Genomic DNA, 57,671 nt, shown 5'->3' with positions numbered 1-57,671 from the left:
CGCCACCGCGGCCGGGTCGCGGTCGTGGAGGGCGACCTCGACGCCGCTGCGGGTCAGGGCGAGTGCCGCGGAGGTGCCGATCAGCCCGCAGCCGATCACCGTCGCGGTGCGCAGGATGGTGGGGGTCATCGTCTGCTCCCGGCGGTCGGCGCCTGTGCCCTGGGGCTATGCCCGGTCGCCGAACTGGCCGGGCCGCCGGCCCTCTCCGGCCGGCCCCCGGTAGGCCTGGGCGATGTCCAGCCAGCGGTCGGCCTCCTCGCCGGTGGCGACGAGGGCGAGGTCGTCGCGGTGGCGGCGGCGGGTGACCAGCAGGCAGAAGTCGTGGGCCGGTCCGGTGACCTTGCCGGCGGCGTCTTCCGGTCCGAAGGCCCACAATGCGCCGGAGGGAGCGGTCAGCTCGAAGCGGAACGGCTCGGCCGGCGGGGTCAGGTCACGTGCCAGGTAGCCGAAGTCGCGGGTCAGCCAGGCGAAGAAGGCCAGGTGGCGCAGCCGGTCGGTGGGCTCGCGGCGTACGCCGAGGGCGTCGGCGATGTCCTGCCCGTGGCCGAAGACCTCCATGATCCCGGCCGAGGCGAGCACGGCCGGCGGCAGCGGGTTGACCAGCCACGGCACGGTCTCCCCCTCGGGGACGGCGGCGAGGGCGTCGACCGACGCCTGGCCCAGGGCGCGGAAGCGGCCGAGGAGCTCGGCCGGCGGGAAGGCGTTGAACTGCCGCAGGGCGGCGTTGACGGAGCCGTCGAAGTCGTGGGCGGCGCCGGCGGCGATCTTCGCGAAGGCGTCCGGGTCGGAGGCGGCGGTGCCGGCCAGGTGGAAGATGAACGTCAGGTGGGCGATCTGGTCGGCGACGGTCCATCCGGGTGCGGGGGTGGGGGTCTGCCAGCCTGCGTCGTCCAGCCCCTCCACGAGGCGGGCGGTCTCCTCGATGTCGGTGGCCAGGTCCTTCAGAACGTCGTTGAGGGTGCTCATCTTCTCGTCTCCTGTCGGTGGAAGGGGGTGGTGTCGCCGGTGCGCGCACCGGGACGGGTACCGTGCGTGCGGTTCCGCGGAGCAGGGAGGCGGAGTCGGGCTCCGATGCCCACGGCGGTGGTCAGAGCCGCCCAGGAGGCGAGCTCGACCAGCCTCCCGTCGCCGGGATGCGCGGCCCGGAAGTCGTCGATGTCCGTGTCGGTGACCTGGTAGGGGGCCCGTGCGACGAGCAGGGCCAGGCGGGCCGCGGGGAGGTCGGCCGTGCCGGTCCCCGCCAGCGCCTCCTCCAGCCAGGCCCGGCTGGGGCCGGGGGCGGCCCGGTGGGTGTGGAGCAGTTCGCGGACCCCGTCGGGGATCCAGTGGCCGGCGCTGTCCACGGCCGCCACGGCCCGGGCGAGGGCGCCGGCCACGGAGGGGCTGCCCTCGGCCCAGTCCAGGGCGGGGGGAAGCGGGGCGGCGGGCAGCAGGTCGAGCGAGTCCCCCGGCCGCGGGGTGGTTCCCACGGCCGGGCGCATGGCTCGGGCCACCGTCCGCAGGACGGTGCCGCGGACGGCTGCGGGGGCCGACGGCGGGACCGGGGACTCGGGCAGGAAGAGCCCGACCATGCGGTTGAGGTAGTGGAAGGTGACGGCGACGCCGAGGATCTCGGCCGCGTCGTCGGAGCCGAAGGGGGGCCGGCTCTCCTCTCCGGCCGGTCCGGCCGTGGTGCGCGCCCAGTCGGCGAGCGGTCCGAGGCCGCCGGCGGCGGGCAGGGTGTCCAGCTTGGCCTGGTGGATCTCGACGCAGTAGGGGCACTGGTTGGCGAGCGACACCGCGGTCGCGACGGTCTCCTTGGCCGCCCGGCCCACCCGGCCCGGGACGAGCAGGGTCTCCCGCAGCAGCGCCCAGGCGGCGGCGAGGGTGGCGGGGGCGGGCGAGTGGAGGGCCAGCGGCGGGGCCACGAGGCCGAAGTCGCGCTCGGCCTGGGCGTACACCCGGGCCACCAGGCCCCGCGCCGCGGCCGGGCGGACGGCCTCCACGTGGCGGATGTCGCGGAGGGAGCCGCCGAGCGCCTTTCTCACGAGCGGTCGCATCACCGTCTCCTGTCATCGTCGGTGGTCGGTCCCGTGAAGCAACCGACGGGTCGGCCGGAGATCCCGCGGGAAGCGGGCGGGCGGCGGCCCGTCACACCCCCGCTGTCCGGGGCAGCAGCGGCAGGACGCCCCTGCGGCCGCTGGTGCCGCCGCCCGGGGCCGGTGCCCCGTAGACGACCTCGACGCCCCTGGAGCGGGCGGCGGCCACGATGTGGGGGATCGCGCGCTCGGCGAGCGCCGCGATCGTCATGGCGGGGTTGACGGTGAGCGCGCCGGGGACGGCGGAGCCGTCGGTGACGAAGATGCCGGGGTGGCCGCGCAGTTCGTTGGTGTCGTCGAGGGCGGAGGTGTGCGGGTCGTCGCCCATGCGGCACGAGGCCAGGGGGTGCACGGTGTAGGCGCCGACCAGGTCGTTGGTCCAGGGCATCACCTTGGCCAGACCGTCCTTCTCCAGGATCTCCTTGACCTCGGCGTCGGACTGGTTCCAGCCGCGCCAGGTGTTCTGCGTCGGCACGTACCTGAGGCTGCCCCGGCCGAGCATCTGCTGGGAGATGCGGTGGGCGTTGCCGGTGGCCGGCGGGGGGCCGAAGACGCCCTCGTTGTCGTCCTCGGTCATGGAGAAGATGGTGAGCCAGGACTTCCAGTTCTTCAGGAGCTCCTTCTTCTCCTTCCCGAACCACGACGGCGCCGCGCCGCCGGGCACCTGGGCGAGGATGGTCCCCAGGCCCGGGGGGAAGTAGAGCTGCTCCAGGCTGTAGCGGGAGTACTCGGGGAGGGAGCCGTCGAGCCGGTCCCAGCTGGCCACGGTCGGGCCCCTGCCGATCTGGTTGGCGGCGTACGCCCGGCCGTCCCCGCGGGACAGGCCCAGCAGCTCGGCCGCCTTCTCCTCGTCGACGACGGCGGTGTTGAGGCGCTCGCCGTTGCCGGAGAAGTAGCGGCCGACCGCGTACGGCATCGCGCCCAGGTGCGCCTCGCTGCGCTGGAGTATGACGGGGGTGGCGGCGGCGCCGGCCGCCATCACGACGATCCTGGCCTCGATCACGCCGGAGCCGTTCTGGAGCCGGTAGTCACGGTCGTGCACGATGTTGTAGTGGACCCGGTAGGCGCCCTCGGGGGTCCGCGTCAGGTACTGCACCTCGTGCAGCGGGCGGATCTGCGCACCGTGCGCGACGGCGGCCGGCAGGTAGTTGACCGTGAGGGACTGCTTGGCCTCGAAGCGGCAGCCGGCCATCATCCAGTTGCAGTTGGTGCACCGCGAGCCGTCGATGGCGACGGCGAGCGGGTTGGCGGTGCGCCCGGCGCGGTGGCACGCGGCCGCCCACAGGCCGCCCGCGTAGCTGACGTCCTCCCACTGCTGCCTGCGGACCGAGAGGGACTCCTCGATCCGGTCGTACCACGGGTCGAGGGTGTCGCGACTGACGGACTTGGGCCACATGCGGCGGCCGATGCTGCCGTGCCGGTCGAAGACGAAGCGGGGGGCGCGCGGCATGGCCGCGAAGTAGACGACACTGCCGCCGCCGACGCAGTTGCCGCCCAGCACGCTCATCCCGTCGCCGACCACGAAGTCGAAGATCCGCGTGTAGGAGGAGCCGAGTTTGTAGTCGTGGTCGAACTCGTTGCTCTCCAGCCAGGGGCCGCGCTCCAGCACGGTGACCTTCGCGCCGCCGGCGGCGAGGTGGTAGGCGGTGATGGCGCCGCCGAAGCCGCTTCCGATCACCAGGACGTCGGTCCTCTCGATCGTTTCGCTCATGCCGGGCTCCCGGAGGGTGTGGTGTCGGGGTGGAGTCGGGCGAGGGCGCGGCCGTACCCGAAGTCCCGGAAACGCCACAGTCCGTCGGCGTCGGGACTGGTGATCCCCATGGCCAGCAGGCCGGGGTGGCCGCCGTCGATCGCCTCCGCGGTGTGCAGGTGCGCGGCCGAGTCGAAGGCCATGTTGCAGAAGAGGGCGAGGAGGACCCAGAACTCCCTCTCCGGGTGACCGGGGGCGGTCAGGTTCCGGATCAGCGCCACGCGGTCCTCGTAGCCGAGGGCCACGAACGGCGGGACCGTCGTGTCCAGGGAGAGGTCCGCCCGGGCGGCGTGGGCGCGGGCGTGGTCGTTGACCAGCTTCGCCAGGTCCTCCAGGCCGTCGTGGACGCCCGTGGCGTCCCAGCGCAGGAGTTCCAGAGCCCCGGCGGCGACGGCGCCGCCCCCCTCGGCGGCCCCGGCGACGGCCCTGTCCCCCGGCCAGCGCTTCTCGCCCGGGACGATCGTGTCCGCGTACGCCTCCAGTGTGAGGGTCGCTTCCTCCGTGATCTCGACCCGGCGCTCCACGTCTTCTTCCTGTGTCCGCAACTGAGTCTCCGTTCCGGTGGTATCGGCGTTGTCCCGGTGGGGTGAGAAGAAAGCTAGGCCGGGTGAGTCTTTTCAAACAACCGACCGGCTGTGCGTTCGGGCGAACGCGGGTTTCTTCATGCAATCAACCGGAGTCGGCACGTCGCCACCGCAGCTCTCGCGGCGAAAACCGGGGCCGGGTAACGTCCTCGAAGACGTGTTCCCCTATAGCCGCGCCACCCCAGCCGGGGGAGGAGAGCGGCGTACAGCAGCACATCCTGAAAACACGGGGGAGGGTAAGTTGGAAAGCACCGACAGAGCCCTTGAGCTGCCGGCGGACTTCACGGACTGGGTGCGGATCGAGGCGTTGCTGCCGGCGGACTCTCCGCGCCTGGGTGGTCTCGACGAAAACCACGTGAGGCGACTTGCCGAGATCTACCCGACGTTGCCTCCGATCCTCGTGCACCGCGCGACGATGCGTGTGGTCGACGGAATGCACCGGCTGGCAGCGGCGAAGCTCAGGGGCCTGACCACCGTGCGGGCCCAGTACTTCGACGGCACCGAGGAGGACTCGTTCGTCCGCTCGGTCTCGGCCAACGTCACTCACGGGCTCCCGCTCTCGATCGACGACCGCAAGGCGGCGGCCCGGCGCATCCTCGCGTCCCACCCGGACCTCTCCGACCGGGCCGTCGCATCCTGCGCGGGACTCGACCCCAAGACGGTCGCCGCCCTGCGGCCGCGTTCAGCCAGGGATTCTCCGCGGTCGAACGTACGAGTGGGCAGCAACGGCAGGGCCCATCCCCTCGACCGCACCGCCGAGCGCCTGCACGCGGCGGAGCTGATGACCGCCCACCCCGACCTGCCCCTCCGGGCCATCGTCAGGGAGACAGGGCTCTCCCTGGGCACCGCCCACGACGTCCGGCAGCGCCTGCTGCGCGGGGAGGCGCCGGTCCCCGACAACCGCAGGCAGCCGGGCCGGATCCCGTCCCCGCGCACCGCGGCCCCGCCGGCGGACGATGCCGGCGGGGCCGCGGCCGGGCCCGCCGCTCCCGGGGGGCCCCGGCTGGCGCCCACCGCCGCCGGAAGGTCGAGGACCTCCCTGGAGATCCTGCGCAGACTGGCTGCGGACCCGTCCCTGCGGCATTCGGAATCAGGCCGCCATTTCCTGCGCTGGCTCCATGCCCATTTCGTCGTGGACGACGCCTGGCGCCAGCGGGTGAATGCTGTTCCGCCTCATTGCACGGCCACCGTGGCAGAACTCGCTCTGCAGTGTTCGAACACCTGGAGAAGGTTCGCCGAGGACCTCACCAGCCGTCGGCTGTCGGATACCGCCTACACGCCGGATGTGCGAGCTGCTTCGAAAACCCGACGCTGACGGTACATCTCCGCATCGGTACGGTTCACGACGTCAAGGGAGACACGGTGACATCCACCGCCATTGAGCATGCTGTCCACAGGGTCATCGACGACATGCGCACCAATCTCGGTCAGGATCTGACCATCGACGACATGGCCCGCACCGCCATGTTCAGCAAGTTCCACTTCACCCGGGTATTCAAGGATGTCACCGGAACCTCTCCCGGGCGTTTCCTGTCGGCCCTTCGGCTCCAGGAGGCGAAACGCCTCCTGATCGACACCGAGTTCAGCGTCGCCGACATCAGCAGCATGGTCGGCTACAGCAGCGTCGGCACCTTCAGCTCCCGGTTCAAGGCCTGTGTGGGCGTCTCCCCGAGCGTCTACCGCGAGCTGGGGGGCTTCGCCGACAGCATCGGTCCCGAGTCCCCGGCCGGCTCCGGCGCCTCCTCGGCCCGTACCACGCTGCGCGGCCAGGTCCACCTTCCCGAGGACCGCTCCGAGGGCCACTGCTACGTCGGCCTCTTCCCCACTCCGGTCCCCCAGGGCCGGCCGACACGGTGCAGGGTACTGAACGCTCCGGGGCCCTTCGAGCTGAACGACGTCCCGGACGGCACCTGGTACCTCCTGGTGCACTCGGTCCCGTACGGCCAGGAGCACCTCACCTCCGGTTCCTGTGACAGGGACAGCGTCTCCGTGGGGCGGTACGGGCCGGTCACGGTGGGGGCCGACACCCTGCCCCTGCCGGTCGACATCACGCTGCGTCCGCTGGACGTCTTCGACCCGCCGGTGCTGCTGGCCCTGCTGGACCTGCGCTCCGCCGCTCTGGAGGTCGCCGCCGGCTGACCCCGGAACCGGACCGGCTCCGGGGCGCTGGGACACGGCCGCACCCGTCCCCGGCCGTGTCCCACGCCCCGCTCACCGTGCGCGACGGACCGTCATGGGGAGTCCGCCGCGCATCCGCAGGGACATCATCGGCTCCGCGACCCCTTCGTGGCCGGGCACGACGTCCATGTCCAGGTCCCGGGTCAGCAGGGCCGTCACGAAGACCGCCTCCATCATCCCCAGTCCGCTGCCGACGCAGAACCGCGGCCCGGCGCCGAAGGGGATGTAGGCGTAGCGGGGGCGATCGGCGGCCCGCGCCGGATCGAACCGCCCGGGGTCGAAGCGCTCGGGCTCCTCCCACAGGCCGGGGTGGCGGTGCAGGGTGTACGGGCAGACCAGGACGTCGGCCCCGGCCGACACCGCGTACCCGCCGACCTCGTCGGCGCGGCGGGCGACCCGCGGCAGGATCCACACCGGCGGGTACAGGCGCATGGCCTCCTGGACGACCTGCGTGGTGTACGTCAGCTTGTGCAGGTCCTCCGCCTCCGGCGGCCGGCCGCCCGCCAGCACGCCGCGGGCCTCCTCGCGCACCAGGTCCCGGACACGCGGATGGCGGGCGAGCAGCAGCAGGGTCCACCCCAGCGTGCTGGCCGTGGTCTCGTGCCCGGCGAGCAGCAGGGTGACGAGCTCGTCCCGGAGCCGCCCGCGTCCCGCGGCCGGGTCGCTCTGCGCACGGGCCGCCAGGATCATGCGGGAGAACGCGTCGTCGGCGCTCTCCCCCTCGGCCATGCGCGCGCCGCGGTCGGCGACCAGTTCGTCGACGATCCGGGTCAGTTCCCGACGTGCCCTGCGGAACCGCCGCTGGGTCCGCAGCGGCACCCAGACCGGCACCAGACCCTGGGTGACCATGTCGAACATCGCCTGGTCCTGGACCGCCTCGAAGGCGTGCGCGATGCCCCCGTACCCCCCGAGGTCCGTGTCGAGCACGGTCCGGCCCAGCACTCCGAGGGTGAAGCCGGTGACCTCGTGGAGCACGTCGACGGGCCCCTGCCCCCCGCGCCGGACCAGCAGGTCCAGCAGCCTCACGGCCTCCTCCGCCACAGCACCGGCCTGCGCGGCGATCCGCCCCGGTCTGAACGCCGGCTGCACGGTGCGCCGCTGGGCGCGCCACAGCTCGCCCTCGCTGGTCAGCAGCCCGTCGCCGAGCATCCTGCGGGACTCCACCAGCCCGATGCCCTTGCGGTAGTTGGCGGCGTTGTCGGCCAGCACGTGCTTGGCGTAGTCGGGGCGGTTGAAGACGTACATCCTCTTCGGCCCCACGGAGACGCGGACGGCGTCGGCGAGGGCCGCCGCGTCGCGCATCATCCCGAGCCGGTCCACGGCCAGCTTGCGCAGCAGGCCGGGCAGCGCCCTGAGGGGCGGCCCCGGCGGGCGGGCGCTCACACCGCACCGCCCTGCCGGCCGACCGCGGGCGGCCGGAAGCGCCCGCGGTGGAACACCAGCGGCTCGCCCGGCGGCGCCTCGTCCAGGGCGAGCACCTCGCCCACGCAGATGGTGTGGTCGCCGCCGTCGTAGACACGCCACTTCGCGCACTCGAAGTGCGCGGCGGCGCCCGCGATCAGCGGGGCGTCGGCCGCCCGGCCGGGCAGCCAGTCGACGGCGTCGAACTGCACGGCGCCCATGGGCCGGGAGCGGCTGGCGAAGTACCGGGCCACGTCCTCCTGGCCGGCGGCCAGCACCGACACCGAGAAGGTGTCGGTGCCGGCGAGGACGCCGTGCATGACCGTGTCCCTGCCGACGCACACCAGGACCAGCGCCGGATCGAGGGAGACCGAGGTGAACGAGTTGGCGGTCATGCCGTGGGGCGAGGCACCGCCGACCGTCACCACGGTCACCCCTGTGGCGAACGCCCCGAGGGCCCGGCGCAGCCGGGCGGTGCCGACCGGCTGCGCGTCCAGCGGCGGTGCGGCGGTCGGCGCGTTCATGCCGTCCGCCCCAGCAGCGTCCGGCTCCGGGCCGAGTACGGCTCCAGCGCGCGGGCGAGCGCCTCGGGGATCAGCGCGGGCACCGTGTTGGTGTTCGGGCCGCGCATGCACGCGATCCGCTGTCTGCCGCGGGCGACCAGCGTCTCGGCGCCGTCCTCGGTCACCTTGACGTAGTCGAAGGTGAACTCCAGCTGCGTCTGGCCGAGCTCCGACAGTCGCATCCGGACGGACAACTCGTCGAAGGCGGTGATCTCGGCGAAGAACTCGCACTCCACCTTCAGCGTGAACAGCTTCAGGTCGCCCTGGACGTCGGCGAGGACCTCGGGGGCCTTCTGCTTGAGGAACAGCTCGCGGCAGCGCCCCTGCCACCGCAGGTAGTTCACGTAGTAGACGTTGCCGACGAGGTTGGTCTCCTCGAAACCGACCGTGTGCCGGTACTCGAAGTAGTCGTCCGACATGGCCTATGACCGCCCTTCCGTGAGTTCCGGTTCGTGCGTGAGGAATGCGAAGACGGCGGGTTCCAGGGCGTCGCGGAGGGCGGTGACGAAGGTCGCGATCCGCAGTCCGCCGGCGGCGAAGAGCACCCAGGCGTTCCTGCTCCGGGGCAGGACCGTCAGCGGCGCGCCCGCCATGACCCCGGCCTTCTTCAGGCACTCGACGGCGCTCCACACCCGGGTGGCGGCGGTGTCGGGTGCCTCCCCCGTCTCCCTGGCGACCAGCTCCGCCACGGCGGTGTGCTCTCCGAGCAGGTCCTCCCACTCGGCCGCCGGGCGCATGCAGACGGCCTCGATGTCGCAGGCCACCTCCGCGTCCGACACGGCGCTGAGGGTGATGCCCAGGCCGTGCGCGGCCGACACGTGCCGGTCCCCGTCGAGTTCGGGGCGCCCGTCGGGCCGGTGGCGCACGGCCACCGGGGCCCCCAGGGTCCGGGCCGCCGCGGTCGCGGTGAACCGGCGGCGCTCGGCCACGGACTCGGCCGGTGTGTCGCCGTGCGGCTCGACCGCGACCGCGATGCGGGCGCCGAGCACGTCCTCGAGCGTCCGCTCCAGGTAGGGGCCGAGCAGCGGGGCGACCCACGGCCCGGACCCGTCCGTCTTGCGCACCGCGTGCAGGGTCAGGCCCTCCCAGCGCTCGACGACGGTGCCGTCGGCGTCACGGACCGCGATGTCGTAGACGTAGGTGTCGCCGTCGCGGCTCCGCTCGACCGCGCAGTAGCGCAGTTCGTCCGGGACGTGCGGGCCGGCGCCGAGCGGGTGGATGCGCTCGACCCCCGAGGGCAGCAGGGTGGCGTCGGGGACGCACACCTGGTTGCCGTGCATCAGCGCGTCGCGCATGCCGGGGTCGGCCAGCAGCAGTTCGCCCGGGAGGAAGCCCGCGAACCAGCCGTCCTGCCGCCCGCGCACCTCGACGTCGGCGTCGACGTGGCGCGCCGCGGCCCGGTGGAAGCGGCGCAGCCGCTGGAAGCGCGCCCCCTGGAACAGGATGGTGCCGTACAGGTCGTCCGCCGGGTCCAGCGGGACCTGCGGTGTCTCGGCCGCGGTCTGCAGCGGCGGCCCGTCCGGGACGGCGGCGCCGGAGTAGACCAGCCGGGCGCGGAAGTGCTCCGCGGCGAAGCCGGTGTCCTCGGCGTGGACGGCGACGTCGACCGTGTCGGCGCCGGTGACGGTCGCGGCGACGCGGATCCGGGTGCTGCCGTTCGGCGGCACCACGATGGGCCGCAGGAAGCGCGCCCCCTCGATCACCGGCGTCCCGGTCCACCCGGTGGCCGCGGCGGCGACCTGGGCCATGGCCTCCATGCCCATGACAGCAGGCATCAGGAGGTTGCCGTCCAGCAGGTGGTCGGCGAGGTAGGGGTCGGTCCCGGCGTTCAGCTCGGTCTCGGTGACCAGCTCGACGCCGTGGTAGCGCACCAGCGGGTTGCCGGTGAACCGCAGCAGGGGCAGGGCCGGCAGATCGCGCCGGACCGTCTCGATGCCCTCCGTCCGGCCGCTGACGACCGTCACCACGGGCGCGTCCGGGTCGGATATCAGCCGCAGCAGGATCTCCACGCCCTGGTCCGGGGAGACCGGGGTGATGCCCTCGCGGGCCAGCGACTCGACGACCGAGAGCTTCTCGCCCATGCCGACCCCGGACCACACCGACCACTCCAGGCACCGGGCGCGGACCTGCGGGTGGGCGCGGGCGACCTCCTCGGTGAGGTCGGCCAGCCACTCGTTGGCGGTGGCGTAGTGGGCCTCGCCCCGCAGACCCGCCCGGCCGATGATGCTGCCGAAGGAGACCAGCAGCTTCAGGTTGCCGGGCCCGACCGCGTCGAGCACGGTCCGCAGGCCGTCGACCTTGGGCGCGAAGGTGCGGCGGAAGTCCTCCGGCTGCAGCCCGTGGAGCGGTCCGGGCTCGTTGCGTCCCGCGCCGTGCAGGAGACCGGTGACCGGCCCCAGCTCCTCCTGCAGCTCGGCGACGGCCCCGCGGACCTGCTCCGGGACGGTGACGTCGGCGCGCGCGTAGCGCACGGTGACGCCGCTGTCCGCCATCCGCCGCAGGTTGCCCGCCAGTTCCGGGTCCTGGGCGGGGTCGGAGCGGCCGAGCACGGCGAGCCGCGCCCCGCTGTCCCGGGCCACGGCGAGGGCGCACTCGGCGGAGATGCCCTTGCCGCCGCCGGTCACCAGCAGGACGTCGGAGGAGCCGAGCGGGGGATCGGCGCGCTCCGCGCGGACGGGCAGGGCCCGCAGCGTCGGCACGCGGCGTACGCCGTCGGCGCCGTAGTGGGCCTCGGAGAAGTCGGCGGTCGCGGCCACCTCGGCCACCACCCGCTCGGCCAGGCCGTCCGTCACCGGGGCATTGACGACGGTGATGCGCAGGTGGGGGGCTTCCTGGTGGAGCGTCTTGGCCAGTCCGGCCGCGCCCCGGCCCTCCTGCACCAGGACGAAGCGCCGGCCGCTCTCCCCCGCCAGGACGTCCTTCGCGCCGGCGAGCGCCTGGTCGATCTGCTCGGGGGAGCAGCCCGCAGGCAGGCACACCAGCACGCCGGAACCGACCCCGGCGTCCTGGAGCGCTTCGCGCAGTTCCCCGGCCACCGGGTGGCCGCCGGGGGCGAACAGCTTCCAGGTGCCGCCGGACTCGCGCGCGGCGGCCCGGGGCAGGGGCACCTCGTCCAGGTCCACGGCGAAGGCGCGGACCCAGGGGGCGGCGCCCGCGACCACCGCGGCGGCGGTGCCTCCCTCGCCCCGGCCGCCGGTGTCCACCAGCGTGTCCAGCGCCTCGGCCAGTTCGGCCAGGGTCGCAGTGGCGAAGTTGGTCGGCACCCGGGCCGCCTCGATGCCGAGGCGGGACGCGGCCTGGTTGACGATCTGGCCGACCGTGATGGAGCTCATGTGGAGGTCGTCCAGGAGCCTGCTGCCCGCGTCCACGAGGTCGGTGGGAAGCTCGGCGCGCTCGGCGACCAGGGCGCGCAGTACCTCCAGCGACGAGGGCCCGTCCCCGCCTCCGTCGGCTCCGGCCGCGGTGGCGGTGGCGGTGACAGCCGGTGCGCTCCCGCCCTCGGGAGCGTCCGCCGCGCCGGGGGCCGCGGTCGCGGCACGGTCCCGCTCCACCGCGGCGGGCAGGGAGATCTGCGGCGCCCGCTCGCAGGGGCTGGCCAGGAAGTCGAACTCCTGGCCGATCTCCAGCGGCCGGATCAGCCGGTCCTGGAAGAGCCGCTCGGGGGCGACGGACGCGCCGATGACGTAGGCGGCGCCGACCACCCGCAGCAGCCCCCGCAGCGACTCGTCGTCGGTGTCCAGCGCGACGGACGGAACGCCGGTCGTCTCCGTGGCGAGCGTGCTCAGCACCTTCCCCGGACCGACCTCGACGAACAGGTCGACGTCCCGGGCGGCGGCCGTGACCGCCTGGGTGAACAGCACGGGGCCGGTGATCTGCCGCCGCAGCAGCTCCGCCAGGTCGGTGTCCGGGGCCAGTTCGGCACCGGTGACGGTGGAGACGACCCGGGCGGCGACCGTCCCGAAGCGGGCGCCGTCGAGCCAGTCACCGAAGGCGGCGGCGGCCGGCGCCACCAGCGGGGAGTGGAAGGCGTGCGACACCGCGAGCCCGGTGCAGCCGACCCCCGCTCCGGCGGCACGGTCGCGGACCTCGTCGATCGCGTCGACCGGTCCGGCCACGACGGTCTGCCCGGGACCGTTGTACCCGGCGACGACCACGGGCAGACCCTCGATGAGGCTCGCGGTCTCCTCCGGCCCGGTGCCGAGCGAGGCCATGGTGCCCGAGGCGCTGTGCTCGGCCATGGCACGGCCCCGGACCCGGGCCGCCTGGAGGAGGGCCTGCTCGTCGAGGGCGCCGGCCCAGTGCAGGGCGGACAGTTCGCCGAGGCTGTGTCCGAGGGCGAGGACCGCTTCCACCCGCAGGGCGTCCAGCGCGCGCAGCCCGGCCGCGGAGCCGGTCACGATGCGCGGCTGGGCCACGTCGGTGGCCACCATGTCGCCGGCGGTGGGCAGGTCGGCGGCCTCGTAGACCTCCGCCACCTCGGGGAAGCGGCGGCGCAGGGCACCGCCGCCGGTGCCCCTGCCGGACCCTTGTCCGGGGAAGAGGAAGCCGACCCGCCCGCGTCCGCCCGCGTGGCCGAGGAAGCTGCGGCCGTCGGCGGCGAAGTGCGAGGTCTCCCCCGCGCCCAGGATGTCGGCCAGGCGCCGCAGCCGGCGTTCGGCGTCCTCGGGGGAGGTGGCGACGACGGCCGCGCGGTGGGGCAGGCCCCGCAGCTCGCGCTGGAGCGTGGCGGCGAGGTCGCCGACCTGGGCGTAGGAGACCTGCGTGACGAAGTCGGCGACCTCGGTGAGCCGGGCGCGCAGGGCCTCGGGCGAGTCGCCCTCGAACAACAGCAGTTCGCAGTCCTGCACGGAGTCGGCCAGTGCGACCGAGCGGCGGCTGGGCACCGTGCGGCGGCGGGTGGCGGGCTCGTCCAGGACGACGTGGGTGTTGATGCCGCCGAAGCCCATGGCGGTGATGCCGGCGCGGCGCGGCGCGCCCTGCGGCCAGACCTCGGCCTTGCGCAGGGCCCGCAGGTTGGCCCGCTCGCCGGTGAGCAGCTCGTGCGGCTCGACGCAGCCGATGGCCGGGGGCAGGACCTGGTTGTCGATGGCCATCGCCGCCTTGATCAGCCCCGCGACGCCGGCCGCGGCCTTGGTGTGGCCGATCATGGCCTTGATGGAGGTGATGGCGGCGGCCGGGGCGTCCGGATTCGCCGCCGCCCTGGCTCCCGTCAGGGCGGCCAGTTCGGTGGCGTCCCCCACGGCGGTGCCGGTGCCGTGGCCCTCGAAGAGGGGCACCGTGTCGATGCCGAAGCCGGCGCGTTCGTACGCGCGGCGCAGCGCCAGCCGGTAGCCACCGGCCTCGGGGCGGGTGATGCCGCCCTGGCCGTCGGAGGAGACGCCCCAGCCCGCGATCGTCGCGTAGATGCGGTGGTTGCCCGCGAGGGCGTCCTCCTCGCGCATCAGGACGACCATGCCGCAGCCCTCACCGGGCCAGAAGCCGTTGGAGTTGCGGTCGTACAGGCGCATCTCGCCCTTGGCCAGGGCCCCGGTCTTGGCGAACCCGATGATCTCGAACGGGTCGATCGACAGGTCGACGCCTCCCGCCACGGCGACGTCGATGTCGCCGTTGGCCAGGGAGGTACCGGCCGTGGTGACCGACAGCAGCGAGGAGGAGCAGGCGCCGTCGACGGTGTACCCGCCGCCGTTGAGGTCGAAGTGGTTGCAGATCCGCCCGGCGATGGTGTTGGCCAGACCCCCGGCCAGGGTGTCCTCGTCGACGGCCGGGAACGGCTCCTTGTACGCGGTCTCGACGTCGGCGAGGAAGTCGGCGATCCGCCCGTCGTCCCACTGGCGGCCCCTGAGGGCCTCGGCGACGACGCGGCGCACGTACGGCCAGCGCAGCCGCATCACGTTGGCGCGGGTGAACTCGCCGGTGAGGGTGTTGCCCACCACGACGCCGGTGCGTTCGCGGGGGAGCCCTTCGCCGCCTGCGAACCCGGCGTCGGCCAGGGCCCGTCCGGCCGTCTCCAGGGCCAGCCAGTGGGTGAGGTCGGTCGAGCGGTAGGTGCTGCCCGCGATCTTGTGGGCGACCCGGTCGAACTCGTATCCCTCCAGCACCGCGGCGTTGCGCGCGTAGAAGCGGTCGGGGGCGGCGGGGTCCGCGTCCCAGTAGTCGTCCAGGCGCATGCGGACGTCGGGCAGCCGGCGGAAGGCGCGGCGTCCGGCGACGGCGTTGTCCCACAGGTCCTTGGGACCGGCGGCGTCGGGGTAGCGGCACGCCATGCCGACGATGGCTATCCTGCTCATGCCGCCACCGCCACCTTCTGGCGCTCGCTCTCCTCACCGGGCACGGCGGGCTGGGGCGGGCAGGCGCACTCGCCGGTGCAGCCGCCGGGGCACTGCCCGGCGGTGAGCAGGTCGGCGGCGAGCCGCTCGCGCTCCTGGGTGCGCTTGCGGTCGAGGATGTCGACCGTCCACAGGTGGGCGCCGCGGATCAGGCAGACCAGGGCGGTGGCGAAGAAGAGGCCGTAGGCGATGCCGAGGGCGGTCAGCACTCCGTACATGGCCGCCACGCCGCCGCCGAAGGCGATCTGCCCGATGCGGGAGGACGGTGTGGTCCCGGGGTCGGTGATCATGTAGTTCGTGAAGAGCACGAACGCCACGCCGGTCATCATCGCCAGGGCCGCGGGGATGGAGGTGCCGAACAGCAGCCCGCGGACGACGGCCTGCAGCGCGAAGCCGCCCACCCAGGCGAGGATCAGCCACATGCGCTCGGTCAGCTTGGCGTTGAGCATGGTGCCCAGGGAGATGATGATCGCCGGGACCAGCCAGTCGAAGCCGCCGTCGAGGTACTCGGTGAACTGGTACGGCGGGGCGATGCTGGCCCAGGGGAACAGCAGCAGGATGACCGCGATGCCGAAGTTGGACGGGTTCATGTAGTGGCGCATGCGGCCGCGCACCGGTGCGCGCAGCACCCACTTGGTGCCGACGGCGACGATGACGCCGAACACCATGACCCACACCATGTCGTTGACGTAGGACAGCATGTTCACGGCGAGGCCGGTGATGTGCGCCGGGTAGAGGAACTCCATCAGGCCGCGGAAGCCGTTGCCGCGGAACCGGGGCGCCCGGCCCTCGACGCGGGCACCGATCACCTCCAGGACGATCTCCACCGTGTAGGCGGTGGCGAGGGCGATGAAGGGCCAGGTCCACGGCTGCTCGAAGCCGAGCACCGTGTAGCCGAACACGTTGAGCACGGAGATCGAGATCGCGAACCGGCGCAGGGCGGTGACGACCTTCACGCTGTGCCGCTGGGGGGCGGCGGGTGTCTTCTGCTGGACGGACATGGTCACTTCTCCTTGGCCTGGTTGCCGAGCCGGAGGCTGTGCCAGCCGGGGGCCAGCTCCAGCTGCTGCTCGTGTACGTCGCCGTCGCGGTCCCGCCAGCTCAGGTGGACCTCCACCGGGCCACGGACCTCTCGACCGAGACCGATGTGCACGTCGGTGCTGCGCTTGCCGGAGTGGCCGCCGCCGCCGTCGAGCCGGCTGACGCGCTGGGTGCCGTCGGGCAGCGTGACGCGCACCTCCGCGCCGATCGCGGGCGAACCGGACTCGTCGACGAGCTTCAGGCCGAGGTGGGAGCCCGGGTCCGGGCTGACGTTGCGGTGGAAGGCGGGCTCGCCCCACTGCCGGGCGACCGCCAGGTCGAGGCGCCCGTCACCGTCGGCGTCGCCGGTGGCGATGCCGCGGGTGGGGACGGGGACGGCCAGACCGAGCGCCTCGGACAGGTTCAGGTAGGTTCCGTCGTCCTTCTTGGCGAAGAACCGCATGGTCTGACTGCCGGCGAGGTCGTCGCCGCGTTCGACGTTGGGCCACCACCGGGGGTTGGGGACCAGCGCGTCGTTGGTGGTGGCCAGCTCCTGGAGCTGCGGCCAGCGGTTTTCCTTGCCCTTGACGAAGCCGAGGGCCTGGGTGATCTCCAGGTTGCCGTCGTTGTCGAAGTCGCCCGTCTTCACGTCCCAGCCCCAGCCGGACCAGGCGACGCCGAGGTCGGTGCTCCTGTCCTCGAAGGGGGCTTCGCCGTCCTCGAGGCGGGCCCGCACCTCGGCCCTGCTGCCGGCGGTGCCGATGAAGGCGAAGTTGGACTCCTGGATGCCGAACGACGTGGTGATGTTGCTGACGAACATGTCGTACAGGCCGTCGTTGTCCAGGTCGCCGAAGTCGATGCCCATGCCCTTGAAGGAGCTGCGCCCGATCTCCTTGGACTTGGGCACGGTGCCCGAGTGGACGGACTTGACCTGGGCGAACTCGATCTTGCCCGGGCGGGACGTGTTGTGCAGCAGCGCGGAGGTCCCGAAGTCGTGGGCGAGGAACAGCTCCGGCAGGTGGTCGCCGTCGAGGTCGGCGGCGGACGCGCCGAGCGTCCAGCCGTGGTTCAGGCCCTGCGGCAGGGAACCGTCGGTCTTCTCGTAGCCGTGCTCGGTCCACCGGAAGAAGTGGCCGCCGCCGCCGTTCTGGGCGTGGGAGAGCGAGTCGTTCATCACGACGTCGCCGTCCTTGGACGGGTCCAGGACGGGGCTCTCGGGGAAGTAGTTGCCGATGAAGATGTCGTCGTGGCCGTCGCCGTCGAAGTCGGCGACGGCGGCGGCGTTGGAGTTCCAGAGCGGCCCGGTGTACCGGGGGCCGGGCTTCCCCGGCAGGAGTTCGGTGGCCTCGAAGGAGTCGGCCGTCAGGGCGCCGCCCCTCCGCCCGTCCTGTGCGCCCCCGGCGGTGTCCTTGGCGGTGAACACGATGGGGGTGCGGCCCCAGTAGTAGACGAGGAGGTCGATGGCGCCGTCCTCGTTGAAGTCGCCGGGCACGCAGCCCATCGGCGCCATCGTGTCGCTGACCGGCAGCGGGTCCGCGTCGAGTGCGAACGGCTGGTACGCCTCCTCGCGGTCCGGCGTGGGCGTGACGACGACCTGGTCGATGCGCGGATCGGTGATGCACAGGTCGTTGGCCAGCCCGTCGCCGTCCACGTCGTTCATGGCGATGCCCGCGCCGACCGAGGAGATCCAGGCATCGATGTGCTTGTAGGCCTTGTTGACCTTCCGGATGTCCTGCTCCTTGAAACCGGCCGGCATGGCCACGGACATCGTCTCGAAGGCGAAGTCACCGGCCGCTTCCCGAATTTCGGCCGCGGACGGTTCCGGAAGTCGCACCGCATAGAAAGTTCCCACCATGAGGGTGAGCGCGATGACCCCCGGCGCATTCTTGTACAACCAGCTGCTTACCTTTGTCACAGGTCGGCGCCTTTCTGGGAGGACGAGAGGGAGAAGATTTCAGAGGCGATTTCGCGCCGCCAGATCTCGTAGGCCGGGACGCCGTCCCGGCCGCCCGCGGCGGGCATGCGGTCGATGCACACCTGCGCGGCGCGCTCCGGTGTCGTGCCGCACAGGACCTTGGTGGCGAGGTGTGTGTGCGCGATCGTGGTGCCCGCCTTCCTGCGGGCCTCCGCGGCGAAGGCGGATCCCTGGGCCAGTGGGAGGCGGTGCTCGCCGGCCCGCTCGGCGAACCGCCGCAGTTCCTCCTCGTCCGCGGCCCCGGCGTACGTGGCGGCCAGGCCCGCGCCCGCGTACAGGTCGCCGCGGCGGTGCGCGGGGTAGGCGGCGATCAGGTCGGCGACCACGTCGGCGTCGGTGCCGCCGACGAACCACAGGGCCCGGCCGATTCCCTGGTCGATCACCCTGGCCGAGTACTCGTCGGGCCCTCCGGCCCAGCTGAAGGGGGGCCTCACGTGCGGGGTGCGGACGTACCGGTCGGTGTGGAAGTAGGCCTGGTGGAAGCCGTAGCCGTCCAGGATCAGCCACCTCAGCAGCGGATCGGTCCTCCGTACGTCGGGCCACAGGACCTTCGGCAGGCGGGCCATCGCCCAGCCGATGCCGACGTACACCATGTAGACGTGGTGGCGCCCCCGTCCCGCGAGCAGGCCCTCCAGCCGCCCGCGGTGGCCGGGGAGCGCGTCGTGCACGACGGCTCCCATGCCGGCGCCCTCGTAGGCGAACCCGCGGTAGGCGCGGGGGACGGTCTCCAGCATCTCCTCGGCCTCCGCCGCCGACCCGGCCTCGACCGCGTAGCCGTATCCCTCGAGGAAGGTCCGGCCGATCCTCTCCAGTTGCTCCTGGGCCTCCGGGCTCTTCCTGTGGAAGCCCCGCTTTTCCAGTTTCGTTTCCGATTCTGAAGGCGTGAGGACCCGGCGCCGAAGCGCTCCGAATATCGATGACAACGAAGTTAACCGCCCCTCTTGGAATCGCCGTTAATTACCGGACGATTTCGAATCTAGCCAGGGGTGTCGGCGGTCCGTCTACTTCGGATGTGCTCAAACCGCGGCGTGGACGAGCCTTTCGCGCACCCGGCGGCGCCACAGCTCGTAGGCTGGGAGGTCGCCCGCCCCGGCCCCGGTCACGGCGCAGTCGTCGGCCAGTTCCGCGGCGGCTCCGACGTCGATGCCGGCGAGCAGCCGGGTGGCCGCGCGGGTGTACTCGGGTACGTGGCCCGAGTGGTGGCGGGCCTTGGCGGCGAACACCGATCCCTGTGCCACGTGGCCGCGGTGCTCCCCGGCGTCCTCGCGCAGCGCGGCCAGCGCGGCCGGGGCGCTGCCGCCGGCGAAGGTGGCGGCCAGGCCGACGCCGCTCCACAGGTCGGCCCGGCGGTGGGAGGCGAACCGCTCCACGGCGGCGGCCACTCGCCCGGCGTGTCCGCCGTGGATGAACCACAGCGCCCGGCCGATGCCCTGGTCCACGGCGCGCAGGAAGTAGGCGGGGTTCCCCTCCCAGGCGTATGCCGGGGGCACCCGCTGCTCGCCGACCCAGCGGTCGGTGTCGAAGTAGGCCCGGTCGAACCCGTAGCCGTCCACGGCGAGCCAGCTCATCGCCGGGTAGTACGCGGCATCGGACAGCCCCGGCATCACCTTCCCCCACAGCGGCCGGGGCAGGCGGGCCATGGCGAAGCCGATGCCGATGTAGTTGAGGAAGATGTGCGGCCTGCCGCCGCCCTGCAGCAGGTCCCGGGTGCGGTGGCCGCGCGGGACCATCACGTCGCGGATGACGCAGGCCATCGTGGCGCCCTCGTAGGCGAAGCCCCTGACCTCGGCGTCGACCATGGACAGGCGCAGCTCGGTCTCGGCCGGTCGGCGGTCCTCGATGCCCCACTCGAAGCCGCAGACGACCGCCTGCGGAACGGCCTCCAGCCGCCTGGTGCTCTCGCTCGGCTCCACGGGGAAGCCGCGTCCGGCGAAGCTCACCTCGCCCGGCGACGGGGCCATGACCAACCTGCGCAACGCTCCCAGTGCGGATGCCACGATCGCCCTCCTCGTGCGGACTGCCCTGTCGGCGGCACGGGGCTCATCGTGTTGCGGCGCGGATGCGGCGGGCATCTTCGGTCGTGCGCAGCCGGGCGGGCGCGGCCCGGGTGTTCAAGTGCGCGCGGGCGGCGTGTTCAACGGACGCGCCGGACGTCCACCTCCTCGTCGCACACCTCGCGGCCGCAGTCGGAGCACCTCAGCTCGACGTGGACGGTGCCGTCGCAGCCGATGTGGTCGGCCCTGCGCGGGGGACCGAGTTCCTGGGACAGGTTCCGGTCGCCCCACTGCATCAGCGCGATGACCGCCCGGGTCAGGTCGCGTCCCGTGGGGGTGAGCCGGTACTCGTACCTGAGGGGCCTGTCCTGGTAGGGGACCCGCTCCATGACCCCGTGCTCGACGAGCCGGGTGAGGCGCTTGGTCAGGACGTTCCGGGCGATCGCGAGACCCTCCAGGAACTCGTCGAAGCGCTTGGTCCCGAGCAGTGCCGAGCGGATGATCAGGAGGGTCCAGCGCTCCCCGACGACCTCCAGTGCCCGGGCCAGGTTGCAGTCCTGGTCCTCGTAGGTGGACCTCAGCATTCGCTCCCCCCAGTGTTCGGTCGGTCTCTCGGAAGGCCGGCCCGGTTCCGCGGGGCCGGACCGGTTCAGACGGCGGCGAGCGCGGACTCCGCCGGTGCGCCGAGCCGGCGGTAGGCGTAGGCCGCCGACACCAAGGTCATGTGGTGGTGCCAGCCGGGGTAGGAGCGCCCCTCGAAGTCGAGCAGGCCGAAGTCCTCCTCCATCCGGCGCACCGACTCCGCCGTACGGGACAGCAGCCGGGTCAGCGCGACCTTCTCCTCCGCCCTGGCGCGCGTCAGGTTGGTGAGCCACAGCCGCGAGGGGCGGCGGTCCCCCTTGGACCGGACCGTGAACATCTGGTACGTGTGCACCGGCTGCGCGCCGGCGGGGGCCGCCCACGGCAGGTGCACGAAACCGGCCCTGACGATCGTGTGGTGGCCTCGTCCGGCGCCGACGGCCGTCTGCTCGACCCGCACCAGCCCGCCCGCCTCATGCCGCAGGAGGTGGTGGGCGTCGACCTCCACGCCCGGCTCGCCCGTCCCGTGCCGGCGCTGGACCTTGAGGTGGCGACCGGTCACGACCCGGAAGTTGTCCGGCACGGCGACCACGAAGTCGTGGTTGCGCAGGGCGAGTCCGCGTACCAGGTCACCCGCGCCCGGGGAGGTGCCCAGATCGGCCACGACCGGCACGGGGGCCGTCCGGCTGGCTCCGGCGAGGGTGTCGACCAGGTCGAGGGCGTGGTGCTCGATCGACCGGGAGACGACGCCGTCCGGTATGCGGGTGCGTCTGCGGCGCTCCGGGTCGCGGGACCAGGAGCCGGGCAGCAGCAGGCGCCAGTCCACCGGGACGGCCGCGTCGTGCGCGGCGAGGAAGACGCCGATGCCCACCTGGCAGGTGACGGAGCGTCCGGTGGACGGGACGAAGCGCCGATGCACACCGCAGGAGTGCTCCCCCCGCTTGCGGAGCACGGACAGGTCGATCACCCACGCCCGCGGGCGCATCCGCTGCTCGGCCCAGCAGGCCAGCTCCTCGCGGACGGGCATCCAGTCCCAGGGGCTGGCGTTGACGAACTGGTGCAGCGACTGGAACGCCGTGGGCGAGTCCGAGACCGCGGCGGCGAGGCGGCGCACCGACTTCTTGCCCGGGGTGACCAGCAAGCCCTGCAGGTAGACCCGCGCCCAGCGACGCTGGTCGGTTCGCGGCAGGTGACCGAAGACCCTGTCGGCGAACGCGGGCACCGGAACCCGTGCACTCGTCAGGGCGTGCATGACCATGGCGCATTCCCTCCTTGTGACGGCACAGTCGGCACACGGCAAAAGAATAGCGAACACCCTCTTTTTTTTGCGACCTCGCGTGGTCCCTCCGCGACTTCGCCATGTCCCTCCGGGACACTCCCCGCACCGCCGGGGCGCCGCGGATCCTGCGGCGAGGTAGCGCGGCGTGACGGGGAGGGGCGCGCGAAACCGGCTCTGCGCGCCGGCGTGTGAGGGCACACGGGATGGTTCCGCACGTCCCTGCCTCCTCCGCCTATGGCATATTCAGATGCCACAACGCAGGTCACTGGCGAAATTTGGACGCGCTGACCAGATTCCGTTCATGAGCCGTTGCATCTTGGGCAACTCTTGGTTGCCCCTCCACTCCACAAAGGCTCAGGGTGTCACCTAACGTGAAGACTGGGCCGGTACGGAAGAACAATGCGCCGACAGCTGAGAGCCGCATCCCCCGTGCACCCATCGGCGAGTGTCCCTTCGGAGTCAGCATGGTGAAACAGGAGAGAGCTGTTCGGACGCGCGCCAACGTCCTGCGTGCCGCAGCCGCCGAGTTCGACCGCAGCGGCTATGACGGCACGTCCCTGTCCAAGGTCAGCAAGGCGGCGGGGCTGTCGGTGGGAGCCCTGACCTTCCACTTCTCCACCAAGGCCGAGCTGGCCGACGCGGTGCTGGAGGAGGGCTGGTCGGTGACGCGGGCCGCCCTGGAGCGCGTCACCAAGGAGTCCGCGCCTCCGCTGCGCACCATCATCGACCTCACGCTCGAACTCGCGCGCCTGATGGAGGAGGAGGTCTCGGTGCGTTCCGCCGTCCGCCTGGCGCGGGAGCTCCCGGCCGTCCCTCCCTGGTCGGACGGCTGGCTCCCGACCGTCAGGGAACTGCTGGACGAGGCGCACCGAACCGGCCAATTGCGCGAGGACGCGCTGCCGACGGACGTCACGACGCTGGTGGACCACCTGACCAGCGGGGCCGAGGCGTACCTGCGCAGCCGGCTCGCCTCGAAGTCCGAGTACGAGAGCGCCGTGGCCCGGCTGGAGCGCGTCTGGCGCCTGGTCCTGGCGGGAGTGTCGAAGGAAGGCGTTCCGGAGCCGCCGGACCGCAGCCCCGCACGGGGCTGAGGGGACAGCCCCGCACGGGGCTGAGGGAACGGACTTCCCGCAGGGGCCCAGGGACCGGGCTCACGCCTCCGCGGGAGCGGCCGGCACCGCGCGGGCGTCCGCCGGCGCGGCCGTGAACGAGCGGTACCAGGCCGCGTCCCCCTCCAGCCGCGCCAGGGGCCCCGGGCCCGGGTCGCACCCCGCAGCGCGCCAGACGGCGGCGCTGTCGTACCAGTGGTCGAGCGCGACCAGCGACAACTGACGCCGGCTCACCGCGCTGCCGGACTCCTTGAGCGCCTCCACGCACTCGGCCCAGGCCAGCTCCCCCGTGACCGGAGGCAACACGCCGTGCCGGGCCAGGCCCGTCAGGAGGTCCGCGCAGCGCACGGGCTCGGGGTGGGCGGCGTGGTACACCGCTGCGGCAGCCGGCCGCGCGTCCAGGCCGAGACGGACGATCAGACGGGCGAGGTCTTCCACGTGGACCAGGGAGAGCAGCGCCCGGCCCCCGTCCCACAGCGCGGGGACCGCCTCCAGGAGTCGGGCCAGGGTGGGCACCACCCACCGGTCCCCGGGCCCCACCACCAGCCCCGGGCGCAGCACGATCGCCCCGGCCGCGAGAGCGTACCGCTCCCCGGCGAGCCGGGACCGGCTGACGGCGGACACCGGTCGCGGCTCCACCCCGTCCACCGCGATGCCGCGGTGGGGGCCGGGGCCGTAGACCGCCGCGGTGGACAGGTGCACGATCCGGCCGACCCCGGCGCGCTTCGCCTCCTCCGCCAGGGCCGCGGTCCCCCGGACGTTGACCGCCTCGCACTGCGCCTCGTCGGGGCCGAGCGAGACGGCGAGGTGCAGCAGGACGTCCACCCCGTCGCACGCCCCCCTCAGGGTGCCGGGATCGGCCAGGTCGGCGGGGACCCACTCCTCGACCGGGGTGTCCGCGCCGCCGGGGGGACGGCGGCCGACCGCACGAACGACCGGGCGGACCCCGCCGCCGTCCTCCCCGCGGCGCGCGAGTTCGCGCAGCACCGCCGAGCCGATGAATCCCGTGCCGCCCGTGACGGCGATCCGCGGGGGCTTCATGCGGCGACCCCGCTCCTCCGGTGGCCGGTCCGCAGCTTGGCCCTGACGTGCGGAGGCGTGATCCCCGGCAGGAGGTAGTGCCACAGGGAGGCGACCCGCTCGGGCAGGTCCGCCCGGCCGGTGGAGACCTGCGAGTACAGCTGGGTTCCGCTGTAAGCGCCCACGAGCACGTTGGCGAACTCCCTCTCGTCGACTTCGGGCAGGAGCTCGCCCCGTTCGCGCGCCGCGCGCAGGTACGTGTAGAGCCGGTCCGCCCACTCCCGGTAGACGGTGTCGTCCTGCATCCCGAACTCCCCCTGTTCGACGGCGAGCCGTATGCTCGCGCGGACCAGGACGTTCTCCTGGAGTTCGCGGGCCAGGTGGAAGGTCAGGTCGATCACCCGCTGCAGGCCGGCCTCGCCCATGGGGAAGTTCACGAAGTCCTGCTGGCTCGCCATGACCGCCTGCGCGAGCGACCTCTTCGATTTGAAGTGGAAGTACATGCCGCCCTGGGTCACGCCGGCCCGATTCATGATCTTGCTGACGCTGGCGCCGCTGTACCCGTACTCGTCGAAGATCTCGGCAGCCGCGTAGAGGATCGCCTCCCTGGTCTTCACTGCCCGTTCCTGCTTCGGCTCGGCCATCCAGTGTCCCGCTCTTCTCTCGACAAAAAAAACGAACGACCTTATTTTACAAGTCGGCTCCTACGGCGCGCGGCGCCGGGGGGCTTTCCGTGCGCACGCCCCAGGGAGAAGAGGCATGCTTGCAACCAAGAACCGTCCCGTTGTCTCCAGACCGGCGCTGACCACGACCGTGGCCAGGGAGTACGTACACCGAGCAGCCCTGTCGGAGGTCTTCCTGACAGGATGGAGCAAAGCCGGGCAGGACGCCTTCACCGTCACCGCTCAGTGGCCGCGGAGCCACAGCTTCTACAGTTCCGAGCACGGAGTGTACGACCCCCTGCTGCTGTGCGAGACCCTCCGGCAGAGCGGGCTGCTGCTCACGCACGCCGCGTACGGCACGCCCTTCGGCCACCAGCTCAGCTGGTCGCGCCTGCGGTACGCCGCGAACCCGCAGACGCTGCGCATCAAGAGCACTCCGGCCGAACTCGAAATGCACGTGCTGTGCAGCGACATCCGCTACCGCCAGTCCCTGCCCGTCCAGATGTCCATGCACATCGAGGTCGTGCGGGACGGATCGCGCCTCGCGCTGGGCGACATCAGCTTCGGCCAGCACTCCCCCCGCGTGTACGAGCGGATCCGGGCCGGCCGGGGGGACGTCACCCGCATGTTCGCCAACGCCCCGGCCCCCACGCCCCCGATCCCCCGCAGCGTGGCGGGACGCAACCGCGACCACGACGTGGTCCTCTCCCCCGCCCGGGAGGCCCCCTCCCTGGTCCCCGCCCAGGGGGCCGGTGCCCCGGGGCACCGCCGCTGGCGACTGCGCGTCGACACGGCGCACCCCGTCCTCTTCGACCACCCCCTCGACCACGTGCCGGGCATGCTCCTCCTGGAGTCCGTGCGCCAGGCCGGCCACGCGCTGGCCCCCTCGAACGGCGCGGTGATGCCGACGTCGATGGACGTGTCGTTCAGCCGCTACGTCGAGTTCGACGATCCGTGCTGGATCGAGGCCGAGGCGGAGCCGCGGGCGACGCCCGACGGCCGCAGGTCCGTACGCGTCAGCGCGATCCAGGGCGACAACCGCGCGTTCGCCGCGACCGCCGAGCTGACCGACATGACCGCACTCTGACCGACCTTCCTCCGAACCGGAGCGACACCCCGGACGCACTCGTTCCCGGCACCCGCCGAAGACCTTCCATCCGTGCCACCGGCACGCCGGCGGACGGGAGTCGGCGCGGACGCCAGCCACGACGTCCGACTCACGGTGCCGGGAGCGGTGTGCCCTCCGGCCGGGCCCGGTGCGCCGCCACCGGGCTCGCGGTCGTGTGCGCCTCTGTCCGCCGGTCGCCGGAACGACCGGCGGGCCGGGAGCCGTTCCGGACACCGCTCCGGGCCGCACGCCACGGCTCCGCCCGAACCCCGAAGCCGGGGAACGACCTCGTCATGCTCTTCCGCAGGGAGACACCCCCATCATGGAGCAAAGGCCTCCGCTTTTCCAGCCCCTGTCGTTCGCCGGCGGGGGCTGGACCGGGGACGGGCGCAGCCGTCCGGCGCCGACCGGCCTGTGCCGACACTGCCGGACGGCGCTCCCGTCCCCGGTCCCCTCGCCGACGGCGTCCACCGGAACGCGCGGACCGGGCGACGGCCCCCCGCGCACCGCGGGGGCGGACCGTGCCGGGCCGCCCGCGGCGCCGGCCGGGGGCGGCTACTCGGTCCGTCCGGTCAGCACGGGCTCGCGCCCGGGCTCCCCTTCTTCGGCCGCCACGGGCCCGGACCGCCGGACGGGACATGCTCCGGGAGCCGGAGCTCCGGGAGCCGAAGGCGGCCCGTCCGTGTCCTCAGGCAGGTAGTCGCTCCTGACCGCCTGCCTCTCCCGCCACAGGTGGTAGAGGGAGAGCACGAGGATGGCCGTGCCGACCAGGTTGGCGACGAAGTGCCACCAGACCCGGTAGGTCGTCAGCGCCGGGCCGGCCTCGATCGTGCCGAACCAGGTGGAGAGGCCGACGGCGCGAGTGGCCCCCAGGGCGACGGAGAGCGTCAGCACGGCGTGCTCGACGCCGTGGACGCCCTGCATCCACACGCCCATCCTGGCCCACTTGCGCGACGCCAGCTGCCGGGTGGTCCGCCGGGTGATCTGCACGATCCCGACCAGTCCGGCGAGGAAGATGAAGTTTCCGAGGAGGTGCAGGATCTCCATGCCGAGCGACGGCTTGGCCGTGTCCACCTGCCCCAGTCCCCGGGCCAGACTGTCCCCCAGGGGCGTCATCCAGGCCGGTGCCGTGGGATGGGCCACCCAGTAGCCGGCCTGCGCCACGTGCTCCTGGAAGTGGCCGAGCTGACCTATCGCCCCCACCCCGATCAGGCCGACGGCCGTCCGGTAGAGCCAGGGGCGCACCGGCCCCCGGTTGGCGACGGCCAGCACGGCGACGGCCAGCCACATCGCGGCGGCCCACAGGACGAGGAGCACAGCTCCCAGCGTGTCCACGGTGGACACGGACGTCATCGCACCCCCCATGTCCGGCATGTCTGTCATTCCTGGTGAATGATCCATCGGGGCTCCTTCTTGTGGGTGACCGGTGGAGCAGCCGTCCGTCCCGGGATGGCGCTCGGCTCACCGGGGCATGCCTCAACGGCTGCCACGCTAGGAACGCGGCCGCGGCGCGAACCACTCTCCCCGTGCGCTCTTCCCACCTCGAACAGCCGCCGCGGCCCGCCCCGGCCGCGGCGGCAGCGGTCGCCGTGCTAAGCGGCGATCTCGACCCGCGCGTGGTCGCCGACCACCAGCCGGTGGCGGGCTCCGTCCCGGCCACCCGGGGCCACGCAGGCTCCCCGGCCGATCAGCGAACCGTGCAATCCGGCCACGGCCCGGATCGAGGCCGCGGCGAACACGACGGAGTCGGAGACCTCGGAAGCCCGCAGGGTGCAGTTCTCGCCGATCGAGGTGTACGGTCCGACGCGGCTGTCCGCGACCACCGTGCCCGCGCCGATCACCGCGGGCCCCTCCACCCGGGAGCGCACCACCCGCGCCCCTCGCTCGACGACCACGGGGCCCACCAGTTCGCTGTCCGGGTCGACCTCCCCGGCGATCCGCGTGCGCACGCCGTGCAGCAGGCGCCTGTTGCACTCCAGGACGTCCTCGGCCCGCCCGGTGTCCTTCCAGTAACCGCCGAACTCGCAGACGCCCACCGGGAGACCGCGGTCGACGAGCCACTGGACGGCGTCGGTGACCTCCAGCTCCCCCCGCGCACCGGGGCCGATGGCGGCGACCGCCTCGTGCACGGCCGGGGTGAAGAAGTACACCCCGGTGGCGACCATGTCGCTCCTCGGCTCCTCGGGCTTCTCCACCATCCTGCGCACCGCGCCGTCCGCGTCCGTCTCCACGACGCCGAACGAGCGCGGGTCGGCCGCCCGGGCCACGACGAGCTGGGCCGCGGGACGCCGCCGCAGGAAGTCGTCGGCCAGCGGCCGGACGTCCCCGTGGAGCATGACGTCGCCCAGATACAGCACGAAGTCGTCGTCGCCCAGGAAGGACCTGGCCAGGCGAATGCAGTGGGCCAGCCCCAGCGGCCGCTCCTGGCGGATGTAGCGGGTCCGCAGCCCGAAGCGCGAGCCGTCGCCCACCACCGCGGCGATCTCCCGGGCCCAGTCGCCCACGATGATCCCGACGTCGGTCGCCCCGAGCTCGCGGACGTTCTCCAGCGCGTACTCCAGGACGGGCCTGTTGGCGACGGGTACGAGCTGCTTCGGCATGGTGTAGCTGATGGGCCGCAGGCGGGTCCCCGACCCGCCCGCCAGCACGAGTGCCTTCATGGGGTTCCGCTCCTCGGGGCAGTGCGCGGATTCTCGGCGAGGCGGTCCCTCGCTCACGCCCTTGCTGACGTGCACCCTAGAGGTTCGCCGGCCGACGGCGGTTATCCCAGGTTGCCCCGTTGGCCGGCGGTCCGGGAAGCCGCTGCGGGGCCCGCGCAATCCAGGAGATGCGCGGGCCCCGCGGGACCGACCACGATGCAGGGACGGCAAGGGCCGCATCGTCGTCGGCCCCGGCTACGGAGGAGATTCGGGTGAATGCGCAACGGCGGTTCGACGTCATAGTGGTAGGGGGCGGCCCGGCCGGCTCGACCGTCTCCACGCTCGTGGCCAAACGCGGCCACCGCGTCCTCCAGCTGGAGAAGGAGACGTTCCCCCGGTACCAGATCGGCGAGTCCCTGCTCCCGGCCACCGTGCACGGCATCGGGCACCTGCTGGGCGTCACCGACGCCCTCCGGAGGGCCTCGTTCACGATCAAGCACGGCGGTACCTTCAGGTGGGGCAGCAACCCCGAGCCGTGGACCTTCGACTTCGCGGTCTCGCGCCGGATGGCCGGTCCGACGGCGCACGCCTACCAGGTCGAGCGGATGAAGTTCGACCAGATCCTGCTCGACAACGCCCGCGACAACGGCGTCGAGGTCCGGGAGAACAGCCACGTCGTCGACGTGCTGCGCGAGGACGGCCGGATCAGCGGGGTCCGCTACCGCGACGGCGAGGGCGGCGAGCACCGGGTGGAGGCGCGCTACGTCGTCGACGCCTCCGGCAACACCAGCCGGCTCTACACCCACACGGGTGCCCGGCGGGAGTACTCGCAGTTCTTCCGCAACCTGGCGCTCTTCGGCTACTACGAAGGCGGCAGACGGCTTCCCAAACCCAACGAGGGCAACATCTTCACCGTCGCCTTCGACCACGGCTGGTTCTGGTACATCCCCCTCAGCCCGACCCTCACCAGCGTCGGGGCGGTCGTCCAGCGGGACGCGGCGTCGCTGGTGCAGGGCGATCCCGAGGAGGCGATGCGGCGCTTCATCGACGCCTGCCCGCGGATCCGCGAGATGCTGGCGAACGCCACCCGCGTCACCGAAGGGCCGTACGGGCGGCTCCGGGTGCGCAAGGACTGGTCGTACTGCAACACCGCGTTCTGGAGCCCGGGCATGGTGCTCGTCGGCGACGCCGCCTGCTTCGTCGACCCGGTCTTCTCCTCGGGTGTCCACCTGGCCACCTACAGCGGCCTGCTCGCCGCGCGCTCCCTGAACGCGGTGCTGGAGGGCGCGGTCGACGAGGACAGCGCCTTCCGCGAGTTCGAGAAGCGCTACCGCAGCGAGTACGGCAGGTTCTACGAGTTCCTCGTCGGGTTCTACGACATGAACCACTCCGAGGACTCCTACTTCTGGCAGGCCCGCAAGGTCTCCAACACCGCCGAGACCGACATCCAGTCCTTCGTCGAGCTCGTCGGCGGAGTGGCGTCCGACGAGTTCGCCGGCGCCGCCCTGGCCCGGGAGCGCTTCGCCGCCGCCTCCGCGGAAATGGCGCAGGCCGTCTCCGCCACGGGCCCCGGTGGGCGCGGGCACTTCGGCGCCGCGCGCAGCGGGGCCGTCGTGGGCCGGCTGATGGAGCAGAGCGCCGCCCTCCAGGCCCGGGCCCTGCTCGGCCCGGAAGCGGGCGAGGGGAAGCCGCTGGAACCCGGTGGGCTGGCCGCGTCCGCCGACGGCCTCAGCTGGGTGAGGTATGACCACTCCTGACGTTCCGGCGGTGCTCGCCGCAGGGGCCCTGTCGCCCCTGGGGGGCACGGATCTGGTGGTCCTCCTCCTCCAGGTGGGCGTCCTGCTCACGGCCGCCCACGGGCTGGGGCGGCTGGCGCTGCGCGTCGGGCTGCCCGCGCTGGTGGGCGAGCTGTCCGCCGGCGTGCTCCTGGGGCCGACGGTCCTCGGCCACGCCGCACCCGCGGTGACCGGATGGCTCTTCCCCTCCGACCCCGGCCAGACCCGGCTGCTCGACGCCGTCACGCAGATCGGCCTGCTGCTGCTGGTGGGCGTCACGGGCGCCCAGTTCGACGCGGGCTTCCTGCGCCGCCGCGGCGCGACGGCGACGCGCGTCAGCCTGGCCGGGCTGCTCGTCCCGCTGGGATTCGGCATGGCGGCCGGCTACCTGGTCCCGGGGGAACTGCTGGCCGAACCGGGCCGGCGGCACCTGTTCGCCTTCTTCCTGGGCGTCGCCCTGTGCGTCACGGCCCTTCCCGTCATCGCCAAGACCCTGGCCGAACTCGACCTGCTGCACCGCGACGTCGGCCAGCTCGTCATCACCGCGGCCTTCTTCGACGACGCCGTCGGCTGGCTCCTGCTGGCGGTCGTCTCCGCCGTCGCGGTCGGCGGGGCGGGCGGTCAGGTGGCGGCCACCGCGCTGTACGCGGCCCTGTTCCTCGCCACGGCCCTGCTGCTGCGCCGGCCGCTGGCGCGGTACGCGACCAGGACGCGGTCGGGGGAGCGCGCGGCCGGCTCCACGCTCACCATCGCCGTCGCCCTCGTCCTGCTCTACGCGGCCGGAAGCGCGGCGATCGGGATGGAGGCGCTGTTCGGCGCCTTCGTGGCCGGAGCCACCGTCCTCAGCCGCGTCGCCCCCTCCCGGCTCGCCCCGCTGCGTACCGTGGTGATGTCCTTCTTCGCGCCGCTGTTCCTCGCCGGCATCGGCCTGCACATGGACCTGACCCTGCTCGCCGACCCCACCGTCGCCGCCACGGCGGCCGGCGTGCTGGCCGTGGCCGTCCTGGGCAAGTTCGCCGGCGCCTACCTCGGGGCCCGCGCCAGCCGGCTGGGCCACTGGGAGGGCGTGGCCCTGGGCGCGGGGATGAACGCGCGCGGCATGATCGAGGTCGTCATCGCCCTGGCCGGGCTCCGGCTCGGCGTGCTGACCACCGCCGCCTTCACCTGCATCGTCCTCGTCGCGGTCGTCACCTCGGTGATCGCTCCGCCGCTGCTTCGCCGGTCCGCCCGCCGGATCGGCGTCGGGGACGAGGAACGGGAGCGGGAGCGGCGTTTCACCGGCTGGGCCCACCCCGCCGACGGGGAACCGCCCCCGGCCCCCGCGGAATCCCGGCGGATCGCCGCCGGCAGCTACTGACCCCCACCCGAAGGAGAGACACGTGCCCGGCGCAGACGTGCGGCGCACGACGCCCGGTGCGCACGACGAGCAGGGCGCCCGCCTGTGGCGCATGGCGCACCTGGGCACCCCGATGGCCGTGCGGGTGGCCGCCACCCTGCGCGTCGCCGACCACCTCGCCCGGCAGCCGCTCACCGCCGCGGACCTCGCCGGAGCGGTGGGCGCCGACGCCGGGGCGCTGGAGCGCCTGCTGGACCACCTGGTCACCAAGGGGGTCCTCAGCCGCGACGAGGACGGGCGGTACGCCCTGACCTCGCTCGGGGAACCACTGCGGGACGGCCATCCCTCCGGCATCCGCGACGCCCTCGACATCGAGGGGGCCGTCGGGCGGGCCGAACTCGCCTTCGTCCAGCTGCTCCACAGCGTCCGCACGGGCCGGGCCGGCTTCCCCGAGCAGTTCGGCACCTCCTTCTGGGAGGACCTGGAAGCCGACCCGGAGCGGGCCGCGTCCTTCGCCGCCCGCATGGGCGCGGACCTGCGGATCAGGGCGGAGGGCATCGTCGGCGGCTTCGACTGGGGCTCCCTCGGCCACGTGGTCGATGTCGGCGGTGGAGACGGCTCCCTGCTGATCGCCCTGCTGGCGGAGCATCCACGGCTGCGGGGCACGGTCGTCGACCTGCCGGACACGGCGGCCATCGCGCGCCGGTCGCTGGAGGCCGCCGGGTTGGCCGACCGCACGGACGTGGTGCCGGGGAGCTTCTTCGACCCGCTGCCCGCGGGGGCCGGCGGCTACCTGCTCTCCTCGGTGCTGCACGACTGGGACGACGCGTCGGCGAAGGCCATCCTGGCCCGGTGCGCCGAAGCAGCGGGCCGGGGAGGGTCGGTCTTCGTCGTCGAGCGGATCGGACGGGACGGCAGGCCCCTGCACACCGCCATGGACCTGCGGATGCTCGTCTACTACGGGGGCAAGGAGCGCGGCGTCGGGGAGATCGGCACCCTGGCGGCCGACTGCGGTCTGGCCGTCAGGGCGGTGCACCCCGCAGGTGCGCTCTCGATCGTCGAACTGACCGCTCGGTGAGGGCGGACACCAACAGGAAGTGGAGAACGTGAAGAACGCGGAGAACACCTCGGCCACGGTCGACGGCGCCGACTGCATCCGGATCACCGGTGCCAGGGTGCACAACCTCAAGGACGTGTCCCTGACCATCCCCAAGAACAAGATCACGGTCTTCACGGGCGTGTCGGGTTCCGGCAAGTCGTCGGTCGTCTTCGACACGGTGGCCGTGGAGGCCCAGCGGCAGCTGAACGGCACCTTCGGCTGGTTCATCCGCAACCAGCTGCCGAAGTACGAGCGCCCGCAGGCCGACGTCATCGAGAACCTGACCACTCCCGTCATCGTCGACCAGAAGCCGGTCGGCGGCAACGCCCGTTCCACCGTGGGCACGATGACCGACATCCAGCCCATGATCCGGGCCCTGTTCGCCCGCTACGGGACGCCCTCCGAGGGGCGGGTGTCGCTCTTCTCCTTCAACGACCCCCAGGGGATGTGCCCCGGCTGCGAGGGACTCGGCCAGAGCGTCCAGGTCGACCTCGACCGGATGCTGGACCGCTCCAAGTCCCTGAACGAGGGCGCGGTCCTCTTCCCCGAGTACAAGGTGGGCAGCCCCGACTGGCAGATCTGGGCGGCCTCCGGGCGGTTCGACCCCGACAAGCCGCTGAAGGACTACACCGACGACGAGCTGCACGAACTGCTGCACGGCACGGGCGGCAAGGTCAAGGTGTCCACGAAGAACACCTCGTTCCAGACCAATTACGAGGGACTGGTCGACCGGTTCTCCCGGCTCAACCTCAAGCGGGACCTGAGCACCCTGAGCGAGCGCAAGCGCGAGGTCGTCGAGCGGTTCGTCACCAACGGCGTCTGCCAGACCTGCGAGGGGGCGAGGCTCAGCCCGCAGGCCCTGGCCGTGCGCATCGACGGCCGCAACATCGCCGACTGGTCCCGCATGGAGATCGCCGATCTGGTCGAGCTGCTCGCCGCCATCGAGGACCCCCAGGTCAAGCAGCTCGCCGACGCCGCCCGCACGGCGCTGGAGCGGGTGGTCTCGATCGGCCTGGGCTACCTCACCCTCGACCGGCCCGCCCTGAGCCTGTCCGGCGGCGAGGGCCAGCGGCTCAAACTGATCCGGCACCTCGGCAACACCCTGACCGGGCTGACGTACGTCTTCGACGAGCCGAGCACCGGTCTGCACCCGCGTGACGTCGGACGCCTCAACGAGCTGCTGCGCGCCCTGCGCGACAAGGGCAACACGGTCCTGGTCGTCGAGCACGACCCCGACGTCATCGCGATCGCCGACCACGTCGTCGACATGGGCCCGGGCGCCGGCGTCCACGGCGGCGAGGTGGTCTTCGAGGGCACCGTCGACCGGCTGCGGTCGGCCGACACCCCCACCGGGCGCGGTCTGCGCAGCGTCACCCCGCTGAAGGACACCGCCAGGAAGCCGCAGGGAGCGCTGCGCATCGAGGGGGCGACCCTGCACAACCTCAAGAACGTCTCGGTCGACATCCCGACCGGGGTGCTGACCGTGGTCACCGGTGTCGCCGGATCGGGCAAGAGCTCCCTGATCGCCGAGGTCTTCCCGAAGGCGCACCCGGAGACCGTCTACGTCGACCAGTCCGCGATCCCCGCGTCCTCGCGCTCCACCCCGGTGACCTACCTGGGGCTGATGGACCCGATCCGCAAGCTGTTCGCCAAGGCGAGCGGCTCCCCCGCCGGGCTCTTCAGCTTCAACTCCGCGGGTGCCTGCGAGGAGTGCCAGGGCCGCGGCGTCATCATCACCGAGCTGGCCTTCATGGACCCCGTCACCACGCACTGCGAGTCCTGCGGCGGGCGCCGCTTCCGGGAGGAGGTGCTCCAGCACCGGCTGCGCGACAAGTCCATCGCGGACGTGCTGGAGATGCCGGCCGAGGAGGCCGTGGAGTTCTTCCACGAGAAGGCCCTGAACGCCAAGCTGCGCGCGCTCGTGGACGTCGGCCTGGGCTACCTGAGCCTCGGCCAGCCGCTGAGCAGCCTGTCCGGCGGTGAGCTCCAGCGGATCAAGCTGGCCGACCAGCTGCACCGCACCGGCAGCGTCTACGTCCTGGACGAACCCACCACCGGCCTGCACATGTCGGACGTGGACACCCTGGTGGCCCTGCTGGACGACTTGGTCGACCGGGGCAACACCGTGGTCGTCATCGAGCACAACCTCGACGTCGTCCAGCGCGCCGACTGGGTCATCGACCTCGGTCCGGAGGGCGGCAAGGACGGCGGCGAGATCGTGTTCACAGGCACCCCCCGGGATCTGATCGCCCACGCCTCGTCCCTCACCGGCGAGCACCTGCGGCGTTACCGGGAAGCGGCCGCCGCAGAGGGCTGACCGATGACGACTGCCGCAGTCACGGACCCGGGGGAGCAGCTCACCGCCCTGCTGGCCCCCGGGGGCCGGCTGGACCCCTACCCCCACTACGAGGCGCTGCGGGCGCACGGCGACCTCGTGACCGTCAGGCCCGGGCTGATGGTCGCCCTCGGCTACGAGGAGTGCGACCGGGCGCTGCGGGAGCCCGCCCTGCGGGTGCAGGACGCCGAGAGCTTCGACCTGCTGCATCCGGGCTGGCGGGCGCGGTCGTCGCTGCGCGGCTGGACCGAGTCCATGCTGTACCGCAATCCGCCCGACCACACCCGCCTGCGGCGGCTGGTGAGCGGGGCCTTCACCCCCCGCCGCGTGGCCTCGCTCGCCCCGGCGGTCGAGCGCATGGCGGACCGGCTGCTCGACCGCATGGCGGAACTGGGCGCCGGCGGCGCTCCCGTGGACTTCATGACGGAGTTCGCCTACCGGCTGCCGGTAGGCGTCATCGGCGAGCTCCTCGGCGTGCCCGAAGACGACCACGGCTGGTTCCGCGCCGCCGCGGCCGACGTCACGGTCGCCCTGGAGGGCATCACCAAGCCCTCCGAGCTGGAGCGCGCCGACTCGGCGATGGACCGGCTGTCGGCCTACTTCGCGCACCTGTGCGACCTGCGCCGGGGGGATCCGCAGGACGACCTGATCAGCGCGCTGGTCCGGGCCCACGGCGAAGGGGGCGACCGGCTGGGCGGGAACGAGCTGGTGGCCAATCTGGTCCTGCTGCTGTCGGCGGGCTTCGACACCACGACCCACCTGCTCGGCCACTCGGTCCACCTGGCCTTCGAGCACCCCGGGCACGCCCGGCGACTGCGCGAGGACCCGGCCTTCGCCGACGCCTACGTGGAGGAGGCCCTGCGGTACGAGGCCCCGGTCCAGGCCACCAGCCGCTGGGCCGCCGAGGATGTCCGACTGCCCGGTGCCACGGTGCCGGCGGGCACCAAGCTGGTGGTGGTCCTCGGCGCCGCGAACCGCGACCCCCGGCGCTTCCCCCACCCGGAGCGGTTCGACCCCGACCGCGGCACCATCCAGCCGCTGAGCTTCGCCGCCGGGGCGCACTTCTGCCTGGGTGCGGGGCTCGCCCGGCTGGAGGCGCGGCTGGCCCTGCCCCGGGTGCTGCGCCGCTTCCCCCGTCTCGCCCCGGCGGGGCCGGGCAGGTACCGCGACCGGTGGCTGGTGCGCGGTCACGAGCGGCTCCCGGTCGTGACCGGCTGAGCGTCCCCGCGCCCGGCACGCGTGGCGGGGGCGGCCCGGAGGTCCCGGGCCGCCCCCGCCGCGCCCTGCGGCAGCGCGGTGCTTCGCGGAGAACACGCTCAGGCCGGTGCGGCCGCCGGCTCCCCGTGCATCCGCAGCCAGTCGTCCAGCACCTCCTGCGCCCGCGCCGACGCCCGGGCGAAACGCTCCACGGGATCGGCGCCGCGCAGCAGCACATCGTCCATCGCCCCCGTCATGACCTCGCCGATGCCCGCCAGGTCACCGACCAGCGGTCCCAGCGCCGCCACCGACCCGTCCGAGGCGCGGAGCTGTTCGGTGGCCACCCGCTGGTGCGGCCTCCCGGCGAACCACCCTTCCTCCTCCAGCAGGGCGAACGCCGGTTCGGTGACCGGTACGAACCCGTGGGCCCGGTGCCACTCGGCGGCGTTGCGCGGGTTGATCAGGAACTGTGTGAAGGCCAGCGCACCGTCCTCCGTGGCCCGGTCCAGGCCGGCGGCCAGCCAGAGCGAGTCCCCGGAGACCGGGTTGCCCGCCCGGGGGGACCGGTCGGCGGCCGGCATCGGGCACACCGCGACGTCGAATCCCGCCTGGTTGCCGCACCGGACCAGGTCCTCGGCGGCCTTGGAGGAGTCCAGGGCGAAGGCGACCCGCTGCTGTGCGAAGGCGCCGAACGCGCCGCCCCAGTCCGACGGGGAGCCGGTGTACAGGTAGTGGCCGTCGGCGTGCAGGTCCGCCCACCAGCGCACCCAGTCCAGCAGGTGCGGCGAGGACAGGTCGACGGACGTGGCACGGCCGGTCCGCCCGTTGCCCGGCGTGGCCAGCAGACCGCCCTGCAGGGCGACCGCCTGCTGGAACACCCAGCCGTCGTTCGCCCAGGTGATGCCGTGGGGCGCCCCTCCGGGGCCCCGGACGACCGCCGCGCACGCCTTCCGCAGCTCCTCCCACGTCGTGGGAAGCGCGCTGATCCCGGCGGCCTCCAGGAGCGTGGTGTTGGCGTAGAGCAGCAGCGTGGTCGCCGTCACCGGCACGGAGCACAGCTCGCCGCCGTAGGTGTAGAAGTCCCGCACCGCGGGGACGAGGTCGCGGACGGCGACCGGTTCCCCGAGGATCTCGGTGCGGTCGCCGATGGCCTTTCCGACCGGAGTGAACAGCGGTGCGCCGTCGGCGGCCCGCGCGTCGCGCGCCGCCTGGGTGTCGCCGGCGTAGTAGGCGGCGAGGACCGGTGTGCCGCCCGACTCCACCGCCGCGGCGACCTTCTGGGGCATCGTCCAGAAGTCGTGCCCCGTGATGTCGACGCGGTACTCCGGGTGCGCCTTTTCGAACTGCGCGGCGAACTGCCGCATCGGGGCCAGGAAGTCCCGTCCGTCGTAGGTGCGGAACGGGTAGTTCGCCAGCCAGACATCGAGGACGATCCTGCCGTCCGGGGAGCGTACCGGCTCCAAGACTTCCTCCTCGGCGAGAGTGGGCGGTGCCTGAGCCCACACATGCTCGCCCACCGGCCGCGGGTGGGCATCTTCGGGCGTGCTCACCCGTCCTCCCGCCGCGGCCGGGCGGTCCGCGCGGACGCTGAGCAAGGGAGAAGATGCCGCGCGGCCGCGCCCCGCGTGACGATGCAACGGCCCCTGTCGGAGGGCTGACACAACGGAGTCGGAGGCGGACAGCAGATGAGCGCATACGCCAGAGACCGCGCGGTCGTCCTCGGCGCAGGGATGGCGGGGCTGCTCGCTGCCCGCGTCCTGGCCGAGACCTACGCGCACGTACTGGTGGTGGACCGCGACCAGCTCACCGGGGTGACCGGCCCCAGGCGCGGGGTGCCGCACGCACGGCACGCCCACGCACTGCTGGCCCGCGGGCAGCAGATCCTCAACGAGCTGTTCCCCGGGCTGGACGACGAGCTGACGGCCGCGGGGATCCCCGCGGGGGACATCTCCGGCAACCTGCGCTGGTACTTCAACGGCCGCCGGCTGAGCCCGGTCCACACCGGGCTGGTCAGCGTGTCGGCCACCCGCCCCGTGCTGGAGGCCCACGTCCGCGGCAGGGTGGCGGCCCTGTCCCGGGTCGAGTTCAGGGAGCGGTGCGTCATCCGGGGACTGGCCGCCTCGTCCGACCGCACCCGGGTCACGGGCGTGCTCCTGCAGGACGAGGACGGCAGCGGCTCCGAGGAGGTCGTGGAGGCCGACCTGGTCGTCGACGCCACCGGCCGCGGCTCGCGCACCCCCGCCTGGCTGGAGGAGCTCGGATACGCCAGGCCCCGGGAGGACCGGGTGAAGATCGACCTGGCCTACACGACCAGGCACTTCCGCCTCAAGGAGGACCCCTACGGCACCGATCTGTCGATCAACCCGGTGGCGTCTCCGGCGAACCCCCGGGGCGCGTTCTTCCCCAAACTGGCCGACGGCAGCTCCCAGCTCTCCCTGACGGGCATCCTCGGCGACCACCCCCCGACCGACGACGAGGGGTTCCTGGCCTTCGCCAAGACCCTGGCGGCTCCGGAGATCTACCGGGCGATCCGCGACGCCGAGCCCCTGGACGAGCCGGTGACCTTCCGGTTCCCGGCCAGCGTGCGCCGCCGCTACGAGGACCTGCGCCGCTTCCCCGACGGCCTGCTGGTCATCGGCGACGGCGTCTGCTCCTTCAACCCCGTCTACGGGCAGGGCATGACCGTCGCCGCGATGGAGGCGATGGAGCTCCGCGACCACCTGCACGGCTCCGCCCGGCCCGGTGGCCTGGCCTTCTTCCGGGGCATCTCGTCCATCCTGGACGTGCCATGGGACCTCGCGGCCACCGCCGACCTGAACTTTCCCGGCGTCCAGGGACCACGCACGCTGAAGGTGCGCATGGGCAACGCCTACATGGCCCGGCTGCAGAGCGCCGCCGCACACGACGGAGAGCTGACCGGGGCGTTCTTCAGGGTGGCCGGTCTGGTGGACTCCCCGCAGAGCCTCATGCGGCCCAGTGTCGCGCTGCGCGTGCTGCGCGGCGGTTCCCAGCACGGCGTCGCGGGCCGGGCCGCGGCCTGACCGGGCCGGTCCACGGCAGTCCCCACGCGCGGTTCAGGAGATTCCATGCGCATCATGTTCGCGGTGTTCCCCGCCAAAGCCCACTTCCTGCCCCTCGTGCCCTACGCCTGGGCCCTGCAGAGCGCGGGACACGACGTGTGCTTCGCCGCTCCGCCCGGATACCCGACCGGGGTGGCCGACCCCGAGTTCCACGAGGCGGTCTCGAAGACCGGGCTGAAGTCGGTCGTCTGCGGCGAGCCGGCGCCGCTGGCGGTGCACGACCGGGCGGACCCCGGCTACGCCGCCCTCCTGCCCACGCCGGAGGAGTGCGAGCGCTACGTGGCGGACCTGGGGATCGGCCCGGACGAACGCGAGCCATGGGACGTCTTCTACCATTTCTCCATGCTGGCGATCCGGGACTACCACACCGCGGCTCCGCGCCAGGACGTCGACGAGGTCGTCTCGTTCGCCCGGAGCTGGAAGCCGGACCTGGTGCTGTGGGACCTCTGGTTCCCCTGCGGCGCGATCGCGGCACGGGCCAGCGGGGCGGCGCACGCGCGCGTGCTGGTGTCGCCGGACTACACCGGCTGGGCCACCCGGAGGTTCGCCCGGCGAAGCCGCTCCGGCCCGGGCGCCCCGGAGAACCCCCTGGAGCGGACGCTGCGCCCGCTGGCCCGGCGGCACGGCGTCGAGGTCGACGAGGAGCTCCTGCTGGGGCAGTGGACGGTCAACCCCTTCCCCGCCGACATGAGCCTCCCCACCGACGCGGTGGACGTCCCCGTCCGGTACGTGCCCTACACCGGCGCGAGCGTCATGCCCCGGTGGCTGCACGAGAAGCCCGGCAGGCCGCGTGTGGGCCTGTCCCTCGGGGTCTCGGCCCGGGCCTTCATGAAGGGGGACTGGGGGCGCACCGCCAAACTGCTGGAAGCGGTCGCCGACCTCGACATCGAGGTGATCGCCACCCTGAACGAGAACCAGCTGGAGGGGGCCGGTCCCGTGCCCCCCAACGTGCACACCATCGACTACGTCCCGCTCGACCAGCTGCTGCCGACCTGCTCGGCCCTGATCCACCACGGCTCCACCGGAACGTTCGCCGCCGCGTCCGCCGCCGGGGTCCCGCAACTGGTCTGCGACACCGACGAACCCTGCCGCCTGTTCGCCCAGGACACCCCGGACGGCATCGTCTGGGACTTCCCCTGCCAGAAGCAGCTGACGGCCACCGGCACCGCGCGGTTCGTGACCGAGCGCGGCGGGGGCGTCCGCCTCGACCACCAGAAGCAGTCGGTGGAGGAGATCCGCGACCGGATCGTGAAGGTCCTGGAGGACCCGTCGTTCCGGGAGGGCGCGGAACGCATCCGGGAGGAGTGGCTCGCCACCCCGAGCCCGGTCGACATCGTCCCGGTCATCGAGGAACTGACCCGGCGGCACCGCGGCGCGGGGCGCGCCGGGGCCGGCACGGGGTCCGACACGAAGGAGACTGGCGCGTGAGAATCCTGGTCACCGGCGGCGCCGGCTTCATCGGGTCCGAGTTCGTCCGGTCGGCGCTCCGCGGGGAGCTCCCGGGCTCCGAGGGGGCCCACGTCACCGTCCTGGACAAACTGACGTACTCCGGCAACCTGGAGAACCTCGCTCCGGTCGCCGCCCATCCCCGCTTCCGGTTCGTCACCGGGGACACCTGCGACGCGCGGCTGGTGGACGACGTGGTGGCGGGCCACGACGTCATCGTCCACTTCGCGGCCGAGTCGCACGTGGACCGCTCCATCGACACCGCGACGCAGTTCGTCCTGAGCAACGTGCTCGGCACCCAGGTCATGCTCGAGGCCGCCCTGCGGCACCGTGTGGCGCGCTTCGTGCACGTCTCGACCGACGAGGTCTACGGGTCCATCGACAGCGGCTCGTGGACCGAGGACGCCCCGCTGGCGCCCAACGTGCCGTACGCGGCCGCCAAGGCCGGCTCCGACCTGCTCGCCCTGGCGTGGCACCGCACCAGGGGCCTGGACGTCGTCGTCACCCGGTGCACCAACAACTACGGCCACTACCAGTTCCCCGAGAAGGTCATCCCCCTGTTCGTCACCAACCTCCTGGACGGGCTGCGCGTGCCCCTCTACGGCGACGGCGGCAACCGGCGGGACTGGCTGCACGTGTCGGACCACTGCCGTGCCATCCAGATGGTGCTGAACGGGGGGCGGCCCGGCGAGGTCTACCACATCGGCGGGGGCACCGAGCTGAGCAATCGCCAGCTCACCGAGCGGCTGCTCGCCGCCTGCGGCGCCGACTGGGACGTGGTGGACCACGTGCCCGACCGGCAGGGCCACGACCGCCGCTACTCCCTGGACATCACCAAGATCAGGGAGGAGCTCGGCTACGAGCCCCGCGTCCGGTTCGAGGACGGGCTGGCGGCCACGGTGGAGTGGTACCGCCGCAACCGCTCGTGGTGGGAACCGCTCAAGCCCGCGTCCGCCCTGTCCGGGCCGGCGGTGCCCGCCGGGACCTGACGCGCCCCCGCACTCCCCTCTCCCCGACCGGGTGCCGGCGCCGGTGTCCCCCGCCCGGCCCGGCACCCCCCACTTCCCGGTGAAAGAGCGACACGATGACGTATCTGCTTCCGCCGCCCGACCGCTTCCCGACGTCCGCCGGACGTGTCCGCCGCCCGCAGGGCGCGCCCGGACCGGTCCCGGCCGGAGCGGCTCGATGAGCGCGGCGGCCCAGGCGGCGCCGCCGCGCGCCGGACGGCGGGAATGGACGGCGCTCGCCGTGCTGTGCCTGCCCACCATGCTGCTGATGCTGGACATGAACGTCCTGGTGCTGGCCCTGCCGCACCTCAGCGCCGACCTGGAGGCGAGCGCGGTCCAGCAGCTGTGGATCACGGACGTCTACGGGTTCCTCATCGCGGGCTTCCTGGTCACCATGGGCACCCTCGGCGACCGGGCGGGGCGCCGCCGGGTCCTCCTGGGCGGTGCGGCGGCCTTCGCCGCGGCCTCGGCGCTGGCCGCCTTCTCCACCAGCGCGGAGATGCTGATCCTCGCACGCGCCGTGCTCGGCCTGGCCGGAGCGACGGTGATGCCCTCGACGCTGGCCCTGATCAGCGACATGTTCAAGGACTCCCGGCAGCGGGCGGCCGCCGTCTCGGCGTGGGCCACCTCCCTGATGGTCGGTGTCGCGCTGGGACCCGCGGTCGGCGGCGTCCTGCTGGGAGCGTTCTGGTGGGGTTCGGTGTTCCTGCTGGCGGTGCCGGTGATGCTGCTGGTCCTGCTGACCGGGCCGAAGCTGCTGCCCGAGTCCCGCGACCCCGCTGCCGGCCGGCTGGACGCGGTCAGCGTCACGCTCTCCCTGGCCACGGTGCTGCCGCTGGTCTACGGCCTCAAGGAGCTGGCCAGGGACGGCTGGCAGCCGCTGCCCCTGGCCGCGCTGGCGGCGGGCGCGGCCGTCGGGACGGCCTTCGTGCTGCGCCAGCGGAAGCTGGCCGACCCCATGCTCGACCTCCGGTTGTTCGGCGACCCGACCCTGCGGGCCGGGCTGCTGGTCGGCCTGCTCAACGCCACCATCATGGGGGCGACGGGCCTCATGGTCGCGCTCTACCTCCAGACGGTCGCCGGGCTCTCGCCGCTGGAGGCCGGGCTGTGGCTGCTGATCCCCGCCACCACCATGGTCATCGGCGTCAATCTGACCACGGTCCTCACCCGGCGCCTCCGCCCGGCCCACGTCCTGGCGGCGGGGCTGGCGCTCGCGGCGGTCGGCCAGTTCCTGCTGACCGGCACCAGCGGAGCCGGTGGCATCGCCCTGCTGCTGACCGCGACCTGCCTCATCTACTTCGGCACCAGTCCCGTCGGGCCGCTGACCACCAACGTGGTCCTGGAGGCCGCACCGCCGGAGAAGGCCGGCGCCGCGTCGGCGCTGTCGTCGACCGGCGGGGAGTTCGGCGTCGCGTTGGGCATCGCCGGTCTGGGCAGCCTGGGCGCCTCGGTCTACACCGCGCGCGTGACCGTCCCCGACGGCGTCGATGCGGCGTCGGCCGAGGCCGCCCGCGAGAGCATCGCCGGGGCGGTGTCCGCGGCCTCGGCCGGGTTACCCCCCGGGACGGCCGACGAGCTGCTGGAGTCGGCACGCGCCGCCTTCGCCTCGGGTCTCCACTCGGTCGCCGCGGTCAGTGCCGCGCTCTCCCTGGGTCTCGCCGTGCTGATCGTGCTCAGGCTCCGGAGCGTCCGGCCGTCCGGCGAGGGCCACGGACACGAGCCGGCCGCCGGCGGGGACGCCCCGCAGACGGGCACCCCGCGGGCGGACACCGCGCACGCGGGGTGACCCCGCCGGCGTACAGCACGAGAGGAGATGCACCGCCGCCCTCCGAACGTGATGCTCGTTCGGAGAACGGCGTCGGCCTGCAACGGTTCACGGAGGGGCAGTGCAGTACTGGAACAGCAAGGCGGAGACGATGCCGCGCCACGAGCTGGACGCCTGGAAGTGGCGGAAGCTGCGGCGCGCTCTGGACCGTGCCCGGGCCTCGTCGCCCTTCTGGAGGGAACGGCTGCCCGGGGACATCACGTCGATGGACGACTACACCGCACGGGTGCCGCTGCTGTACAAGGCGGACCTGCTCGCGTCCCAGCAGGAGGTTCCTCCCTACGGGACGATCCCCTCGCTCGACCCCTCCGTGGGCGTGCGGCACCACCAGACCAGCGGCACCAGCGGCAACCCGCCGGTGCGCACCTTCGACACGGTGCGCGACTGGACGTGGTCGGTCGACACGTTCTGCACGGCCCTGCACGCCATGGGGGTGCGGCCCCACCACAAGGGCATGGTGGCCTTCGGCTACGGCCTCTTCATGGGCTTCTGGGGGATGCACTACGCCCTGGAGCGGATGGGCTGCACCGTCTTCCCCTCCGGCGGCCTCGACTCGCGGGCCCGGGTGCGGCTGCTCGTCGACTACCGGATCGAGGTGCTCGGCCTGACTCCGAGCTACGCGATGCGGCTGATGGAGACGGCGCGCGAGATGGGCGTCGACCTGGCGAAGGACGCCAACGTCCGGATCATCCTGGCGGGAGCCGAGCCGCGCTCGGACTTCACGACGCGCACCATCGAGAACGCCTTCGGGGCGCGGGTCTTCAACGCCGCCGGCACCACCGAGTTCGGCGGGGTCTTCATGTTCGAGTGCCCCGCCAAGCGCAACGCCTGCCACATCAACGAGCCCGCCGCCTTCGAGGAGGTCCTGCACCCCGAGACCAAGCAGCCGGTGGGCTACGGCGAGGAGGGCGTCCGCGTCACCACCGGGCTGGGCCGGGAGGGCATTCAGCTGTTCCGGCACTGGACCGAGGACATCGTCGTGAGGCGGCCGTGGCACGAGTGCGGGTGCGGCCGCACCTGGGACTGGTACGACGGCGGGATCCTGCGCCGCGTCGACGACATGCGCAAGGTCCGGGGCGTGTCCGTCACGCCCGTGATGATCGAGGACGTGGTCCGCGGTTTCGACGAGGTCAGCGAGTTCCAGTCGTCCATCAGGACCGTCCGCGGGCTCGACACGATCGTGGTCCGGATCGAGCCGAAGAACGTCCCGGGCGGTGACGTGTCCACCCTGTGCGAGCGCGTCACCACCGAGTTCAAGCGCGAGATCGGCATACGTCCCCTGGTTGAGCTCGCCGAACCCGGCAGCCTGCCCCGATTCGACACCTGGAAGGCGGCACGACTCCATGACGAACGACACCTCACGGCTCACGGCTGACCAGGAGCGCCGGCTCCTGGAGTGTTACACCGCCCTGCGGCAGCTGTCGGAGGGCTGCGCGGTGCCGGCCGTGACGGCGGCCCTGAACACGGCTCTCGCCGAGCTGCGCATCGCCCTCGACGGCCAGGCCGTCGAATTCGACTACTACCGGGAGTACCCCGCCCTCCGGCCGGCCGCCTGAGCCGCCGGGCCCTGCCCGCCGGGACGCCGGTGACCGGGACGCGCCCGGTCACCGGCGTTCGCGTTCGGACCCGTCCGGGCGCCGACCGCACCGAGAACCCAGACGAGGGGAGTCGTCGTGTCCCACCGCCCGGAGCCGAGCACACCGCACGGACGGACCCGGCCGACCCGGCCGCTGACCGGTGACGAGTACGTGGAGAGCCTGCGGGACGGCCGCGAGGTCTACCTCCACGGGGAGCGGGTCAAGGACGTCACCGCGCACCCGGCCTTCCACAACCCCGCCCGGATGACCGCACGGCTGTACGACAGCCTGCACGACCCGGAGCAGCGCGACGTGCTCACCGCTCCCACCGACTCGGGCGGCGGCCTCACCCACCGCTTCTTCACCGCGCCCCGCAGCGTGGACGACCTCGTGGCCGACCAGCAGGCCATCGCGGCCTGGGCGCGGGCGACCTACGGTTGGATGGGACGCAGCCCCGACTACAAGGCGTCCTTCCTCGGCACCCTGGGCGTGAACGCCGACTTCTTCGAGCCCTTCGCCGACAACGCGCGGCGCTGGTACCGGGAAGCGCAGGAGAAGGTGCTGTACTGGAACCACGCCTTCCTGCACCCGCCCGTCGACCGGAAACTGCCCGCGGACCAGGTGGCGGACGTGTTCGTCCACGTGGAGAAGGAGACGGACGCGGGGCTGGTCGTCAGCGGTGCCAAGGTGGTCGCCACCGGGTCCGCCCTGACCCACTACTCCTTCATCGCGCACTCCGGGCTGCCGGTCAGGGACCGCCGGTTCGCCCTGGTGGCGACGGTCCCGATGGACGCGCCGGGCCTGAAGGTCATCTGCAGGCCGTCCTACTCGGCCGCGGCCGCGGCCACCGGGAGCCCCTTCGACCACCCGCTGTCCTCGCGGCTGGACGAGAACGACTCCATCCTCGTGATGGACGAGGTGCTCGTCCCCTGGGAGAACGTCTTCGTCTACGGGAACCTGGGCAAGGTCCAGACGCTGTCCGCCCGTTCCGGGATGATCGAGCGGGCCACCTTCCACGGCTGCACCCGTCTCGCCGTCAAGCTGGACTTCATCGCCGGACTGCTCGCCAAGGCGCTGGACATCACGGGGGCGAGCGGCTTCCGGGGGGTCCAGACCCGCCTCGGCGAGGTCCTGGCCTGGCGCAACCTGTTCTGGTCGCTGTCGGACGCGGCGGCCCGCAACCCGGTGCCCTGGAAGGACGGCGCTCTGCTGCCCAACCCCCAGGCCGGCATGGCCTACCGGTGGTTCATGCAGCTCGGCTACCCGCGCGTGCTGGAGATCGTCCAGCAGGACGTCGCGAGCGGGCTGATGTACGTGAACTCCGGCACCGAGGACTTCAGGAACCCGGAGACCGGCCCGTACCTGGAGAAGTACCTCCGCGGCAGCGACGGCACCTCGGCCGCCGAGCGGGTCAAGGTCATGAAACTGCTGTGGGACGCGGTCGGCACCGAATTCGGCGGCCGCCACGAGCTGTACGAGCGCAACTACTCCGGCAACCACGAGAACACCAGGCTGGAGCTGCTGCTCTCGCAGACGGCCGACGGCCGACTGGACTCCTTCAAGAGGTTCGCCGAGAAGTGCTTGGCCGAGTACGACCTGGACGGCTGGACGGTGCCGGACCTCGCCTCCTTCGAGGAGCTGCGCGGCGCCCACCGGAGCCTGCCGGACGGCTGACCGCCGCGACGCCGCGGCCCCCGGCCCTCCGTGGGGAGAGCCGGGGGCCGGGCCGGGAAGGTGCGGGTCAGCCGAGGGCCTTGGAGGCGATCTCGCCGATCCGCTCGACGACCGAGTAGTCGCCGGGGGTGAAGCGGTTCTTGGTCACGGCGACGACGATGCCGGTGGCCCTGTCCGCGTACGCGGCGCTGCCCTCGCTGCCGGCGGTGCCGAAGACCGTCGGCGCCTGCGGGGCGTTCGGGGAGGGCAGGCCGACGTCGTAGCCCAGGGCGCGGGAGATCGGGCAGCCGAGGATCTCGTCCGTGCCGCTGACGGCCTCGGAGCACGCCTCCTTCAGCCGGTCCTCGGAGATCAGCCGGACACCGTCCACCTCTCCGATCAGCGCGGCGTACATGCGGGCGACGGCACGCGCCGTGAGGGTGGCGCCGGCCGGGATGTCGGAGGTGAGCACGTCGGTGCGGTTGCCGAACTGAGCGTCCGGGAGCGCGGCCATCGGGGCGGCGGTGTAGCCGTTGACGACCTTGAAGAACGGGATCTCGGCGAACATCTCCGGGGTCATCTCCGGAGCCCCCTCGCCCTCCTCGGCGCCCTCCGGGGCGGGGGCGTCCTCCACGCGGGCCACACGGCCCAGCTCGGCCTCCGGCACGCCGAAGAACAGCTCGTCGGCGACGCCCAGCGGCTCGCCGACGACCTCGCGCAGGACCTCGGAGATCGGCTTGCCGGTCGCCCGGCGCACGACCTCGCCGACGATGTAGCCGAAGGACTGCGCGTGGTAGCCGAACTTGGTGCCCGGCTCCCACCACGGCTCGGCCGCGGCGATCGCGTCGACCGACTTCTTCCAGTCCGCCAGGTCCTCGGGCGTGGTGTCGGCGGGCATCCCGGGGACGCCGGCGGCGTGCGTGAGGACGTGGCGCAGGGTCACGGACTCCTTGCCGTGGGCGCCGAACTCCGGCCACAGGTCGGCGATCGGGGCGTCGTAGTCGAGGACGCCCCGCTCCGCGAGGACGTGCACGACGGTGGACGTGACGCCCTTGCCGGTCGAGGTGCTGTAGAAGGGGGTGTCCGAGGTGACCGCACGGCCCGACTCGGGGTCAGCGGCACCGGCCACGGCGTCGACGACGAGCCTGCCGTTGTGGTAGATGGCGACCTGGAGGCCCCGCTCCGCTCCGGAAGCGACGAGCTCGTCGATCGCATCCTGGACTTGCTGCTGAATGTCTGCCATACCTGCTTCTCTCTCGGGTCCCGTAGACGGACGGGGTGCTGACGGCCTGTCGCCGTGCTGTGCGTCCATGCCGGATCGGCAACCGTGTGCGGCGACCCTCCCATGATGTTGTTCGCGATTCCGGTTCGCATCTCCTGGATTGCGCAGTACACCCGTGCGAATCGGGGCCGCCGGGCCGGGCCGGCCGGAGCACGTACCGGCCGCGGCAGAGGCCGCGGCCGGTACGTGTCGTGCTGGGAAGCCGGGTCGGCGGGACCGGTTCAGCGGGGGCTGTTCTGGTACGCGGCGAGCAGCCACTCGCCGTTCCGCTTGACCGCCAGCCAGGAGGCGCGGACCGCGCGCTCCGAGCTCACCTCGGTCTCGCCCGGGGCGAGCACGCCGCCCTCGGTGATCATGATCGCGGTCTCGTCGCCGAGCAGCCGGACGTCGACCGGTCGGCCGGTGACCCGGGTGCCCTTGTAGGGGCCCGCGAAAGCGGTCGCCATGAAGGCGGTGATGGCGTCCCTGCCCTTCTGGTGGACACCGGGCAGGATCATGGTCCCGTCCTCGGTGAAGGCGGCCCCGAACGCCTCGGCGTCGTGGGCGGCCCAGGCCGCGATGATCCGCTGGGGGAGGTCGGCCACCTCGGCCGGCGCGGTGGCGGTGGCGGTGTTCGTGGTCATGTGGCCTCTTCCCGTGTGGTCGGCGTCGGATTTGCGGTGGTCAGATGTAGAGGGTGTTGGGCTCGAGTCCGCACAGCACACGGCCGTACAGCTCGTTGTTGGTGTCCGGGTGCATCAGGGCGTGCAGGTTGACGGCCTGGACGTCGCGGGCGATGCGCTGGATGGCCACGTTGTTGTAGATGGAGGAGCCGCCGCTGGCGTCGGCGAGGATGTCCACGGCCTCCTTGGCCAGCCGGCACACCGCCCCCATGTCCGCGCGGGCCCGGACGCGCTCCTCCAGCGTCCAGGGGGAGTTCTCGGCGCCCTTGGTGTCGACCTGGTCGGCCAGCCGGTGGGCGTGGAAACCGGCCTGGTCGATCTTGAGGCTCGCCTCGGCCACCTGGTGGTGGGTGAGCGGCGCCTCCGCCTGGTGCTCGTAGGCGGTGTAGGTGATCTTGCGACCAGGCAGGCGCTCGAGGAACTCCTCCTTCGCCGCCCTGGCCAGTCCGAGCGCCGTTCCCACGGACGAGGCCGACGCCACGGGCAGCAGCGGCGCCCGGTAGACGGGCGAGTCGGCGTTGGCGGGCGAGGCGTGCTGCCCCTGGAGCACCGCTCCGAGGGGAAGGACGCGCTCCGCCGGCACGAAGACGTCCTGCGCGACGGTGCTGATGCTGCCGGTGCCCCTCAGCCCCGACGTGTGCCAGTCGTCGATGGTCTGGAGGTCGGACATCGGTACCAGCGCCATGACCGGCGCGGGCTGTCCGTCCGGGCCGATCTGCACGGCCACGACGACCTGCCAGTGGCTGTGCAGGGCGCCGCTGATGAAGCCCCACTTGCCGCTCACCGTGATGCCGCCGTCCACCGGCGTGGCGCGGGCGGTGGGGCTCAGGGTGCCGCAGATGCGGACGTTCTCCGTAGAGAAGACCTCCTCTTGGACCCCCTCGGGGAAGAGGCACGCCATCCAGGTCGGAATCCAGTAGACCGACGCGGTCCAGGCGGCGGCGCCGTCGGCCCGGGCCAGCGCTGCGGACACGTCGACCAGGGTGCGCGTGTCCGCCTCGAACCCGCCGAAGCGCCGGGGGGCGCGGAGCCTGAAGATCCCGGCGTCGGCCAGCGCCTCGATCACGTCGTCGTGGAGCCTGCGGTTCTCCTCGGACCAGGCGGCCTTGGACGAAAGGAGCGGTACGAGGTCCGTCGCACGACGGACGAGTTCCTCCCGCGCCGGCACTTCGGTGGTGAGCACCCTTTTCCTCCTGAGCGTAGGATCGGCCGGGGCTAACGGCCGGAATGACTTCGGGGTTTCTTTCCGCTCCGGTCGCCGCCGGGCAGACCCGACCGTCGCAGCGGCCGTCCGGATCGCGCATCTTCCGGATTGCTCTCCGCCCCGCGGGGAACCGCCCCCGAGGCCGCGGGCGCCTTGGCGGGGGAACAGCGCACACTGGAAGAAGCACCGTCCGTGCGCCGGGTGCCACGATGCAGGAGCCCAGACAGGCCCTTCATCCGGAGTTCCCCTTGCCAGCCGCCGTCCGCGACGCCGTACCCCTGCGAGCGCACCGCCGTGCCGTGACCGTCACCGTGGTGGGCAATTTCGTCGAGTATTTCGACTGGCTCGCCTACGGGCTCTTCGCGCAGCTTTTCGCCGCGCAGTTCTTTCCGTCGTCGAACCCGGTCACCTCCCTGCTCGGGGCGTTCGCGGTGTTCGGCACCGGCATGCTGTGCAGGCCCCTGGGCGGTGTCCTGTTCGGCAGGCTCGCCGACCGCCGCGGCCGCAAGCCGGCGCTGATGTGGTCGATCGCCCTGATGGCGACCGGCTCGGCGCTCATCGGAATCGCCCCCACCTACGAGCAGATCGGGCTGGCCGCGCCCCTGATCCTGCTGCTGGCCCGGCTCGCCCAGGGGTTGTCCTCCGGTGGCGAGTGGCCCGCCGCCGCCACCTACCTCATGGAGCTGGCACCGGAGCACCGCAAGGGCCTGTACGGCAGTCTCTTCTCGCTGACGGCCGCCGCCGGTGCGTTCGCGGCCTCGCTGCTGGGCGGCGGGCTGAACGCCTGGCTCGGACCGGAGGCGATGACGGCGTGGGGCTGGCGGATACCGTTCCTCGTCGGCGCCGCCCTCGGCGTCTTCCTGCTGGTCGCCCGGCACCGGATGACCGAGACGGAGGTCTTCGAGCGCGAGGTGCGCACCCGGGCCGCCCGCGGTTCGCTGCGCCGGGTGCTGGGAGTCCACCGCTCCCGGGTGGCGGTAACGGTGCTGCTGGTCGCCGGGATGACCACCGTCAGCGGCACCTGGTCGACCGTGGTGCCCTCCATGGGGCACCGCCTCGCCGAGCCCGGAGTGATGTTCTGGGTCGTGGTCTGCGCCACCGGCACGGTGATCGCCCTCCAGGTGCCCCTCGGGCTGCTCGCCGACCGCGTCGGGGCCATGAGGTTCCTCGTCGTCTCCAGCATCGGTTTCGCCGCGGTCGGCTCGTACGCCTACCTCGGCGTGACCGGCGAGTTCGCCAGCCTGTACCTCACCTACGGGTGCGGCGTGCTGTACCTGGGCTGCACCACCACCGTCATGCCCAAGGTGCTCGCCTCGGTCTTCCCGCCGCAGGTGCGGGCCCTCGGCATCGGGCTGCCGCACTCCACTGCCACCGCCGTCCTCGGCGGTGTCGCGCCGTGGCTGGCGACCTATCTGGGGGCCAGGGGGGCGTCCGGGTGGTTCATCGGCGGTGTGATGGCGGCGGTCCTGCTGGTCTGGCCGGCCCTGGCGATGGCCCGGAGGCTGCAGGATCCCCCGGCCGAGGGCGCCGGGGAGGGGAGCGCCGGGGATCCGGCCGACCGGCCCGCCGACCGGCCGGCCGGGGCCGTCGCCGCGGGCGTCAAGTGAAGCACCACCGACACGACCATACGGAGGGTCGACCATGACCGTCACCGACACCACCCGGGAATCGACAGACCCGGCCGGAGCGCTCCTGCCCCTCTCGTTCCACCAGGAATTCCTCTGCATGTTCGACAACGGCAGGGAGGAGGGGCCGTTCGGGCCCAAGTACCACATCGTCGGGGCCTGGCGCATCGAGGGCGAGCTGGACACCGCCACCCTGCAGGCTGCCCTGGACGACGTGGTGGAGCGCCACGAGGCGCTGCGTACGGAGATCGTCCGGAACGGCGACTCCCACGCGCAGCGGATCCTCCCGCCCACCTCTCCCCGGCTCGACGTCCGCGACCTGACGGACACCGCTCCGGAGGACCGCGACCGCCGCGCCGACGAGCTGCTCAACGACGTCGAGGACGGGAGGCTGAGCATCCGCCGGCTCCCCCTGCTGCGCGCGGTGCTCGGGCGGTTCGACGACCGCGACGCCGTCCTCGCGCTGATCGCCCACCACACGGCGGCCGACGCCTGGGCCATGCACGTCATCATGCGCGACCTCGCCGCCTGCTACGCGGCCCGGCGCGACGGCACCTCGCCCGACCTGCCCGAGGCGAGCCAGTACCGGGAGTACGCCCAGTGGGAGCGCGAGGCGTCGCTCTCTCCGGGCGCCGAGCGCCGGCGCGCCTACTGGCGCCGGAAGTTGAGCGGCGCCGCGATCCTGGCGCTCCCCACGGACGAGCCCCGCTCCGCGAACCTGCCCAAGACCACCGCCTGGCTGCGGTTCGCCCTGGACGCCGACCTGGCGGAGGCGGTGCCGGCCCTCGCCAGGGAGTCGCGCGGCTCGGCCTTCATGACGCTGCTGGCCGCCTACAAGGTGTTCCTGCACCGGCAGACCGGCGCCACCGACATCACGATCCCGACGTTCTCCTCCGGCCGCGGCCAGGAGCGGTTCCAGGACACCGTCGGGTCGTTCATCAACTTTCTTCCGCTGCGCACCGACATCGCCGGCTGCGGAACGTTCCGCGAGGTGATCCGGCGCGTGCGCACCACCTGCGCCGAGGCGTACACCCACGAGATCCCGTTCTCGGAGCTGATGCGCGAGGCGCCCGGACTCATGGCGGCCGCGGCGACCGACGACCACCAGATCACCGCCTTCCAGGCGGTGCACGCCCCGTTCGACACCGCCGACCGGGAGGCCGGGGGCATCCGCTACACCAAGGCGTGGAAGCGGCTGCTGTCGCAGTCGGACGGCTCCGACGTCCCCGACGGGATCCTGTGGTCCCTGCACATCGACCCCTCCGGGGAGATGGTCGGCAGCCTGGGCTTCAACACCAACCGCTACCGCGAGGAGACGATGAGGCGGCAGCTCGACGACTTCATCGGGCTGCTGCGGGAGCTGGTGGCGGCCCCGGACGCCCCGCTGGAGACCCGCTCCTCCTCGGTGGTGGAGGAGAAGGTGCGGGAGATGTGGACGGCGGTCCTGGGGGCCTCGGACACGCCGGGCGCCACCTTCTTCGAGCTGGGCGGCCAGTCCATATCCGCCGTCCGGCTGGTCGGGCGCATCGAGCAGGAACTCGGCGTCTGGGTCGACGTCGACGTCCTGTTCGACGACCCCGACCTGGAGACGTTCACCAAGGCGGTCCTGGCGGCGGCGGCCGAGCCGACCGCGTGACCTGACCCGCACCGCCCGCCGGACCGGCCCCGGGGAGTCCCCGGGGCCGGTCCGGCGGGCTTCTCACGTGGCGCCCCGGCCGCACGGCGAGGGCCGGCCCGCCCCGCAGCACCGTTCGCGGGGTGGGCCGGCCCTCGCCGTGCGGGACCGTGCGGCTCAGCGCAGTTCGGCGCCGGTGTTGCGGACGACGGCCTCCAGGAACTCGCCCCGGGACAGCGCCGCGGCGATGAGCTCGATGTCGTCCGCCATGTACCGGTCCGCCCCCAGCGTCGGGACCAGCGAGCGGACGGTGTCGTAGGCGGCCTTCGCGGCGGGGCTGAGGCCCTCGCGGCGACCGCTGATGTCGACGGCCTGCGCGGCGGCGAGGAACTCGACGGCGAGGATCTTGTTGTTGTTGTCCAGCACGCGCCGGGCGTTGCGGGTGGCGATCAGCCCCATGCTGACCACGTCCTGGTTGTCGCCGTTGGACGGGACGCTCTGGGTGCTGGCCGGGCCGATGGTGCGGTTCTCGGCCACCAGGGCGGTCGCCGGGTACTGCGCGCCGGCGAAGCCGCTGTGCAGGCCGGGGTCGCCGGCGACGAGGAACTCCGGCAGGCCGTAGCTCAGGTGGCGGTTCAGGACTCGGTTGATCTGCCGCTCGGCCAGGACCCCCAGCTGGGTGAGGGCGATCGTCACGAAGTCCATGGCGAACGCGATCGGCTGCCCGTGGAAGTTCGCGCCGTGGAAGATCTCCCGGCCCTCGAAGAACAGCGGGTTGTCGTTGGCGGAGTTGAGTTCGATCTCCAGCTTCCTCACCGCGTGGTACAGGGTGTCGCGGACCGCACCGACGATCTGGGGGATGGCACGCAGCGAGTAGGCCTTCTGGAGGTAGATGTCGGAGCGCTGCACCTCCTTGTCCCGGTCCTTGCTCGCCTGGAGCTCGCGCCGCAGGTCGGCGTGGTCGACCATCAGGCCGCTGCCCGCCGTCAGGGTGCGCATGTTGGCGGCCGTGTCGATCTGCCCCTCGTGGGGGCGGGCGATGTCGTGCCCTTCGGGCAGGAACGGGCTGGTCGAGCCGCGCAGCGTCTCGATGAGCAGCGCCGTGACGATCTCGGCCTGGCGCACCTGGGCGAGCGCGCGGCCCACCACCAGCGACCCGACTCCGGTCATCGCGGACGTGCCGTTGATCAGCGCCAGCCCCTCCTTGAAGCGGAGCCGGAGCGGTTCGATGCCCAGTTCGTCGAGGATCCTGCGGGTCTCGACGCGCCTGCCGTCGCGCAGGACGTACCCCTCGCCGATCAGCGTGCTCGCGACGTGGGAGAGGGGTGCCAGGTCGCCGCTGGCGCCCAGGGAGCCGATCTCCGGGATGGCCGGGGTGATGCCGAGGTTGAGGTAGAGGGCCAGCCGCTCGATGATCTCCGGGCGCACGGCGGAGTGGCCCTTGGCGAGCGTGTTGAGCCGGGCGGCGACGACGGCGCGCGCCTCGTCCTCGGCGAACATCGGCCCCACGCCCGCACTGTGGCTGCGCACGAGGTTGGTCTGCAGCTCGGTCTCCTTGGACTTGTCGACCTGCATGTAGATCATCTCGCCGTAGCCCGTGGTCACCCCGTAGATCGGGATGTTCTGCTCGGCTATGCCCTCGAAGAGTTCGCGGTTCCTGCGGACCTTCGCGGCGGCCTCCGGGCTGACGCGCACCTGCACGCCCTCCTCGGCCACCTGGCGCACGGACTCGATGGTCAGGCTCTCCCCGTCGAAGTCCACCGGAAGGGCGTTGGTCTCCACTGCGGTCAATGTCCTCAACTCCATGAAGGTCTGGTGCTGTCGATGGTCGTCGGCTGCCGGTCCGGTCAGTCCGGACGGGCGGCGCCGGGCAGGCGGGAGCGGTCGATCTTCCCCGCCGCGTTGCGGGGAAGGCGATCCGGCACTTCGCGGAACGTCGCGGGCAGGGTCAGGGGGCCGAAGTGCCGACGCAGATGGGCCCGCCACTCGCGGGCGGCGGCCCGCCCGGTGCCGTCTGCGCCGCGGTGCGGCACGACGTACACCGTCAACCGGGTGACCAGACCGGACTCGTTGGCCTGGGGCACCACCGCGCACTCGTGCACGGAGGGGTGGGAGGCCAGCGCCGCCTCGATCTCGGTCAGCTCCACCCGGTTGCCGAAGACCTTGACCTGGAAGTCCTTGCGTCCGCGGAACTCCAGGGCGCCGTCCCACCGCCTGCGGGCCAGGTCGCCGGTGCGGTACCAGCCGGCGTCCGCCCTCGCGCCGGGCTCCGTGCCGGGCAGGGCCTCCACGGGCCGGAAGGCGGAGCGGTCCGCGGTGCCCAGGTACCCGTCGGTGACGTAGGGCGAGTGGATCACGATCTCCCCCGTCACGCCGGCCGGGCAGGGGCGGTCGTCGCCGTCGAGCACCAGGACCTGCCGGCCGGGTATGGGCCTGCCGATCGGCACGGTGCCCCGTTCCGTGCCCTCGGCCTCGTGCCAGGTGGCGGCGATCGTCTCGGTGGGGCCGTACAGGTTGGCCACCCGCACCCCGGGGAACGCGTCCCGCAGGTCGTTCACCAGGTCGCCCCGCAGCGCCTCGCCCATCAGCAGGACGTGGCGCAGGGAGCCGGGCCGCTCCGCACCGTCGGCGACGGCTGTGAGCAGGTCCCGGGCGAAGCTGGGCACGGTCTGGATGTGGGTGATCCGCTGCTGCGCCAGCCACGGGACGAGCCGGTCGGGGTTGGCCCGCACCCGGTCCGGCACGGGGCACAGGGTGCCGCCCGCGACCAGGGTGGCGAAGACCTCGCACAGCGCCGGATCGTGTTCCGGGGCCACCCACTGCGCCACCCGCGCCCCGGGGCCCATGGCGAACTGCCGCCCCAGCCACTGCGCGAACTGGGCCAGCGCGGCGTGCGTCTGGGGGATCCCCTTGGGTCTTCCGGTCGATCCCGAGGTGAAGGCCACGTAAGCGTGGCGGTCCGGCCGGGCGGCGGCGGGCGCGGGGGCGTCCGCCGGGGCCGCCGTCCGCCGCGCGCGGGCCGCGTCCAGCAGCCGGCCGCCCAGCTCGCGGACGTACCACCCGGCCAGTTCGTCGCCGTCCCCGTCGCCGTCGAGGACCATGCAGACGGGCCGCAGCTCGCGGAGCATCGCCCTGTTCCGCTCCCCCGCCGCCCCGGTGCCGAGCCACAGCAGCCGCGCGCCGGAGGCCATCACCGCGATCAGCACGGCGACACGCAGGTCCCCCGGGGGCATCCGTACGGCGACGGTGGCGCCGTCACGCGCGCCGCGGGAGAGGAGGTGCCGTGCGATCCGGTCGGCCCGGTCGCGCAGCGCCCCGTAGCCGACCGCCCGGCCGTCCCACTCGACGGCGGGGGCGTCGTCGCCGGCGTCGCCGCCGACCAGGAGGTGCACGGGACGCGGACCGCTCCCGGGCGGGAGCAGCCGGTCCGCGTCCCGCAGGGCGGCGAGGAGCCGGTCGGGCGTCTCCAGCGGCAGCCGGCCGATCGTCAGGCACGGATCGTCCAGGGCCGCGTCCAGCAGGACGTGCGCCTGCTCCAGCAGGCACTCCGCGGAGCGCGCGTCGTGGGGCACCCCGTACCGCAGTGCACCGCCCACGGAGGAGGGGTGCCCATCCAGTTCGAGGTGCAGGCCGCCCGGCGTCTCCTCCGCGCCGTACGCCGTGACCGACCGCAGCGCGAGCCCGGCCGCGGACGGCGGGAGCGGCCACTGGTCCAGCAGCTCGCGGAAGGAGATGTCCCCGTGGTCGCCGCGGTGGCGGTGCAGCAGCGCCCGGAACGCGGCCAGGACGACGGCCGCGGGGACGGTGCCGTGCACGGCGGCCAGCGCGGCGGCACGGCGGCGGATCCCCGCACCCCAGTCGAAGCGCACGGCGTTCCCGGGGGCGGCGGACCGGAGGGGGTCGGTGTCCGGGGGCGTCCCGGCGGCCGCTCCGTACCCGGCGGCCAGGGCGTCCAGCAGACGGGCGAAGTCGCCCCCGTCCACCGCGTCCCGGCGGGCGGCCGGCAGCAGCCCGTGCTCCTCGGCGGCCAACCGGACCGCGTGGAGGCAGACGACCGGACCACCGGGGGCGGGGAGCGGCGGTGCGGTCCGGTCGGTGAAGTGCACGGTGGTGCCGGCCCCGGCACCGGCACCGAGCACCCGCGAGACCGCCGTGCGCCAGGCGGTGCGCAGGGAGGCCGGGTCGAGGGGGCCGGCGACGTGGAGGGCCGCGTACCAGTGGGACACCGACGGGTCCGCCTCCAGCACGGCGGCCCGGGACCCGTCGGCCGCTACCGTTTCGTTCTTCACGCACACATTGTTGGGCCGGATAACCGGTCCGGGCTTCTCCTGGAATGCGCAATGACGGACCGGCGTCACATCCCTTTGCACGGAGGTGCCTACTGGGCCGAGTCGGCCCTTGGGCCGGCAGTGACCGGAACCGGAAGTATCCGAACGTGCTCTTCTCCGTCCACCAGGCCATTTGACCAAGTCGGCTTGCGGATCCCGCGAGGCCGCGGATTGAATGCCGGAAAACCAATGAGGATGCCGATGCGCTCGCCATGCGGATAATGCGGGCCGAAATGGACCGTTCATCCACGGAGCCTGGGAGAAAGCAGGAAATGGTGAATCACCTGTTCACTTCGGAGTCCGTGACCGAGGGTCACCCCGACAAGATCGCCGACCAGATCAGCGACACCATCCTCGATG

General features: G+C 72.8%; 44 protein-coding genes (1 of these 44 running past the window's edge). 19 read left to right on the top strand and 25 right to left on the bottom strand.

Going from position 1 to position 57,671, the window contains the following annotated elements; all coding sequences use genetic code 11:
- The 5 genes from ACFSJS_RS24450 to ACFSJS_RS24430 form a co-directional block, all read right to left on the bottom strand.
- Nucleotides 1-129: the 5' end (the start) of a prephenate dehydrogenase gene (locus ACFSJS_RS24450; RefSeq protein WP_380904002.1), read on the bottom strand. 834 nt of this gene lie to the left of the window's left edge; 129 of the gene's 963 nt are visible here — the first part of the coding sequence; its start codon is at nt 127-129; its stop codon lies beyond the left edge, outside the window.
- Between the two features lie 36 nt (nt 130-165).
- Nucleotides 166-966 (bottom strand): TIGR03084 family metal-binding protein, encoded by an 801-nt coding sequence (locus tag ACFSJS_RS24445; protein WP_380904000.1) that lies wholly within the window; start codon nt 964-966, stop codon nt 166-168.
- Nucleotides 963-2,039, bottom strand: a complete 1,077-nt coding sequence (locus ACFSJS_RS24440; protein ID WP_380903998.1) for a carboxymuconolactone decarboxylase family protein — start codon at nt 2,037-2,039, stop codon at nt 963-965. Before ACFSJS_RS24440 ends, ACFSJS_RS24445 begins: the two co-directional genes overlap by 4 nt.
- 91 nt (nt 2,040-2,130) lie before the next feature.
- Nucleotides 2,131-3,789 carry an FAD-dependent oxidoreductase gene (locus ACFSJS_RS24435; RefSeq protein WP_380903996.1) on the bottom strand — a complete coding sequence of 553 codons (1,659 nt, stop codon included), beginning with the start codon at nt 3,787-3,789 and terminating at the stop codon, nt 2,131-2,133.
- Complete coding sequence (locus ACFSJS_RS24430; protein WP_380903994.1) at nt 3,786-4,352, bottom strand: DUF5987 family protein; 567 nt, start codon at nt 4,350-4,352, stop codon at nt 3,786-3,788. Before ACFSJS_RS24430 ends, ACFSJS_RS24435 begins: the two co-directional genes overlap by 4 nt.
- Before the next feature lie 328 nt (nt 4,353-4,680).
- Between ACFSJS_RS24430 and ACFSJS_RS24425 the strand changes: the two genes are divergently transcribed.
- Together ACFSJS_RS24425 and ACFSJS_RS24420 are read left to right on the top strand one after the other, a co-directional pair.
- Entirely contained in the window at nt 4,681-5,727 is a 1,047-nt protein-coding gene (locus ACFSJS_RS24425; RefSeq protein ID WP_465269804.1) for a ParB/RepB/Spo0J family partition protein, read from the top strand.
- Nucleotides 5,728-5,774: 47 nt separating this feature from the next.
- Entirely contained in the window at nt 5,775-6,551 is a 777-nt protein-coding gene (locus ACFSJS_RS24420; protein WP_380903990.1) for a helix-turn-helix domain-containing protein, read from the top strand.
- Between the two features lie 72 nt (nt 6,552-6,623).
- Here the strand turns inward: ACFSJS_RS24420 and ACFSJS_RS24415 are convergent, their stop codons facing one another.
- The 10 genes from ACFSJS_RS24415 to ACFSJS_RS24370 all read right to left on the bottom strand — a co-directional run bounded on the left by ACFSJS_RS24415 (nt 6,624) and on the right by ACFSJS_RS24370 (nt 21,706).
- A complete protein-coding gene (locus ACFSJS_RS24415; protein WP_380903988.1) occupies nt 6,624-7,973 on the bottom strand; it encodes a cytochrome P450 in 1,350 nt (449 codons plus the stop codon).
- A complete protein-coding gene (locus ACFSJS_RS24410; protein WP_380903986.1) occupies nt 7,970-8,515 on the bottom strand; it encodes a flavin reductase family protein in 546 nt (181 codons plus the stop codon). Before ACFSJS_RS24410 ends, ACFSJS_RS24415 begins: the two co-directional genes overlap by 4 nt.
- The gene (locus tag ACFSJS_RS24405; RefSeq protein WP_380903984.1) at nt 8,512-8,973 is read right to left on the bottom strand and encodes an acyl-CoA thioesterase; all 462 of its coding nucleotides are present in this window, start codon (nt 8,971-8,973) and stop codon (nt 8,512-8,514) included. Before ACFSJS_RS24405 ends, ACFSJS_RS24410 begins: the two co-directional genes overlap by 4 nt.
- A 3-nt stretch (nt 8,974-8,976) precedes the next feature.
- Nucleotides 8,977-14,841 (bottom strand): type I polyketide synthase, encoded by a 5,865-nt coding sequence (locus tag ACFSJS_RS24400; protein ID WP_380903982.1) that lies wholly within the window; start codon nt 14,839-14,841, stop codon nt 8,977-8,979.
- Nucleotides 14,838-15,881 carry an enediyne biosynthesis protein gene (locus ACFSJS_RS24395; RefSeq protein ID WP_380903980.1) on the bottom strand — a complete coding sequence of 348 codons (1,044 nt, stop codon included), beginning with the start codon at nt 15,879-15,881 and terminating at the stop codon, nt 14,838-14,840. Before ACFSJS_RS24395 ends, ACFSJS_RS24400 begins: the two co-directional genes overlap by 4 nt.
- A gap of 2 nt (nt 15,882-15,883) precedes the next feature.
- Nucleotides 15,884-17,755, bottom strand: a complete 1,872-nt coding sequence (locus ACFSJS_RS24390) for a CRTAC1 family protein (RefSeq protein ID WP_380904064.1) — start codon at nt 17,753-17,755, stop codon at nt 15,884-15,886.
- Nucleotides 17,756-17,811: 56 nt separating this feature from the next.
- Entirely contained in the window at nt 17,812-18,798 is a 987-nt protein-coding gene (locus ACFSJS_RS24385; RefSeq protein WP_380903978.1) for a DUF1702 family protein, read from the bottom strand.
- 93 nt (nt 18,799-18,891) lie between these two features.
- A complete protein-coding gene (locus tag ACFSJS_RS24380) occupies nt 18,892-19,872 on the bottom strand; it encodes a DUF1702 family protein (RefSeq protein ID WP_380903976.1) in 981 nt (326 codons plus the stop codon).
- A gap of 137 nt (nt 19,873-20,009) precedes the next feature.
- Entirely contained in the window at nt 20,010-20,453 is a 444-nt protein-coding gene (locus ACFSJS_RS24375; protein ID WP_380903974.1) for a winged helix-turn-helix transcriptional regulator, read from the bottom strand.
- 65 nt (nt 20,454-20,518) lie between these two features.
- Nucleotides 20,519-21,706 carry an IS701 family transposase gene (locus ACFSJS_RS24370; RefSeq protein WP_380903972.1) on the bottom strand — a complete coding sequence of 396 codons (1,188 nt, stop codon included), beginning with the start codon at nt 21,704-21,706 and terminating at the stop codon, nt 20,519-20,521.
- A gap of 485 nt (nt 21,707-22,191) precedes the next feature.
- Here ACFSJS_RS24370 and ACFSJS_RS24365 point away from each other — a divergent pair, with 485 nt between their 5' ends.
- Entirely contained in the window at nt 22,192-22,818 is a 627-nt protein-coding gene (locus ACFSJS_RS24365; RefSeq protein WP_380903970.1) for a ScbR family autoregulator-binding transcription factor, read from the top strand.
- Between the two features lie 60 nt (nt 22,819-22,878).
- Here the strand turns inward: ACFSJS_RS24365 and ACFSJS_RS24360 are convergent, their stop codons facing one another.
- On the bottom strand, nt 22,879-23,877 hold the full coding sequence (locus tag ACFSJS_RS24360; RefSeq protein ID WP_380903968.1) for an NAD-dependent epimerase/dehydratase family protein: 999 nt from the start codon (nt 23,875-23,877) through the stop codon (nt 22,879-22,881).
- Nucleotides 23,874-24,500 (bottom strand): ScbR family autoregulator-binding transcription factor, encoded by a 627-nt coding sequence (locus tag ACFSJS_RS24355; protein ID WP_380903966.1) that lies wholly within the window; start codon nt 24,498-24,500, stop codon nt 23,874-23,876. The genes ACFSJS_RS24360 and ACFSJS_RS24355 overlap by 4 nt, the downstream gene beginning before the upstream one ends.
- Nucleotides 24,501-24,615: 115 nt before the next feature.
- On the opposite strand from ACFSJS_RS24355, the gene ACFSJS_RS24350 reads away from it, so the two are divergent.
- Entirely contained in the window at nt 24,616-25,605 is a 990-nt protein-coding gene (locus tag ACFSJS_RS24350) for a ScbA/BarX family gamma-butyrolactone biosynthesis protein (protein WP_380903964.1), read from the top strand.
- 576 nt (nt 25,606-26,181) lie between these two features.
- Here ACFSJS_RS24350 and ACFSJS_RS24345 read toward each other — a convergent pair.
- Both ACFSJS_RS24345 and ACFSJS_RS24340 read right to left on the bottom strand, forming a co-directional pair.
- Complete coding sequence (locus tag ACFSJS_RS24345; RefSeq protein WP_380904062.1) at nt 26,182-26,979, bottom strand: DUF6008 family protein; 798 nt, start codon at nt 26,977-26,979, stop codon at nt 26,182-26,184.
- A 239-nt stretch (nt 26,980-27,218) separates the two neighbouring features.
- Nucleotides 27,219-28,286 carry a glucose-1-phosphate thymidylyltransferase gene (locus ACFSJS_RS24340; RefSeq protein ID WP_380903962.1) on the bottom strand — a complete coding sequence of 356 codons (1,068 nt, stop codon included), beginning with the start codon at nt 28,284-28,286 and terminating at the stop codon, nt 27,219-27,221.
- 251 nt (nt 28,287-28,537) lie between these two features.
- Here ACFSJS_RS24340 and ACFSJS_RS24335 point away from each other — a divergent pair, with 251 nt between their 5' ends.
- The 5 genes from ACFSJS_RS24335 to ACFSJS_RS24315 all read left to right on the top strand — a co-directional run bounded on the left by ACFSJS_RS24335 (nt 28,538) and on the right by ACFSJS_RS24315 (nt 36,028).
- Nucleotides 28,538-30,022: an FAD-dependent oxidoreductase gene (locus ACFSJS_RS24335; protein ID WP_380903960.1), complete on the top strand. Its 1,485-nt coding sequence runs from the start codon at nt 28,538-28,540 to the stop codon at nt 30,020-30,022.
- A complete protein-coding gene (locus ACFSJS_RS24330; RefSeq protein WP_380903958.1) occupies nt 30,009-31,397 on the top strand; it encodes a cation:proton antiporter in 1,389 nt (462 codons plus the stop codon). Before ACFSJS_RS24335 ends, ACFSJS_RS24330 begins: the two co-directional genes overlap by 14 nt.
- Before the next feature lie 91 nt (nt 31,398-31,488).
- Nucleotides 31,489-32,454, top strand: coding sequence for a methyltransferase (locus tag ACFSJS_RS24325; RefSeq protein ID WP_380904060.1), 966 nt, complete (start codon nt 31,489-31,491; stop codon nt 32,452-32,454).
- A 19-nt stretch (nt 32,455-32,473) separates the two neighbouring features.
- Entirely contained in the window at nt 32,474-34,792 is a 2,319-nt protein-coding gene (locus ACFSJS_RS24320; protein WP_380903956.1) for an excinuclease ABC subunit UvrA, read from the top strand.
- 3 nt (nt 34,793-34,795) lie between these two features.
- Nucleotides 34,796-36,028 carry a cytochrome P450 gene (locus ACFSJS_RS24315; RefSeq protein ID WP_380903954.1) on the top strand — a complete coding sequence of 411 codons (1,233 nt, stop codon included), beginning with the start codon at nt 34,796-34,798 and terminating at the stop codon, nt 36,026-36,028.
- Nucleotides 36,029-36,126: 98 nt separating this feature from the next.
- Here ACFSJS_RS24315 and ACFSJS_RS24310 read toward each other — a convergent pair whose 3' ends face one another.
- Entirely contained in the window at nt 36,127-37,470 is a 1,344-nt protein-coding gene (locus ACFSJS_RS24310; RefSeq protein ID WP_380903952.1) for an extracellular solute-binding protein, read from the bottom strand.
- A gap of 222 nt (nt 37,471-37,692) precedes the next feature.
- On the opposite strand from ACFSJS_RS24310, the gene ACFSJS_RS24305 reads away from it, so the two are divergent.
- From ACFSJS_RS24305 to ACFSJS_RS24275, 7 genes are all read left to right on the top strand, one after another.
- Complete coding sequence (locus ACFSJS_RS24305) at nt 37,693-39,048, top strand: FAD-dependent oxidoreductase (RefSeq protein WP_380903950.1); 1,356 nt, start codon at nt 37,693-37,695, stop codon at nt 39,046-39,048.
- Between the two features lie 45 nt (nt 39,049-39,093).
- Entirely contained in the window at nt 39,094-40,515 is a 1,422-nt protein-coding gene (locus tag ACFSJS_RS24300) for a nucleotide disphospho-sugar-binding domain-containing protein (RefSeq protein ID WP_380903948.1), read from the top strand.
- The gene (rfbB, locus tag ACFSJS_RS24295; protein WP_380903946.1) at nt 40,512-41,522 is read left to right on the top strand and encodes a dTDP-glucose 4,6-dehydratase; all 1,011 of its coding nucleotides are present in this window, start codon (nt 40,512-40,514) and stop codon (nt 41,520-41,522) included. The genes ACFSJS_RS24300 and rfbB overlap by 4 nt, the downstream gene beginning before the upstream one ends.
- Before the next feature lie 196 nt (nt 41,523-41,718).
- Entirely contained in the window at nt 41,719-43,326 is a 1,608-nt protein-coding gene (locus ACFSJS_RS24290) for an MFS transporter (RefSeq protein WP_380903944.1), read from the top strand.
- A gap of 100 nt (nt 43,327-43,426) precedes the next feature.
- Nucleotides 43,427-44,740 (top strand): phenylacetate--CoA ligase family protein, encoded by a 1,314-nt coding sequence (locus ACFSJS_RS24285; RefSeq protein WP_380903942.1) that lies wholly within the window; start codon nt 43,427-43,429, stop codon nt 44,738-44,740.
- Nucleotides 44,709-44,921, top strand: coding sequence for a DUF6052 family protein (locus ACFSJS_RS24280; protein WP_380903940.1), 213 nt, complete (start codon nt 44,709-44,711; stop codon nt 44,919-44,921). The genes ACFSJS_RS24285 and ACFSJS_RS24280 overlap by 32 nt, the downstream gene beginning before the upstream one ends.
- A gap of 117 nt (nt 44,922-45,038) precedes the next feature.
- Nucleotides 45,039-46,616, top strand: coding sequence for a 4-hydroxyphenylacetate 3-hydroxylase family protein (locus tag ACFSJS_RS24275; protein ID WP_380903938.1), 1,578 nt, complete (start codon nt 45,039-45,041; stop codon nt 46,614-46,616).
- Between the two features lie 67 nt (nt 46,617-46,683).
- Here the strand turns inward: ACFSJS_RS24275 and ACFSJS_RS24270 are convergent, their stop codons facing one another.
- The 3 genes from ACFSJS_RS24270 to ACFSJS_RS24260 form a co-directional block, all read right to left on the bottom strand.
- Nucleotides 46,684-47,838, bottom strand: a complete 1,155-nt coding sequence (locus tag ACFSJS_RS24270; protein ID WP_380903936.1) for a serine hydrolase domain-containing protein — start codon at nt 47,836-47,838, stop codon at nt 46,684-46,686.
- 260 nt (nt 47,839-48,098) lie between these two features.
- Nucleotides 48,099-48,500, bottom strand: coding sequence for an SgcJ/EcaC family oxidoreductase (locus tag ACFSJS_RS24265; RefSeq protein WP_380903934.1), 402 nt, complete (start codon nt 48,498-48,500; stop codon nt 48,099-48,101).
- Nucleotides 48,501-48,540: 40 nt separating this feature from the next.
- Entirely contained in the window at nt 48,541-49,722 is a 1,182-nt protein-coding gene (locus ACFSJS_RS24260) for an acyl-CoA dehydrogenase family protein (RefSeq protein WP_380903932.1), read from the bottom strand.
- 320 nt (nt 49,723-50,042) lie between these two features.
- Here ACFSJS_RS24260 and ACFSJS_RS24255 point away from each other — a divergent pair, with 320 nt between their 5' ends.
- Together ACFSJS_RS24255 and ACFSJS_RS24250 are read left to right on the top strand one after the other, a co-directional pair.
- The gene (locus ACFSJS_RS24255; RefSeq protein WP_380903930.1) at nt 50,043-51,350 is read left to right on the top strand and encodes an MFS transporter; all 1,308 of its coding nucleotides are present in this window, start codon (nt 50,043-50,045) and stop codon (nt 51,348-51,350) included.
- A 34-nt stretch (nt 51,351-51,384) separates the two neighbouring features.
- Nucleotides 51,385-53,004 (top strand): condensation domain-containing protein, encoded by a 1,620-nt coding sequence (locus tag ACFSJS_RS24250; protein WP_380903928.1) that lies wholly within the window; start codon nt 51,385-51,387, stop codon nt 53,002-53,004.
- Between the two features lie 156 nt (nt 53,005-53,160).
- On the opposite strand, the gene cmdF is transcribed toward ACFSJS_RS24250, so the two are convergent.
- Together cmdF and ACFSJS_RS24240 are read right to left on the bottom strand one after the other, a co-directional pair.
- Nucleotides 53,161-54,774 (bottom strand): tyrosine 2,3-aminomutase, encoded by a 1,614-nt coding sequence (gene cmdF / locus ACFSJS_RS24245; RefSeq protein ID WP_380903926.1) that lies wholly within the window; start codon nt 54,772-54,774, stop codon nt 53,161-53,163.
- A 56-nt stretch (nt 54,775-54,830) separates the two neighbouring features.
- Nucleotides 54,831-57,272 carry an amino acid adenylation domain-containing protein gene (locus tag ACFSJS_RS24240; RefSeq protein ID WP_380903924.1) on the bottom strand — a complete coding sequence of 814 codons (2,442 nt, stop codon included), beginning with the start codon at nt 57,270-57,272 and terminating at the stop codon, nt 54,831-54,833.
- Between the two features lie 311 nt (nt 57,273-57,583).
- Here ACFSJS_RS24240 and ACFSJS_RS24235 point away from each other — a divergent pair.
- Nucleotides 57,584-57,671: S-adenosylmethionine synthetase N-terminal domain-containing protein (locus tag ACFSJS_RS24235; protein ID WP_380904058.1), on the top strand; the 88-nt coding region annotated here is incomplete at its 3' end.

The sequence above is a fragment of the Streptomyces desertarenae genome, assembly GCF_042681365.1.
GTDB lineage: Bacteria > Actinomycetota > Actinomycetes > Streptomycetales > Streptomycetaceae > Streptomyces > Streptomyces desertarenae.
The sequence above is the reverse complement of the archived record's forward strand: the minus strand, read 5'-3'. Positions and strand labels throughout refer to the sequence as shown.

What these genes read in the sequence shown, in the direction of transcription:
- ACFSJS_RS24360 (WP_380903968.1), bottom strand. Translation starts at nt 23,877, where the DNA reads ATGAAGCCCCCGCGGATCGCCGTCACGGGCGGCACGGGATTCATCGGC.
- ACFSJS_RS24365 (WP_380903970.1), top strand. Translation starts at nt 22,192, where the DNA reads ATGGTGAAACAGGAGAGAGCTGTTCGGACGCGCGCCAACGTCCTGCGT.
- ACFSJS_RS24345 (WP_380904062.1), bottom strand. Translation starts at nt 26,979, where the DNA reads ATGACGTCCGTGTCCACCGTGGACACGCTGGGAGCTGTGCTCCTCGTC.
- ACFSJS_RS24370 (WP_380903972.1), bottom strand. Translation starts at nt 21,706, where the DNA reads ATGGTCATGCACGCCCTGACGAGTGCACGGGTTCCGGTGCCCGCGTTC.
- ACFSJS_RS24250 (WP_380903928.1), top strand. Translation starts at nt 51,385, where the DNA reads ATGACCGTCACCGACACCACCCGGGAATCGACAGACCCGGCCGGAGCG.
- ACFSJS_RS24400 (WP_380903982.1), bottom strand. Translation starts at nt 14,841, where the DNA reads ATGAGCAGGATAGCCATCGTCGGCATGGCGTGCCGCTACCCCGACGCC.
- ACFSJS_RS24270 (WP_380903936.1), bottom strand. Translation starts at nt 47,838, where the DNA reads ATGGCAGACATTCAGCAGCAAGTCCAGGATGCGATCGACGAGCTCGTC.
- ACFSJS_RS24435 (WP_380903996.1), bottom strand. Translation starts at nt 3,789, where the DNA reads ATGAGCGAAACGATCGAGAGGACCGACGTCCTGGTGATCGGAAGCGGC.
- ACFSJS_RS24395 (WP_380903980.1), bottom strand. Translation starts at nt 15,881, where the DNA reads ATGTCCGTCCAGCAGAAGACACCCGCCGCCCCCCAGCGGCACAGCGTG.
- ACFSJS_RS24265 (WP_380903934.1), bottom strand. Translation starts at nt 48,500, where the DNA reads ATGACCACGAACACCGCCACCGCCACCGCGCCGGCCGAGGTGGCCGAC.
- ACFSJS_RS24340 (WP_380903962.1), bottom strand. Translation starts at nt 28,286, where the DNA reads ATGAAGGCACTCGTGCTGGCGGGCGGGTCGGGGACCCGCCTGCGGCCC.
- ACFSJS_RS24290 (WP_380903944.1), top strand. Translation starts at nt 41,719, where the DNA reads ATGAGCGCGGCGGCCCAGGCGGCGCCGCCGCGCGCCGGACGGCGGGAA.
- ACFSJS_RS24405 (WP_380903984.1), bottom strand. Translation starts at nt 8,973, where the DNA reads ATGTCGGACGACTACTTCGAGTACCGGCACACGGTCGGTTTCGAGGAG.
- ACFSJS_RS24315 (WP_380903954.1), top strand. Translation starts at nt 34,796, where the DNA reads ATGACGACTGCCGCAGTCACGGACCCGGGGGAGCAGCTCACCGCCCTG.
- ACFSJS_RS24280 (WP_380903940.1), top strand. Translation starts at nt 44,709, where the DNA reads ATGACGAACGACACCTCACGGCTCACGGCTGACCAGGAGCGCCGGCTC.
- ACFSJS_RS24350 (WP_380903964.1), top strand. Translation starts at nt 24,616, where the DNA reads ATGCTTGCAACCAAGAACCGTCCCGTTGTCTCCAGACCGGCGCTGACC.
- ACFSJS_RS24325 (WP_380904060.1), top strand. Translation starts at nt 31,489, where the DNA reads ATGGCGCACCTGGGCACCCCGATGGCCGTGCGGGTGGCCGCCACCCTG.
- ACFSJS_RS24375 (WP_380903974.1), bottom strand. Translation starts at nt 20,453, where the DNA reads ATGCTGAGGTCCACCTACGAGGACCAGGACTGCAACCTGGCCCGGGCA.
- ACFSJS_RS24390 (WP_380904064.1), bottom strand. Translation starts at nt 17,755, where the DNA reads ATGGTGGGAACTTTCTATGCGGTGCGACTTCCGGAACCGTCCGCGGCC.
- ACFSJS_RS24410 (WP_380903986.1), bottom strand. Translation starts at nt 8,515, where the DNA reads ATGAACGCGCCGACCGCCGCACCGCCGCTGGACGCGCAGCCGGTCGGC.
- ACFSJS_RS24440 (WP_380903998.1), bottom strand. Translation starts at nt 2,039, where the DNA reads ATGCGACCGCTCGTGAGAAAGGCGCTCGGCGGCTCCCTCCGCGACATC.
- ACFSJS_RS24355 (WP_380903966.1), bottom strand. Translation starts at nt 24,500, where the DNA reads ATGGCCGAGCCGAAGCAGGAACGGGCAGTGAAGACCAGGGAGGCGATC.
- ACFSJS_RS24330 (WP_380903958.1), top strand. Translation starts at nt 30,009, where the DNA reads ATGACCACTCCTGACGTTCCGGCGGTGCTCGCCGCAGGGGCCCTGTCG.
- ACFSJS_RS24305 (WP_380903950.1), top strand. Translation starts at nt 37,693, where the DNA reads ATGAGCGCATACGCCAGAGACCGCGCGGTCGTCCTCGGCGCAGGGATG.
- ACFSJS_RS24300 (WP_380903948.1), top strand. Translation starts at nt 39,094, where the DNA reads ATGCGCATCATGTTCGCGGTGTTCCCCGCCAAAGCCCACTTCCTGCCC.
- ACFSJS_RS24445 (WP_380904000.1), bottom strand. Translation starts at nt 966, where the DNA reads ATGAGCACCCTCAACGACGTTCTGAAGGACCTGGCCACCGACATCGAG.